Origin of the sequence: Cryobacterium sp. PH29-G1, from assembly GCF_030063365.1 — a bacterium.
GTDB lineage: Bacteria > Actinomycetota > Actinomycetes > Actinomycetales > Microbacteriaceae > Cryobacterium.
This window is the reverse complement of sequence record NZ_JASISY010000009.1, coordinates 99,535-149,945: the sequence shown is the minus strand read 5'-3', so window position 1 is coordinate 149,945 and position 50,411 is coordinate 99,535. Positions and strand designations below refer to the sequence as shown.

Annotated in this window: 43 protein-coding genes; 29 read left to right on the top strand and 14 right to left on the bottom strand. The window is 64.0% G+C overall.

The features are described 5' to 3' along the window. Positions 1–766 (top strand): DDE-type integrase/transposase/recombinase (locus QMK22_RS12605; protein WP_283497992.1); only part of this gene is annotated, 766 nt, incomplete at its 5' end. 143 nt (positions 767–909) lie between these two features. On the opposite strand, the gene QMK22_RS12600 is transcribed toward QMK22_RS12605, so the two are convergent. After that, positions 910–1,500: a YqaJ viral recombinase family protein gene (locus tag QMK22_RS12600; protein WP_283498001.1), complete on the bottom strand. Its 591-nt coding sequence runs from the start codon at positions 1,498–1,500 to the stop codon at positions 910–912. Positions 1,501–1,738: 238 nt separating this feature from the next. Between QMK22_RS12600 and QMK22_RS12595 the strand changes: the two genes are divergently transcribed. Both QMK22_RS12595 and QMK22_RS12590 read left to right on the top strand, forming a co-directional pair. Beyond that, positions 1,739–2,485: a response regulator transcription factor gene (locus tag QMK22_RS12595; RefSeq protein ID WP_283497991.1), complete on the top strand. Its 747-nt coding sequence runs from the start codon at positions 1,739–1,741 to the stop codon at positions 2,483–2,485. 17 nt (positions 2,486–2,502) lie between these two features. Further along, positions 2,503–3,990: a sensor histidine kinase gene (locus QMK22_RS12590; protein WP_283497990.1), complete on the top strand. Its 1,488-nt coding sequence runs from the start codon at positions 2,503–2,505 to the stop codon at positions 3,988–3,990. Positions 3,991–3,994: 4 nt separating this feature from the next. Here the strand turns inward: QMK22_RS12590 and QMK22_RS12585 are convergent, their stop codons facing one another. Both QMK22_RS12585 and QMK22_RS12580 read right to left on the bottom strand, forming a co-directional pair. After that, positions 3,995–4,456, bottom strand: coding sequence for a MarR family winged helix-turn-helix transcriptional regulator (locus QMK22_RS12585; RefSeq protein ID WP_283497989.1), 462 nt, complete (start codon positions 4,454–4,456; stop codon positions 3,995–3,997). Further along, a complete protein-coding gene (locus tag QMK22_RS12580; RefSeq protein WP_283497988.1) occupies positions 4,449–6,212 on the bottom strand; it encodes an MDR family MFS transporter in 1,764 nt (587 codons plus the stop codon). The genes QMK22_RS12585 and QMK22_RS12580 overlap by 8 nt, the downstream gene beginning before the upstream one ends. A 352-nt stretch (positions 6,213–6,564) precedes the next feature. Here QMK22_RS12580 and rplJ point away from each other — a divergent pair, with 352 nt between their 5' ends. The 4 genes from rplJ (at position 6,565) to QMK22_RS12560 (ending at position 9,399) form a co-directional block, all read left to right on the top strand. Further along, positions 6,565–7,080, top strand: a complete 516-nt coding sequence (gene rplJ / locus QMK22_RS12575; RefSeq protein WP_283497987.1) for a 50S ribosomal protein L10 — start codon at positions 6,565–6,567, stop codon at positions 7,078–7,080. 54 nt (positions 7,081–7,134) lie between these two features. Next, positions 7,135–7,518, top strand: coding sequence for a 50S ribosomal protein L7/L12 (gene rplL, locus QMK22_RS12570; protein ID WP_092340409.1), 384 nt, complete (start codon positions 7,135–7,137; stop codon positions 7,516–7,518). Positions 7,519–7,672: 154 nt separating this feature from the next. After that, positions 7,673–8,149 carry a MarR family winged helix-turn-helix transcriptional regulator gene (locus tag QMK22_RS12565; RefSeq protein WP_283497986.1) on the top strand — a complete coding sequence of 159 codons (477 nt, stop codon included), beginning with the start codon at positions 7,673–7,675 and terminating at the stop codon, positions 8,147–8,149. After that, on the top strand, positions 8,146–9,399 hold the full coding sequence (locus tag QMK22_RS12560; RefSeq protein ID WP_283497985.1) for an MFS transporter: 1,254 nt from the start codon (positions 8,146–8,148) through the stop codon (positions 9,397–9,399). Before QMK22_RS12565 ends, QMK22_RS12560 begins: the two co-directional genes overlap by 4 nt. A gap of 59 nt (positions 9,400–9,458) precedes the next feature. Here the strand turns inward: QMK22_RS12560 and QMK22_RS12555 are convergent, their stop codons facing one another. Continuing rightward, on the bottom strand, positions 9,459–10,484 hold the full coding sequence (locus QMK22_RS12555) for a LacI family DNA-binding transcriptional regulator (RefSeq protein WP_283497984.1): 1,026 nt from the start codon (positions 10,482–10,484) through the stop codon (positions 9,459–9,461). 329 nt (positions 10,485–10,813) lie between these two features. Between QMK22_RS12555 and QMK22_RS12550 the strand changes: the two genes are divergently transcribed. The 4 genes from QMK22_RS12550 to QMK22_RS12535 all read left to right on the top strand — a co-directional run bounded on the left by QMK22_RS12550 (position 10,814) and on the right by QMK22_RS12535 (position 16,405). Then, positions 10,814–12,133, top strand: coding sequence for an ABC transporter substrate-binding protein (locus QMK22_RS12550; RefSeq protein WP_283497983.1), 1,320 nt, complete (start codon positions 10,814–10,816; stop codon positions 12,131–12,133). 152 nt (positions 12,134–12,285) lie between these two features. Then, the gene (locus QMK22_RS12545) at positions 12,286–13,419 is read left to right on the top strand and encodes a carbohydrate ABC transporter permease (protein WP_283497982.1); all 1,134 of its coding nucleotides are present in this window, start codon (positions 12,286–12,288) and stop codon (positions 13,417–13,419) included. Further along, positions 13,416–14,390, top strand: coding sequence for a carbohydrate ABC transporter permease (locus QMK22_RS12540; protein WP_283497981.1), 975 nt, complete (start codon positions 13,416–13,418; stop codon positions 14,388–14,390). The genes QMK22_RS12545 and QMK22_RS12540 overlap by 4 nt, the downstream gene beginning before the upstream one ends. A 98-nt stretch (positions 14,391–14,488) precedes the next feature. Beyond that, positions 14,489–16,405, top strand: a complete 1,917-nt coding sequence (locus QMK22_RS12535; protein WP_283498000.1) for an ABC transporter ATP-binding protein — start codon at positions 14,489–14,491, stop codon at positions 16,403–16,405. 137 nt (positions 16,406–16,542) lie between these two features. On the opposite strand, the gene QMK22_RS12530 is transcribed toward QMK22_RS12535, so the two are convergent. Together QMK22_RS12530 and QMK22_RS12525 are read right to left on the bottom strand one after the other, a co-directional pair. Then, the gene (locus tag QMK22_RS12530) at positions 16,543–17,280 is read right to left on the bottom strand and encodes a DUF305 domain-containing protein (RefSeq protein ID WP_283497980.1); all 738 of its coding nucleotides are present in this window, start codon (positions 17,278–17,280) and stop codon (positions 16,543–16,545) included. Positions 17,281–17,291: 11 nt separating this feature from the next. Next, positions 17,292–17,972, bottom strand: a complete 681-nt coding sequence (locus tag QMK22_RS12525; protein ID WP_283497979.1) for a thioredoxin-like domain-containing protein — start codon at positions 17,970–17,972, stop codon at positions 17,292–17,294. Positions 17,973–18,231: 259 nt separating this feature from the next. Here QMK22_RS12525 and QMK22_RS12520 point away from each other — a divergent pair, with 259 nt between their 5' ends. The 13 genes from QMK22_RS12520 to nrdF all read left to right on the top strand — a co-directional run bounded on the left by QMK22_RS12520 (position 18,232) and on the right by nrdF (position 34,582). Beyond that, complete coding sequence (locus QMK22_RS12520; protein ID WP_283497978.1) at positions 18,232–19,596, top strand: cystathionine beta-synthase; 1,365 nt, start codon at positions 18,232–18,234, stop codon at positions 19,594–19,596. Positions 19,597–19,652: 56 nt separating this feature from the next. Next, positions 19,653–20,804: a cystathionine gamma-synthase gene (locus QMK22_RS12515; protein WP_283497977.1), complete on the top strand. Its 1,152-nt coding sequence runs from the start codon at positions 19,653–19,655 to the stop codon at positions 20,802–20,804. Positions 20,805–20,926: 122 nt separating this feature from the next. Then, positions 20,927–21,934, top strand: a complete 1,008-nt coding sequence (locus QMK22_RS12510; RefSeq protein WP_283497999.1) for a LacI family DNA-binding transcriptional regulator — start codon at positions 20,927–20,929, stop codon at positions 21,932–21,934. A 204-nt stretch (positions 21,935–22,138) separates the two neighbouring features. Continuing rightward, positions 22,139–23,869: a ribulokinase gene (gene araB, locus QMK22_RS12505; protein WP_283497976.1), complete on the top strand. Its 1,731-nt coding sequence runs from the start codon at positions 22,139–22,141 to the stop codon at positions 23,867–23,869. Beyond that, positions 23,866–24,576 (top strand): L-ribulose-5-phosphate 4-epimerase, encoded by a 711-nt coding sequence (locus tag QMK22_RS12500; protein WP_283497975.1) that lies wholly within the window; start codon positions 23,866–23,868, stop codon positions 24,574–24,576. The genes araB and QMK22_RS12500 overlap by 4 nt, the downstream gene beginning before the upstream one ends. Next, entirely contained in the window at positions 24,576–26,093 is a 1,518-nt protein-coding gene (araA, locus tag QMK22_RS12495) for an L-arabinose isomerase (protein ID WP_283497974.1), read from the top strand. Before QMK22_RS12500 ends, araA begins: the two co-directional genes overlap by 1 nt. A gap of 67 nt (positions 26,094–26,160) precedes the next feature. After that, positions 26,161–27,285, top strand: a complete 1,125-nt coding sequence (gene chvE, locus QMK22_RS12490) for a multiple monosaccharide ABC transporter substrate-binding protein (protein WP_283497973.1) — start codon at positions 26,161–26,163, stop codon at positions 27,283–27,285. 95 nt (positions 27,286–27,380) lie between these two features. Then, entirely contained in the window at positions 27,381–28,910 is a 1,530-nt protein-coding gene (gene mmsA / locus QMK22_RS12485; protein ID WP_283497972.1) for a multiple monosaccharide ABC transporter ATP-binding protein, read from the top strand. Positions 28,911–28,940: 30 nt separating this feature from the next. Beyond that, entirely contained in the window at positions 28,941–30,179 is a 1,239-nt protein-coding gene (gene mmsB / locus QMK22_RS12480; RefSeq protein ID WP_283497971.1) for a multiple monosaccharide ABC transporter permease, read from the top strand. Positions 30,180–30,715: 536 nt separating this feature from the next. After that, positions 30,716–30,949, top strand: a complete 234-nt coding sequence (nrdH, locus tag QMK22_RS12475) for a glutaredoxin-like protein NrdH (RefSeq protein ID WP_035880942.1) — start codon at positions 30,716–30,718, stop codon at positions 30,947–30,949. 70 nt (positions 30,950–31,019) lie between these two features. Next, positions 31,020–31,424: a class Ib ribonucleoside-diphosphate reductase assembly flavoprotein NrdI gene (nrdI, locus tag QMK22_RS12470; RefSeq protein ID WP_283497970.1), complete on the top strand. Its 405-nt coding sequence runs from the start codon at positions 31,020–31,022 to the stop codon at positions 31,422–31,424. Positions 31,425–31,453: 29 nt separating this feature from the next. After that, positions 31,454–33,559 carry a class 1b ribonucleoside-diphosphate reductase subunit alpha gene (gene nrdE / locus QMK22_RS12465; protein ID WP_283497998.1) on the top strand — a complete coding sequence of 702 codons (2,106 nt, stop codon included), beginning with the start codon at positions 31,454–31,456 and terminating at the stop codon, positions 33,557–33,559. 48 nt (positions 33,560–33,607) lie between these two features. Then, positions 33,608–34,582, top strand: a complete 975-nt coding sequence (gene nrdF, locus QMK22_RS12460) for a class 1b ribonucleoside-diphosphate reductase subunit beta (RefSeq protein WP_283497969.1) — start codon at positions 33,608–33,610, stop codon at positions 34,580–34,582. Between the two features lie 357 nt (positions 34,583–34,939). On the opposite strand, the gene QMK22_RS12455 is transcribed toward nrdF, so the two are convergent. Beyond that, positions 34,940–35,362, bottom strand: coding sequence for a DUF1801 domain-containing protein (locus tag QMK22_RS12455; protein ID WP_283497968.1), 423 nt, complete (start codon positions 35,360–35,362; stop codon positions 34,940–34,942). Between the two features lie 154 nt (positions 35,363–35,516). Between QMK22_RS12455 and QMK22_RS12450 the strand changes: the two genes are divergently transcribed. From QMK22_RS12450 to QMK22_RS12435, 4 genes are all read left to right on the top strand, one after another. Next, a complete protein-coding gene (locus QMK22_RS12450) occupies positions 35,517–36,377 on the top strand; it encodes a universal stress protein (protein WP_283497966.1) in 861 nt (286 codons plus the stop codon). Positions 36,378–36,569: 192 nt separating this feature from the next. Continuing rightward, a complete protein-coding gene (gene betT / locus QMK22_RS12445; RefSeq protein ID WP_283497965.1) occupies positions 36,570–38,678 on the top strand; it encodes a choline BCCT transporter BetT in 2,109 nt (702 codons plus the stop codon). Then, positions 38,675–40,156 carry an aldehyde dehydrogenase family protein gene (locus QMK22_RS12440; RefSeq protein WP_283497964.1) on the top strand — a complete coding sequence of 494 codons (1,482 nt, stop codon included), beginning with the start codon at positions 38,675–38,677 and terminating at the stop codon, positions 40,154–40,156. The genes betT and QMK22_RS12440 overlap by 4 nt, the downstream gene beginning before the upstream one ends. Positions 40,157–40,168: 12 nt before the next feature. Then, positions 40,169–41,737 carry a GMC family oxidoreductase gene (locus QMK22_RS12435; protein ID WP_283497963.1) on the top strand — a complete coding sequence of 523 codons (1,569 nt, stop codon included), beginning with the start codon at positions 40,169–40,171 and terminating at the stop codon, positions 41,735–41,737. 48 nt (positions 41,738–41,785) lie between these two features. Here the strand turns inward: QMK22_RS12435 and QMK22_RS12430 are convergent, their stop codons facing one another. The 6 genes from QMK22_RS12430 to QMK22_RS12405 all read right to left on the bottom strand — a co-directional run bounded on the left by QMK22_RS12430 (position 41,786) and on the right by QMK22_RS12405 (position 48,370). Beyond that, a complete protein-coding gene (locus QMK22_RS12430) occupies positions 41,786–43,072 on the bottom strand; it encodes an ABC transporter permease (protein WP_283497962.1) in 1,287 nt (428 codons plus the stop codon). Between the two features lie 17 nt (positions 43,073–43,089). After that, the gene (locus tag QMK22_RS12425) at positions 43,090–43,770 is read right to left on the bottom strand and encodes an ABC transporter ATP-binding protein (protein ID WP_283497961.1); all 681 of its coding nucleotides are present in this window, start codon (positions 43,768–43,770) and stop codon (positions 43,090–43,092) included. After that, on the bottom strand, positions 43,767–45,323 hold the full coding sequence (locus QMK22_RS12420) for an efflux RND transporter periplasmic adaptor subunit (RefSeq protein ID WP_283497960.1): 1,557 nt from the start codon (positions 45,321–45,323) through the stop codon (positions 43,767–43,769). Before QMK22_RS12420 ends, QMK22_RS12425 begins: the two co-directional genes overlap by 4 nt. After that, positions 45,324–46,283, bottom strand: coding sequence for a hypothetical protein (locus QMK22_RS12415; RefSeq protein ID WP_283497959.1), 960 nt, complete (start codon positions 46,281–46,283; stop codon positions 45,324–45,326). Between the two features lie 189 nt (positions 46,284–46,472). Then, positions 46,473–47,246, bottom strand: coding sequence for an MBL fold metallo-hydrolase (locus QMK22_RS12410; protein WP_283497958.1), 774 nt, complete (start codon positions 47,244–47,246; stop codon positions 46,473–46,475). 68 nt (positions 47,247–47,314) lie between these two features. Further along, positions 47,315–48,370 (bottom strand): 2,3-butanediol dehydrogenase, encoded by a 1,056-nt coding sequence (locus QMK22_RS12405; RefSeq protein ID WP_283497957.1) that lies wholly within the window; start codon positions 48,368–48,370, stop codon positions 47,315–47,317. 169 nt (positions 48,371–48,539) lie between these two features. Here QMK22_RS12405 and QMK22_RS12400 point away from each other — a divergent pair, with 169 nt between their 5' ends. Beyond that, entirely contained in the window at positions 48,540–49,322 is a 783-nt protein-coding gene (locus QMK22_RS12400) for an NUDIX hydrolase (RefSeq protein ID WP_283497956.1), read from the top strand. 22 nt (positions 49,323–49,344) lie between these two features. Here the strand turns inward: QMK22_RS12400 and QMK22_RS12395 are convergent, their stop codons facing one another. Further along, a complete protein-coding gene (locus QMK22_RS12395) occupies positions 49,345–50,331 on the bottom strand; it encodes a hypothetical protein (RefSeq protein WP_283497955.1) in 987 nt (328 codons plus the stop codon). Positions 50,332–50,411: the final 80 nt, after the last annotated feature.

The window sequence follows — 50,411 nt, the reverse complement described above, 5'->3', positions numbered from 1 at the left end:
CTGGGACGCGGGGGTCATGCTCGCCGGACGGCGGTCGTGGTGGCGGATCGCGGCCGATATCGAGGACCAAAGCGCCCGCCCCCTCGTGCCCACCCGTCGGGGATCCAAAACACCCCGCGCAAAGCCAATGCTGATCGCAACGGGGCCCATGCACGTGTGGTCGTGGGATATTACTGATCTGCGAACGCAGTGGCGGGGGAAGGCGTTCAAGGCCTACTCAATCATTGACATTTGGTCGCGCAAGATCGTCGGCTTTCGGGTTGAAGAGCGCGAGAGTGACGACCTCGCGGTGAACATGTTCGAGACCGCGTTCAGTGAGCACGGCACCCCGAAATTCGTCCACGCCGACTCCGGCCCGTCGATGCGTTCGGATGCGCTGGCCGTTCTGCTCAGCGGGCTTAACATCACCAAGACCCACAACCGGCCCTACGTGTCCAACGACAATCCGTACTCCGAATCGGAGTTCCGAACGATGAAATACCGCCCCAACTACCCCGGAACATTTGACAGTCTCGAGTCCGCCCGCGACCACCTCAACGGCTACGTTCCTTGGTATAACACGAGCCATAAACACTCCGGCATCGCGTTGTTCTCGCCGCAGGAAGTCCACGACGGCTCGTGGCGACGGGCGCACTTCAAGCGCGACCTCGCTCTGCAGAAATATCACCGCAAGCATCCGGAACGATTCTGTGCACGACCCACCACACCGGCACCCGCCGGCGTCGTCGGAATCAATCATCTTCCCGACAGAAGCGTCAAAAACTAACTCCGGTGACTCCACACAGCTTGACATCGCGCGGTTACGCGTCGCGCGGGTGCTGCGCCAGTGCGCGGGGGTTGCGCCTCCCGCGTAGCGGCGCAACTCCCGCGCGGCAGTGTGAAATCCAGCGCAGTACAGGGAACGGACCGCTAGCGGCGGGCCTGCTGGTCCAGGTTGTCGATCAGTGCATTGGCAAGCCCGACCAGAATGGCAATCTGGTCTTCGTCGCGTTCAATCCACCGAAATTCGGGCACTTCCGCCACGGGCACGAAGTCGAGGTGCTGTTCCCAGACCAGCAGGGTGCGGTCGGCCCCGAGCACGTACTGCTGCCACCACACCTGTCGCAGGTAACTGCGCGGAATGCTGCGCCACGGTTTACTCGTGGTCTTGATCTCGGCCAGGTGTAGGTCGCCGTTCGCCGCAACGCCAACGCCGTCGGGGGTGGCCAGATGCCGCGGATGCGACGGCGAGCGAAATAGATTCGTGCTCGGCTCGATACCGTAGTTTTCCAGAACCCAGGCGGCGATAACCGGTTCCCGGGCCCGCCCGTGGTCGGTGTAGCTGTTGCCGGTGAAGCTCGTGCCGTGCATTTTGTCGTGCGCGGCGTTCAGTATGGATTTTGGGGTCGACAGTTTCGCGACATCCGTTGCGGTAATGCCCTGATTGCGTGCGCGCAGCCAAGCCACCCGATCGGTGGAATCGGCGACGATGCGCAGCGTGTGCGGCGCCGGTGCCGGCACCACGCATTCTTCGGGGTGCGCGGAGGGCTGGTCCAGGTCGAAGAGGGACAGCGTGGAATACGGCACTCCTCTATTGTGTGCCCGCGCGCGGTGCCCGCGCGCCACCGCCACGGAGAGCCGCGGGATTGCTGGCCGTAGACCCGCCCGCGCAAACCACCCTCGGCAGCTAGGGCAAACCACAGGCCACCGAGGGTGCACTCATAGCCTGTTCATAGACAACTGCCCGATACTCTGAAGAATGAGCACACGCGAGAGCACCCACACCGGCCACGGCCCGCGCCTGACCAAGGTCGACGGCAGCGCCATTCGGGTATTGGTCGTGGATGACGAACCTGCCCTCACCGATCTGCTCTCGATGGCCCTGCGATACGAAGGCTGGGATGTGCGCACCGCCGGCGAGGGCCGCCAGGCGCTCACCATCGCCCGCGAATTTCGGCCTGATGCCATCGTGCTCGACATTATGTTGCCCGACATTGACGGCCTCCAGGTGTTGCAGCGGGTGCGCGCCGACGGCTACGAAACTCCCGTGCTCTTTCTCACCGCCAAGGATTCGCTCGACGATCGCATCGCGGGGCTCACCGCCGGCGGCGACGACTATGTCACCAAGCCGTTCAGCCTTGAAGAGGTCGTCGCCCGGTTGCGGGGACTCATCCGCCGGTCCACCCTCGCCGTGGCCGACTCCACCGACCCGCGCATTACCGTCGGCGACCTCACCCTCGATGAAGACAGTCACGAGGTCTTTCGTGACGGTACCGCCATCGAGCTGACCGCGACCGAGTTCGAGCTCCTCCGCTTTCTCATGCGCAATCCGCGCCGGGTGCTCAGCAAAGCGCAGATTCTCGACCGCGTATGGAGCTACGACTTCGGCGGCAAATCGAGCGTCGTGGAGATCTTCATTTCGTACCTGCGCAAGAAGATCGATGCCGGCCGAGAGCCGATGATTCACACGGTGCGCGGCGCCGGGTACATGCTGAAAACCACCTGATGCCAGGGCCACAACGGATGACGCGCCGTAGTCGACCACGCTCGACCTGGACCCTGCAGCGGCGACTCGTGCTCACCGTCGTCGGGCTGCTCGCCCTGGTGAGCATCACGATTGGGGTGGTGAGCGTGGTCATTTTAAGGGCCTCGCTGCTGGATCGACTGGACGAGCAGCTCGTCTCGGCCGCCGACCGATCCGCGACCGTACTGGGCGGTGGCGACCTCGATGGTGACCGCCCCGGCGGTGCCCACTTCGGCACTCCGACGGCCGACAAAATTCTCAGCGGCCCCGCCCAGCCACCAGGGCTGCTGGCCCTCGTCTATGACGGGTTGAGCATCACCACCGGCTACACCGACGACCAGAGTGGGGCGATCGAAGAACTCTCGGCCGAGCAGGTGCAGCAGCTCGCCAACCACGTCAACCAATCCGCTGCGGTCACGGTGAACCTCGGCGGTGAGCTCGGCGACTACCGGGTGCAGCCCAAAACCTCGCGCAACGGCACCATCTATCTGGTTGGACTGCCGCTATCGGGCGTCGCAGCCACGGCGACCCAGCTCGCCCTGATCATCACGTTTGTTTCATTGGCCGGGCTGATGGTGGTCGCCATCATTGCGGCCTGGGTGGTTCGGCTGGCGCTGCGCCCACTGCAACGCGTGACCGCGACCGCCACCCGGGTGGCGCAACTGCCGCTGGATCGCGGCGAAGTCTCGCTCAACGACCGGGTTCCGGCCGACGACACCGATCCGCGCACCGAGGTAGGCCGGGTTGGCGCGGCGCTCAACCGCATGCTCGACCACGTTGACCTCGCCTTGGAATCCCGGCAGGCCAGCGAGCGCAAGGTGCGCCAGTTCGTCGCCGACGCGAGTCACGAATTGCGCACCCCGCTCGCCTCCATCCGCGGCTATTCCGAGCTCACTCGGCGCAGCGGCCAGGAGCTGCCGCCCGACGCGATGCACGCTCTCGGCCGCATCGAATCAGAGTCGGTGCGCATGACCGGCCTGGTCGAAGACCTGCTGCTCCTGGCCCGCCTCGACGAAGGTCGCGAACTCGAAATGCGACCGGTGGACCTCACCATGTTGCTCGTCGACGCCGTGAGTGATGCACACGCGGCCGGCCGCGATCATGTCTGGGACCTCGAGTTGCCCGACGAGCCGATTGAGGCTATCGGTGACGAACCACGCCTGCGGCAGGTCATCACGAACCTGCTGGCCAATGCGCGAGTGCACACGGATGCCGGCACCACCGTGGTCGTAGCCCTCGCCGCCGTTGGCGATCGGGCCGTCGTCACGGTCACCGACAACGGTCCGGGCATTCCCGCGGACCTGATGAGTACCCTGTTCGAACGGTTCGCCCGCGGCGACGCCTCCCGGTTTCGCGGCACCGGCAGCACCGGACTGGGCCTCGCGATCGTGGCAGCGGTCGTCGCCGCGCACCATGGCGCGGTCACCGTTGACAGTGAACCCGGGCGCACGCAATTTCGGGTGGAGCTGCCGCTCGCCGCTGGCTAGGCGACTAGTCGGGCTCGTTCAGCCGTTCCAGCAGGGTCGCGAGCTGGTCGAGTTCGGCGGCCGTCCATCGGCCGAGCCGTCGGTGCACGAGGGCCGTACGGTTGCGGCGCACCTCGGCGAGTTTCTCTTCGGCGAGCGGTGTGAGCGCGAGAAACCGTGCGCGCCCGTCGCTTGGATCGACGCTGGTTTCCACGAGTCCGAGCGAGCAGAGCAGCTTGGCCTGACGGCTGATCATGCTCCGATCCACCGCGAGTACATCGGCGACAGCGCTGGCATGGGATTCCCCCTGTCGCGCCAGCACGCGCAGCAGCGCCAGCCCGAACGGTTCCAGCGCGGGGTCGATCACGGCCGCAGTAGAGCGTGTGCTGGCGCGAATGCTCGCGGCCAGCATGGCCATCTGCGTCTCAACACGGGCGAGCTCGGGGATCTCGTCATTTACCGTGGACAGCTCGACTGCCTCACTCATCGCGTGCCGTGGGGGTCGACGATGTCTCATCGCCTGATGGTGTGATGATGCGAATCGATTGCGTCTCGTGGGCCAGCCCCACCGGTCGCAGGCCAGCGGATGCCGCGCTCACGTCGATCAGAATGTCTTCCACGTCTTCGACCTCCCGTCGCTGTGCCGATTCCGGCGCTGACTCTGATTTTACGGTCGCCTCGCGGGCCCGGTCGATTCCGTTCTCAGTGCCCAGCGGATGATTGGGCAGGAGCGACACCATGAGCAGGGTTACGAGGGCGAGCGGTGCGCTGATCAGGAAGATCGTGCCCACGCCAGAACCGTAGGCGGTTTCCACGACGATTCGAATCACTCCGGGCAGCAGGTTGACCTGGGGGATAACGCCGTCGCCGAGGAGTCGGGCGGCATCCGCTTGATGGGTCGGGCTGAGGCGCCCGACGCTGCTGGTGATTTGCGTGGCGACGACAGTGCCGAGAATCGATCCCATGACCGAGACGCCGACCGCGCCGCCGAGACTGCGGAAGAACGTCACCGAGCTCGTGGCCACGCCGAGGTGCCGCACCTCAATGGTGTTCTGCACGACCAGCACGAGGTTCTGCATGACCATGCCCAAGCCGGCGCCGAGCACAAACATATAGGCGCCGACGAACACGAGGCTGGTGTGCACATCAAGCGTGCCCAGCAGAGAGGTACCGACGAGCATGAGCACGGAACCGGAGACCATGATCGATTTCCAGGTGCCGCGGCGGCTGATCACCGTACCGAACAGGGTCGACGAGATGAGCAGGCCGCCCATCATCGGAATGGTGAGCAGGCCCGACTGGGTGGGTGTGGCGCCGCGGGCGAGCTGCATGTACTGGCTGAGAAAGACCGAGGTGCCGAACAGGGAGACCCCGACCGCGAGGCTCGCAATGGTGGCGAAGCTGAAGGTGCGGTTGCGGAACAGCCCGAGTGGAATGATCGGTTCCGGGGCCCGAAACTCGACGATGACCGCTGCGACGAGCAAAACGACGGCGCCGATCACCATGGCGAATGAGGTCAGCGACTGCCACTCGAACTGCGAACCGGCCAGCGTCACCCAGATCAGTAGGAGCGAGATACCACTCGTAATGAGCGCGGCGCCGAGGTAATCGATGCGCACGACGCGTTTGACGCGGGGCGGCAGGTGCAGGGTGCGCTGCAGCAGAATGATCGCCACAATCGCCACGGGGAGGGCGATGAAGAAATTCCAGCGCCAGCCGAAGGCATCCGTTACAACCCCGCCGAGCAGCGGGCCGCCGATGGTGCCGAGGGCCATGACCGCGCCGAACAGGCCGGCGTAGCGGCCGCGCTCGCGGGGGCTGATGATGTCGGCCATGATGATCTGGCTCAGGGCCACGAGACCGCCGGCACCGAGGCCCTGCAACACCCGGAAGGCGATGAGCATGCCCGCATCCTGCGACAATCCGGCCAGAGCGCTGCCGATCACGAACACGGCCAGGGCCAGCTGAATGAGCAGCTTGCGGTTGAACAGGTCGGCGAATTTGCCCCAAATCGGCGTGCTCACCGTCGTTGCCAGCAGTGTGGCCGTCACCACCCAGGTGTAGGCAGACTGCGAGCCCTTGAGATCGCTGAGAATGAGCGGCAGCGACGTGCTCACGACGGTGTTGGCCAGGATCGACACGAACATACCCAGCAGCAGTCCCGACAGGGCTTCGAGCACCTGACGGTGCGTCATGGAACCCTGGGCGACCGGTTCTCGAACTGTGCGGCTGGCGCGGGACATGCGACTCCTTAAGTGATTGACAGCTATCAACAATATGCGGGTAGTTGATGCATGTCAACCACTTTGACGGCCTCAGGCTTCGTTCAACCCGAAAGCGGATGCCGTTCCCACGATTTGCACGCACCCGAAACCTGCCGTACAGTAAACCTCAGCCACAGACCGCCGGTTGCTGCGCTATGTCGAAAGACAGAAGCGCAGACGAAGGTTCATTCACGTGAACGGCCCGCGCAGGTGTTCGAAGTTTTAGTTACGATCTTTTGGATTGTTCCCCAAGCTCCGGCGCCCTGCGCTGGAGCTTTTTTCATGTCTGCGCCCCGGGCTACCCGGCACATGATTATTAATGAGGAGCACCATGGCGAACAAGGAAGCAACGGTCGCCGAGCTTACGGAGAAATTCCAGAGCTCGACCGCCGTTCTGCTCACCGAGTACCGCGGTCTCACTGTTGCGCAGATGAAGAATCTGCGTAAGTCCATCAGTGAGGACGCCACGTACGCCGTGGTAAAGAACACGCTCACCAAGATTGCGGCCAACAAGGCCGGCATCACCTCGTTCGACGAGGAACTTGTCGGTCCGTCCGCTATCGCCTTCGTGCACGGAGACCCCGTCGCCGTCGCGAAGACCCTGCGTGCCTTTACCAAGGCAAACCCTCTCCTGGTGGTAAAGGGCGGTTACTTTGACGGTAACCCGCTCACCGCAGCGGAGGTTGGCAAGCTTGCCGACCTCGAGTCCCGCGAGGTGCTGTTGGCCAAGCTGGCCGGCGCCTTCAAGGCATCGCTGTTCGGAGCCGCTTATCTCTTCCAGGCACCGCTGTCGAAGGCTGTTCGCACCATCGACGCGCTGCGTGAGAAGCAGGAGTCCGCGAACTAGGCACCTGCCTCGTCTCGCGGTATTGAATTTTTAAGAAACTAGAAGGAGTACATCATGGCAAAGCTTTCCACTGAAGACCTGCTTGAGCAGTTCAAGGGCCTGACCCTCATCGAGCTCTCCGAGTTCGTCAAGGCGTTCGAGGAGACCTTCGAGGTCACCGCAGCCGCTCCCGTCGCCGCTGCCGGAGCCGCTGGCCCCGCCGCCGCTGCTGAAGAGGTTGAAGAGCAGACCGCGTTCGACGTCATCCTTGACGCCGTTGGCGACAAGAAGATCCAGGTCATCAAGGTTGTGCGCGAGCTCACCAGCCTGGGCCTCGGCGAGGCCAAGGCCGTTGTCGATGGCGCGCCGAAGGCCGTCCTCGAGGGCGTTGCCAAGGACGCAGCCGAGAAGGCCAAGGCTTCCCTCGAAGAAGCTGGCGCCACCGTAACCCTCAAGTAGTCTGCGCCCCGCAAGGGGCTCTGCTTCTGAGCTTTACGGCCTGTCTGTCGACAGGCCAGTGTGAACGGGCGTCATCTCCTTCGGGAGATGGCGCCCGTTTGTTGTCTCCGGCCCTCCGATAGATATACATAGCCTAGCTATGTATAGTTAACGGATGTCCACTCCACTTCGTTCCCTGCTGGGCGACCTCGTCACGGTCAACCACCGACTCACTCGATTGGCGGCACGTTCCACCGGCAGCTCCGAGTCGCCCGCGGTCTGGCGCACGCTCGGTGTTTTGAGCAGTGGCGGCCCGATGCGGCTCGGTGAACTCGCCGAACTCAGCCGGGTAGCGCAGCCCACCGCCACCAAGCTGGTGACCAACCTCACCGCTCGCGGTTGGGTCATTCGACTCGCCGACCCGGCGGATGCCCGGGCGACACAGACCGCGATCACCGCCACCGGTGCCGCCGCGCTGGCTGGCTGGCGCGATGAACTTGCCGGTGCCATGCTGCCGCTGTTCGCCGACCTCGGCGCCGACGATATCGCCGTGCTGCAACGCGCGGTCGAGATTATTGGTCAACGCGCGGACGCCGCGGCGCAGTTGCCGCCAGGAACTCCGGTCGCCTTACCGGCCGAGGCGCAGTCATGACCGGCGAAAAGGCCGTCGGCACGAATGAGGCCGGCAGCATCCTGCACCAGCCGCGCGCTGTATGGGCGGTGGCTTTTGCCTGTGTGATCGCCTTCATGGGCATCGGACTCGTCGACCCGATCCTGCCAGCCATCGCCAAAGACCTTGAGGCCACGCCCACCGAAACCGAGATGCTGTTCACGAGCTACCTCCTGATCACCGGCGTCGCCATGTTCTTCACGAGCTGGCTGTCCAGCCGCATCGGTGCCAAGCGCACCCTGCTGATCGGCCTCTCCCTCGTCGTGGTCTTTGCCCTGGCCGCTGGGCTGTCGGGCAACGTGGAATCGATCATCGGTTTTCGCGCCGGCTGGGGGCTCGGAAACGCGCTCTTCATCTCCACCGCCCTCGCCACCATCGTGGGTGCGGCATCCGGCGGAACGAGTTCGGCCATTATTCTCTACGAAGCCGCCCTCGGACTCGGTATTGCGATCGGACCCTTGTTGGGCGGACTCCTCGGCAGCCTGAGCTGGCGCGGGCCGTTCTTCGGTACCGCGACGCTCATGGCCATCGGCTTTATCGGCATCGTCGTGTGGATGAAGACGGATACCCGCAGCTCGGAACCGACGCCGCTGTCGGCGCCCTTTCGCGCCCTGGCCAACCCGGCGCTCGGGGTGCTTGCCGCCGCCGCGTTGTTTTATAACATCGGGTTCTTCGTGCTGCTCGCGTACACGCCGTTTGCCCTGATCCCGCTGGGGCTCGGCAGCGCCGTCACCCTCGGTCTCATCTTCTTCGGCTGGGGCCTTTCGCTCGCGGTCACCTCGGTCTGGGTGGCCCCGCTGCTCACTCGCCGCCTCCCGCGCACCCTCGTATTACGGCTCGTGCTGCCCCTGCTGGCCCTGGATCTCGTGGTGGCCGCCCTGCTCATCGGTTCGGCCCCCGGCCTGGTTCTGTGCGTGATCGTGGGCGGCATGCTGCTCGGCGTGCTCAACACCGTGCTCACCGAGTGCGTGATGGAAGCCACCGACCTGCCGCGGTCGGTTGCCTCCTCGGCGTACTCCGGCGTGCGCTTTCTCGGTGGCGCCATCGCACCGCCGGCAGCGACCCTACTTGCCGGAGCGATCGCACCCTCGACTCCCTTTTTCGCGGCGGCAGCATCCGTTCTCATCGCCACGCTCATCGTGTTCCTCGGCCGCAAGCGCCTGCGGCGAGCGGATGGCGCCTTCGTCGGCGTCGAAGAAGAGGCCGAGGCCATCAGTGCCGGCGACCGCTGATCGGACGGGCTGCAGGCACACTTTGCCTGAGGCGCGGTACGCGCCAGGCGGCGTGAGCCTCAGGTGGAGTGCTCGGACGGTGTGCGCGGCGCGCTGGTACTGGAGCGAATGACCAGGCTGGTCGGCAGCACGGTTGATCCTGCGCCCCCGCTGCGATCGGCGAGTTCGGCCAGCAACGTGCGAACGGCGAGCTCGCCCTGGGCCCGCGGATGCTGCGCCAGGGTGGTGAGCCGGAACATTTCGGCGTGTGGATGTCCGTCGATACCGATCACGCTGAGCTCGGTCGGCACTCGGATTCCCAGCTCGCGCGCCGCCAGAATGAGCCCGAAGGCGATTTCATCGCTCGCCGCGAAGATCGCGGTCGGTCGTCGTCGCGGGTCGCCGAGCACTGCCAGACCCAGGTCGTACCCGCCGGGCATCGTGAGTTCACAGGCGTAGAAGCGTCCGCTCACGGGGAGCCCGGCGGCCATCATCGCCGCGTGAAAACCACGCAGGCGATTGCTGTGCACCTGAAAGTCCATCTCGTCTATCTGGCTGCCGCCCACGTGCACGATCTCGCGGTGCCCCAGGCTGAGCAGGTGTTCGGTCGCCAGCCGGGCCGCGGCCACGTCATCGATTTCGATTGTCGGAACGCCCCGGATCGGACCGCCGATCCCGACGAGCGGGCGGCCGAGCCGGTGCAGGTGGTCGACTTCTTGCTCGCTGAGGGCTACTCCGACCGAGATGATGCCGTCGAAGCGCTTGCGGGCAAGAAAAAAATCGAAGACCCGGTCGCGTTCGGGGGACTCCGGCGGCAAGTTGTACAGGGTCATGTCGTAACGCTGTGCCAGGAGCGCTTCTTCCATGCTCTCGAGCACCTCGGCGAAGAACCATCGGCTGATGAAGGGGATGATCACGCCGACGCTCTGCGTGCGTCCCGTGACCAGGCTGGCCGCATTGGGTGAGGCGACGTAGCCAATTTCGTGAGCGGCGGCGACGACCTTCGCGCGCGTCTCGGCCGAGACGTAGCCGCGGCCGCTGAGCGCTCGGCTAGCTGTCGCCTTGGCTACGCCGGCAAGGCGTGCCACATCGCCGATCGCACTCATGCCGCCTCCGCCTTTGGGGTCTCTGCGTTCACATTAGCGCGCTGGGGACCTGTATGAAACCGGTTCCAGCGTGGCTCTTGATTTCCTGTCGCCATCCTTACTAAAATTTGGTCACCGGAGGCAAGAGCAACGATATCTTTGCCATTTCGTTATGCTCGCGCTCTTGCTATCCCCAAAAGGGTGACGTAATTTATGGTCTGGAACCGGTTCCCTAATTTTGGTATCCGCGCGCATTGCCTTACGCGCCACCGTCCTGATCAATCCTGATCAATCCGGCACAACCAATCCGGCACAACTCGATCCGGCACTACTCAATGAGGAGATAAAAGATGCGGCCTTCCCTGCACCGTCGATTTACAGCACCCATCGCGATGGCGGCGATTGCTGGTCTGGCTCTGGCCGGTTGTTCCGGCGGCCCCGGGGCCACCACCAATGAAGCCGGAGCTGCTGGCGACGGCGTCGTCACCGTCTACGGCACTATCGCCGATACCGAAGCCAAGCTGCTCGAAGAGTCTTGGGCCGGTTGGGAGAAAGACAATAACATCGACATTCAGTACGAATCGTCGAAGGAATTCGAATCCCAGATCTCCATCCGCGCTCAGGGCGGCAACGCTCCCGACATCGCGATCTTCCCGCAGCCGGGACTGATGAAGGACCTCGCGTCGCGGGGCTTCCTCAAGCCCGCACCTGATGCCGTCGCGGCGAACGTCGATGAGGGCTGGTCTGAGGACTGGAAGGCCTACGGCACCCTCGACGGCACGCTGTACGGGGCTCCGCTCATGGCCAGCGTCAAGGGCTTCGTCTGGTATTCGCCGGCGAAGTTCAAGGAGTGGGGAGTCGAGGTGCCCACGACCTGGGACGAACTGCTCTCGGTGACCAAGACCATCCAGGAGAAGACCGGCACGGCTCCCTGGTGCGCCGGCTTCGGCTCCGGTGACGCCACCGGCTGGCCGGGAACGGACTGGATCGAAGACCTTGTTCTCCGTCAGGCCGGCGCTGACACCTACGACAAATGGGTGAACAACGAGATCCCCTTCACCGACCCGGCCATCAAATCGGCCTTCGACTCGCTCGGCGAGATTCTGCTCAACCCGGACTACGTGAACGCCGGGTTCGGTGACGTCAAGTCGATCAACAGCACGCCGTTCGGTGATATTGCCACCCCGATCTCCGACGGTACCTGCGCGCTGACCCACCAGGCTTCCTTCTTCGATGGTTTCATCACGGATGCCGGCGGAACGGTCGGGCCGGATGCCGCTGTCTGGGCCTTCATTACTCCTCCGGTCAAGGCGGGCGGCCAGGCCGTTACCGGCGGTGGCGAGATCGTCGGTGCATTCTCCGATGACGCTGACACTCAGAAGGTGCTTGAATACCTCTCCAGTTCCGATTGGGCTAATAGCCGGGTCGGTCTCGGCGGTGTGATCAGCGCCAACAAGGGCCTCGACGCCTCCAAGGCAACGAGCCCAATCCTGCAGCAGGCCATCAAGACCCTGCAAGACCCCGACACCACGTTCCGCTTCGACGCTTCCGACCTGATGCCGGGCGCCGTGGGATCGGGAACGTTCTTCAAGGGCATGGTCAGCTGGATCAACGGCACGCCAACTGATGATGTGCTCACGAGCATTGAAGCGGGCTGGCCGAGCAGCTAACGAGAGTTACTAGCACCCAGGCCTGAGCACCGTGTGCCGCCCGCTTCGAATACGGGGCGGCACACGGTGCGCTCCCGGTGTACGGTATCGATACGTTTTCACCACTTCTCGGGCGATTACCAGAGTCCACTGTCGTACTCGAAAGGTTACAGATGTCCGCATTCTTCTACTGGTTGGCGCAATTGCCACCGCTGGCACAAATCCCCATCGTTATCTTGGCCTTTGCACTCGTGGTCGGTGCCATCCTGTTCTTCGTCGAGATAGCTCCGCGCACCGGCCGCCTGTATACGGGCATCCGTCTCGCCGTCTGTGTGCTGGCTCCGCTGCTCATTCTGCTCGTCGCCAACTCCTATACCTGGGCGATCATCGGCGCCGGTGTGCTCGGTCTCGGTTTTTTCTACATCGACTACCGGGGGCGCAAAGGAGCCGGATACCTGTTTCAGCTCATCGGTTTTCTGGCGCCGGCCATGCTGCTGCTGGCCATCGGCCTCGTGATTCCCACCATTCAAACCACGGTCCAGGCCTTCATGAGTTCTCGTGGTGACCGGTTCGTGGGCCTGGACAACTTCGTCTGGATTTTCACCCAGCCCAACAACGTGCGCATTGTGCTCAACACGATCGTGTGGGTGCTCATCGTTCCCACCATTTCAACCATTGCCGGCCTCGCCTACGCGGTGTTCATCGACAAGAGCCGCGGCGAGAAATACTTCAAGATATTGGTCTTCATGCCGATGGCCATTTCTCTGGTGGGCGCATCCATCATCTGGCGGTTCGTCTACACCGCTCGCCCGGCCGATCAGGATCAGATTGGGCTGCTCAACCAACTCGTCGTGATGTTCGGCGGGCAGCCCGTGGACTTTCTCGCTGTTTCCCCGTTCAACACCCTGTTCCTCATCGTCATTCTCATCTGGGTGCAGACCGGTTTCGCCATGGTCGTGCTCTCTGCCGCGATCAAGGGGGTGCCGATCGAACAAATGGAAGCCGCCGAACTCGACGGAACCAACGCCTGGGAGAAGTTCCTGAACGTGACCGTTCCGGGCATCCGCAGCGCCCTCGTGGTCGTGTTGACGACGATTTCCATCGTGTCGCTCAAGGTCTTCGACATTGTGCGCACCACGACAGCAGGATCCAATCAGACCAGTGTCGTCGCCAACGAGATGTACACCCAATTCAAGAACTTCGAGCAGGGCCGCTCGGCTGCCTTCGCGCTGGTTCTGTTTCTGTTGGTGCTCCCGATCGTCATCTACAACGCCCGCCAGATTAAGAAGCAGAGGGAAATCCGATGAGCGCGGTAATGCCCGTAGAACTCCCACTTGATGAGCAGACCAAGCGCCAGATCCGCCGCGGCGAGCGTCGAATGGAATCAAAAATTGCTCGCAAAACCAAGAAGCGGCTGACCAGCCGCGGCGCCACCATCGGTGCGCTGATCATCGCGGTGTTGTGGTCGATCCCGACCCTCGGATTGCTGGTCTCGTCATTTCGCCCGGCGCAAGAGGTGCGCACCACCGGATGGTGGACCATCTTCACCAACACTGGGGTCACCTTCGACAATTACACCGCGGCGCTCGCTGCCGGCAACAGTCAACTCGATCTGGCCGGTTCGTTCATCAACTCGGTCGCGATCACCCTGCCCGCCACGCTCATTCCGCTGATGGTCGCGAGCCTCGCCGCGTACGCCTTCGCCTGGATCGACTTCCGCGGCAAGGACATGCTCTTCATCGGCGTTTTCGCCCTGCAAATCGTGCCGATTCAGATGGCCCTCGTGCCGTTGCTGCAGTTCTTCTCCGGCGGAACCATCTTCGGTTACCCGGTGGTGGAGGCGCTCAACCCCGGCAGCGGATACTCCCAGGTTTGGATCGCGCACACGATGTTCGCTCTGCCGCTGGCCATCTATCTGCTGCACAACTTCGTCTCCGAAATTCCGAGCGAGGTCATCGAGGCTGCACGGGTTGACGGCGCCGGTCACGGACAGGTCTTCTTTCGCATCGTGTTGCCGCTGACCATGCCGGCCATCGCCTCGATCGCCATCTTCCAGTTTCTCTGGGTGTGGAACGACCTGCTGGTGGCGCTGATCTTCGCCGATGGTGCGGTCGCTCCGATGACGAAGCTGCTGGCCGAACTCTCCGGCGCCCGCGGGCAGGACTGGCATCTGCTCACCGCCGGCGCGTTCCTGTCGATCCTGGTTCCGCTGATCGTGTTCTTCTCCCTGCAGCGCTTCTTCGTGCGCGGCCTCCTGGCCGGGTCGACCAAGGGGTAAGGGCGACCGCTTCGGGGGCGGATGCCCGTGGCCCGGCCGGCCGCGGGCATCCGTTCTGAGCGGTGTTGGTTGACGTTTAGAGTGAATGCATGAGTGGAATGCACGGTACCCCGGGCCACGGCCCGCGGCAACAGTCGGGTGTGGAACGACCCCGCAAACGGGTGAGCGGAGCGGATGCGGCAGCGCAGCGCGCCGAAAATGCTCTCGCCCCGCGCATCCCGCACCTGCTGACGCGGATCAGCGCCCTGTTCGCCCCGCATCGCACCACGCTGATCATCACCGTTGTGCTCGTTCTGGTCAGCGCCGCCCTCTCCGTCGTACCGCCGCTGCTCACCCAACGCGCCTTCGACGACGGACTGTTTCCGGCCGCCGGCACCCCGAACCTCTCGGTGCTCGGCACACTGGTGGCCCTCATGCTCGGTGTTTTTTTGGTCAACGCCCTGCTCGGTGTCTGGCAGACCTGGCTCACCGCGAGTGTGGGCAACAAGGTTATGGGCGCGCTGCGGGTGCGGTTGTTCACCCACCTGCAGGCGATGGAGTTGAGCTTCTTCACCAAAACTAAAACCGGCGTTATCCAATCACGACTGCAAAACGACGTCGGCGGTGTGGCGACGGTGCTCACCAACACCATCTCGAGCATCCTCGGCAACACCGTCACGGTGATCGCAGCCTTCGTGGCCATGCTGCTGCTGAACTGGCAGTTGACCATTGTGGCCGTAGTACTGATGCCCATTCTGGTTTTCGCGCAGCGCCGCGTTGGCCAGGTGCGGGCGCGCATCGCGGGCAAGACGCAGGAATCACTGTCGGACATGACCGCGATCACGCAGGAGACGTTGAGCGTGTCGGGTATTCTGCTCTCGAAGAGTTTCACCCGGCAACAGAACGAGATCGATCGGTACGCCCAGGAGAACCGCAACCAGGTGCGACTGCAGGTGAGCCAGCAGATGAGCGGCCAGTGGTTCTTCGCCACGGTGAGCGTGTTTCTGTCGGCGATTCCCGCGATCGTGTATCTCGTGGCCGGGGCGCTCATGTTCAATGGCACGACGGATGTCACGCCCGGCACCATCGTGGCGTTCACCACGGTGCAGGCGCGCCTGATCTTTCCGCTGCTCGGCCTCATGCGGGTCGCGCTCGACTTGCAAACCTCGAGCGCGCTGTTTGCCCGCATCTTCGAATACCTCGACTTGGTGCCCGCGATCAGCGACAAGCCGGGTGCTGCCTCGGTGCCGTCGGCCGGCAGCGCGCGTGGCCGGGTCGAGTTCGACCATGTGCGGTTCAATTACCCGGATGCCGGTGGCGACGCCCGCCCCACGCTCGACGATGTGTCATTGACGATCGAGCCGGGGCAATTCGCGGCATTCGTGGGGCCGTCGGGCGCCGGAAAAACCACGGTGTCCTACCTGATCCCGCGTTTCTACGAGGCCTCGGCGGGCCGGGTGCTGTTCTCAGGCCTCGACGTGCGCGACCTGCAACAGAAGTCGCTCGTGTCGCACATCGGAATCGTCAGCCAGGAGACGTACCTGTTTCACGCAACGATCGCCGAAAACCTGCGCTACGCCAAACCCGACGCAACGTCTGACGAGCTGGTCGCGGCGGCTCGCGCCGCCAACATCCACGACACGATCGATTCGTTTCCCGACAAGTACGACACGATGGTGGGGGAGCGCGGCTACCGGCTTTCCGGCGGTGAGAAGCAACGTATCGCTATCGCCCGGGTGCTGCTGAAGGACCCGCCGGTGCTCATCCTCGATGAGGCCACGAGCGCGCTCGACTCCATCTCGGAGAGTGTGGTGCAGGCCGCTCTCGACACCGCCAGCCACGGCCGAACCACCATTGCCATTGCGCACCGCCTCTCCACGATCGTCGACGCCGACGTGATTTTCGTCGTCGAGGCCGGCCGTATCGTGGAGCGGGGCACGCACGCCGAACTGCTCGCTCGGGGTGCGGTCTACGCGAGTCTCTACGCCCGCCAGATCACCGCCGATTCCCCCGCGCCGGCCCCCTCCGCCCCCTAACCGCGCCCTCTTTCCTGCCCGGGCCCGGGCCCGGAAACTGGGCCCAGGCTAGATCATGGGCCCAGTTGCTGAAGGTGGGCCCGGGCAGCGCGCGCGGTCGGAAGGGGCTGGGGTGGCGGGTGCGGGGTGAAGGCGGGCTAGGACCGGTCCGTGAGCATCCCGGTCATCAGATCGATCTCGGACTGCTGGCTCAACACCACCGAGGTGGCGAAGGTCTGCACGGTCGCATTCGAGCTGCGCTGGAGCACCGCCTCGGCCATCTCGATCGCGCCCTGGTGGTGGGCGATCATCACGACGAGAAATTGGCGCTCCGCTTCAGTGCCGGATGCCGCGGTGAGCGAGGCGATCTGCGCGGCGGTCGCGAGCCCGGGCATGGGGTCCCCGGCGACGTGGGCGGTCTCGGACTCTCCGGCCGTTCCGGTCGTGTGGGTTTCCTCGTGCGACTCACCCGACAGGGTCGGCCGAGTCATCCAGGTCATGGACGGTTCCGGGGGGAACTGCGGCAGCCCCCAGACGGCCAGCCATCCCGACATCTGCCCGCTCTGCTTCGCCTGCGTCGTGGCGATGTCGTAGGCGAGCAGGCGCACCGGCGCATCCGTGGTGCGGTCGCGCACGATCATGGCGAGCTCGACGCCCTGATTGTGGTGTTCCTGCATATCGCGGGCAAAGCCGGCCTCGGCACTGGCCGTATCGGGTGTGGCATCGACAATTGTGCTCAGCCGCCCGGCCGAGAACGCCACGGCTCCGACGACGAGCGCGGTGACCACAACCGTGACCATGATGGCACGCAGCAGGGCGCGGCGCGGGTGCGGCGGGACGGCATCCGCTGATCGAAACTGCGCGGATGTCGCCGGTTGCGCGCTATCGGACGTCACGGTATCGGTCTCTAGGAGACCTTGCCGGGGGCGTCGATCGCACCCGAGCAGGCGGCGCCGTCTTCGGGCACGTTCGTGCTCTTCCAGAACTCGGTCAAGAACTCGGCGATGCGGGGATCGTCGGCGCTGTCGACCTGCAGCTGTGCATTCCAGGCGCTCAGCACAATCGGTGCCGGAATGTCGTCAAAGGGGGAGAGGACTACGTAGCTCGAGGGCAGTTCCGCCTTGAGCTGGTCAAGCTCGGCGTCGGAGATGGACGGGTCATAGGTGATCCACACGGCACCGTGCTCGAGCGAATGCACGGCGTTCTCGTTCGGAACCGCCTGTTCGTAGACGCCGCAGTTGAGCCAGGCCGGGTTGTGCTCGCCGCCGGCGGGGGGAGACTGTTCGTAGGTGACCGCCGTCTCGACGTGGCCGGCCGTGTTGCTGAAGGTCTCGACCCCATCGATCTTGGAGGCATCGCCGGCGCCGCCGCCGGCATAGTTGGCGGCCTGCGGAGTGAGCACGAAGGTCGTCACGATAAGGGCGATGACCGCGACTCCGGCCAGCGAACCGCCGACAATACCGATCAGGCGGTTGCGCTTGCCGCGCTTTTGCTGGCGGTGATATTCCTCCAGCTTTTTTGCGCGCTTCGCGGCACGTTCGCTTTTGAGGGATGCTTTGTTTGCGGGGGATCCGGGCTGGGGGGTCACGAGGGCCTCTCTGTTGGAGCTACTTCCATTCGAACGTATCAGCCACCTCTGGTGCTTCCCCGGGAGCCGGTCTCACAGTTCTTTCTCAGCCTGGTCGCGGGCTCTCGCCGCCCGATAGAGTAGATCCGTGCCCGCTCATTCGTGTTGTTGCTGCTGTCGCTAGTCGACCCTCCACGAACGCTCCCGGCCACCGACTTCCGGTGTGCAATCCGAGGCCGTGCCTGCCCATCCGCGCGCGGCTCGATAGAAGGAATTCCCCATGAAAATCGCAGACACCATTCTTGACCTCATCGGTGACACCCCACTGGTCAAACTCCATAAAGTGACGGAGGGACTGACCGCGACGGTGCTGGTGAAGCTTGAGTACCTCAACCCGGGCGGCTCGGCGAAGGACCGTATCGCGGTGCGCATCATCGACGCCGCCGAGCGCGACGGGCTCTTGAAGCCCGGTGGCACGATCGTCGAGCCCACCTCGGGCAACACCGGTGTCGGCCTGGCCCTGGTGGCCCAGCAGCGCGGCTACAAGTGCGTGTTCGTGCTGCCCGACAAGGTCGGCGAAGACAAACGCAACGTACTCACCGCGTACGGCGCCGAGATCGTCGTGACGCCGACATCCGTTGCGCCGGAGGACCCCGAGTCCTACTACAGCGTCTCCGACCGGCTCGCCCGCGAGATTGACGGCGCTTTCAAGCCCAACCAGTATTTCAACCCGAACGGACCGCTCAGCCACTACGAATCCACCGGCCCGGAGATCTGGCGTGACACCGACGGAACGGTCACCCACTTCGTGGCCGGCGTCGGCACCGGCGGCACCATCACCGGCACCGGCCGCTACCTGCGCGAGGTGTCGAAGGATGCCGTGCGCATTATCGGCGCCGACCCGGAAGGGTCGGTCTACTCCGGCGGCACCGGTCGCCCCTACCTGGTCGAGGGGGTCGGCGAAGACTTCTGGCCGGGCGCCTACGATCCCACGGTGGTGCACGAGGTCATCGCCGTCTCCGACGCCGATTCCTTCGCCATGACCCGTCGGCTCGCCCGCGAAGAGGGAATCCTCGTCGGTGGCTCCAGCGGAATGGCCGTCGTGGCGGCACTGCGCGCCGCCGAGAAGCTCGGGCCCGACGCTACGATCGTCGTGCTGCTGCCCGACGGGGGCCGCGGGTATCTCGGCAAAATCTTCAACGACGGGTGGATGCGCAGCTACGGTTTCAGCAACGCCCCGGCCGGTCACACGGTCGCCAATCTGCTCGAATCGAAGACCGGGAGCCTGCCGGCTTTGGTCTACGTGCACCCGAGCGACACCGTGCACACCGCGATCGAAACCATGACGAGCCAGGGGGTGTCGCAGCTACTCGTGCTGAGCGCCAAGCCGCCCGTCGTTATGGGTGAAGTGCTCGGTGCGGTCGATGAGCGCGCCCTGATGGGTCTCGTGTTTTCCGGCGATGCCCAGCTCACCGATCCGGTCGGTTCGATCGTCGGCGAAGCGCTCCCGCTGATCGGCGTCAACGAGCCGGTCGCGGCGGCCCGCGCTGCCTTCGCCGAGCATGACGCTCTGCTCGTGACCGACGGCGGCAAGCCGCTCGGCGTTATCACCCGCCACGACCTGCTCAGCTATCTGAGCGTCTAACTTTCAGTAACATCCACACGCTCGGTTTCGGGCGCATCATCAGTAGGGAGCCTGTAATGGCCAACACCCAGAAGTTCGACACCATCGCCATCCACGCCGGTCAGGCCTTCGACCCGACCACCGGCGCCGTCATTCCGCCGATCTACCAAACCTCCACCTACGTGCAAGACGGTATCGGCAACCTGCGCGGGGGCTACGAGTACAGCCGTGGCGGAAACCCCACCCGCACCGTGCTCGAGAGCCTGCTTGCCGCCCTCGAGGGTGGCAAGCACGGCTTGTCGTTCGCGAGCGGACTCGCCGCCGAAGACACCATCCTGCGCGCCATCCTGAAGCCGGGCGACCACATCGTGCTGGGAAACGACGTTTACGGTGGAACCCACCGGCTCATCAACAAGGTGCACGCCGCCTGGGGAGTGCAGAACAGCACGGTGGAGATGAGTGACCTCGCGGCGGTCGAAGCGGCCATCCGCCCGGAAACGAAGATTCTCTGGGTAGAAACCCCGAGCAACCCGCTGATGAAGATCAGCAACATCGCGGCGCTCGCCGAGATCGCGCACCGCCATGGCGTCGTCGCGATCGTCGACAACACCTTTGCGTCGCCGGCGCTGCAGCATCCGCTTGAATTCGGCGCTGATGTCGTCGTGCACTCGACCACGAAGTATCTCGGCGGCCACTCCGATGTGCTTGGCGGCGCCCTGATCATGAACGACGATGCCCTGTACGAAAAGGCCCAGTTTCTGCAGTTCGCCGCCGGACCGGTATCGGCCCCACTCGATTCCTGGCTCACCGTGCGGGGCATTAAAACCCTCTCGGTGCGCATGGACCGCCACTGCAGCAACGCCCAGGCCATCGCCGAGTATCTTGACGGCCACCCCGCGATCGAGCAGGTCTATTACCCGGGACTGCCCAGCCACCCGGGCCACGAACTCGCCTCGAAGCAGATGTCCGGCTTCGGCGGCATGATCTCCATCGCGTTTGTCGGTGGTGCAGCAGCCGCGCGCCTGTTCGCCGAGTCGATGCACCTGTTCCAGCTGGCTGAATCGCTCGGCGGCGTGGAGTCACTCGTGAACTATCCCTCCGAGATGACGCACGCTTCGGTGCGCGGCACCGAACTGGAGGTTCCCGACAACATCGTGCGTCTGTCGGTCGGCATCGAAGATGTCGCCGATCTCATCGCCGACCTCGAGAGCGCGCTGCCCCGCAGCTAACCCCCGGGCAGGGCAGCAAGGCTGTATGTGACTGTCACATTGCGGTCCGGAGCGGCATAATAAAGTTGCGGGCACAATTGTGACCGCTCACACTCGAGCAAGGTCGTCCAGTGACAGTCGATATGTCTAACGGGCGTGCGCCGAGCATTCGAGACGTTGCGCGCCTCGCCGGAGTCTCGCACCAGACCGTGTCGCGTGTACTGAACAACCACCCGAGCATCCGCGATTCCACCAAGGCCCGGGTGCTCGAAGTCATTGAAGAGCTGCAGTATCGTCCCAATCGGGCCGCGCGCGCACTGTCGCGCGGGCGGTCCCGCACCATTGGCGTGTTGTCAGCGTCGAGCGCTGAGTATGGCCCGGCGAGCAGCATTGCCGCGATTCAGGACGCGGCGCGTAACGCGGGATACTTCGTCAACACGGCAAACCTCGACCGCCGGGATCCCAGCTCAATCACGGCGGCCGTGAATCACCTCATGTCGCAGTCCGTGGAGGGGATCGTGGTGATCGCTCCGCAGGTGCGGGTGTTCAACGCCCTCAAACTCCTGTCCATTGATGTGCCGTACGTGACGCTGCAATCCACGGGGAGCCTCGACACGAATGCCCTGTCCGTGGACCAGATTGCGGGTGCGCGACTGGCCACCCGGCACCTGATCGACCTGGGGCACCGTGATATCTACCACCTCGCCGGTCCGCAGGACTGGATCGAGGCCGAGGCGCGCATGCATGGCTTTCTCGAGGAGATGGGGGCCAGGGACGTTCCGACGACCGCACCCATCCTCGGCGATTGGACTGCAGAATTCGGTTATCACGCCGGTCGCGAGCTGTTGCAGGTGCGGGACTTCACGGCGATTTTCTCCTCCAACGACCAGATGGCGCTTGGGCTCATACACGCCATTCGGGAGGCCGGGCTCGACGTGCCGCGCGATGTCAGCATCGTGGGCTTTGACGATATTCCCGAGGCCGCGCACTTCTGGCCGCCACTCACAACGGTGCGGCAGGACTTTTCAGAACTCGGCCGGCGCTCGGTGGCGCTATTGCTGTCTCAGATCAATGAGACCACGCCTGACAACCCGGGGTCCATCATTCCGGAGCTGATCGTTCGGGGCTCAACGTCGCGCCCGGCTTTCTAGACACTCGACGGATTTTCGACCGATACAAAAGCGAAGCAAATTCGCACTTGACACGGCGAGTACCCGTACCGCTAACATGAACACACGGCAATGTGACCGATCACATTCGGTCGACACCCGCCGATGGATTCATGGTCTGTCGGTGATCCGCCCATACCATTCGCGGTGCTTTCCGCGCGCAGACCTGACATAGGAGTCGATTCCGTGAGCAAAACTGATGCGCTCTCGCACGCCGGGCACTCTGCCGTCGGCGACGATGAGAACTACGTGATCGGTGTCGACTACGGAACTCTCTCCGGCCGCGCCGTCGTCGTACGCGTCTCGGACGGCGTCGAACTCGGCTCTGCAGTTTTGGACTACCCGCATGCGGTGATGGACACGATCCTGGCCGCGACCGGTGAGGCGCTTCCTCCGGAGTGGGCGTTGCAGGTTCCGGCCGACTACACCGCAGTGCTGAAGAGCGCGGTTCCCGCCGCCGTGGCGAACGCCGGAATCGACCCGTCGCGGGTCATCGGAATCGGCACCGACTTCACCGCCTGCACCATGATTCCCGTACTCGCTGACGGAACCCCGCTCAACGAAATCCCAGAGTATGCCGGCCGCCCCCACGCCTACGTCAAGCTCTGGCGCCATCACGCCGCGCAGGCGCAGGCCGACCGCATCAACGACCTGGCCTTCGAGCGCGACGAGAGCTGGCTGCCGCGCTATGGCGGGCTGATCTCGAGCGAATGGGAATTCGCCAAGGGCCTGCAACTACTCGAAGAAGATCCTGAGCTCTATCACCGCATGGACCACTGGGTCGAAGCTGCCGACTGGATCGTGTGGCAGCTCACGGGGAACTACCTGCGCAACGCTTGCACCGCCGGCTACAAGGGCATCCTGCAGGACGGCCAGTACCCGAGTGAGGCCTTCCTGGGCACGCTCAACCCCGCTTTTGCACGTTTCGCTCTCGACAAGGTGGCGCACGCGATCGGCCAGCTTGGTGCATCCGCCGGAACGCTGTCGAAGGAGGCCGCCGGCTGGACCGGACTCCCCGAAGGAATTCACGTGGCTGTCGGCAACGTGGATGCGCACGTGACCGCTCCCGCCGCGCAGGCAGTGAACCCCGGTCAGATGGTGGCGATTATGGGCACGAGCACGTGTCACGTCATGAACTCCGACGCGCTGGCGGAGGTGCCGGGAATGTGCGGCGTCGTCGACGGCGGCATTGTTTCCGGGCTCTACGGCTACGAAGCTGGCCAGTCCGGCGTGGGAGACATCTTCGCCTGGTACGTCAACAACCAGGTGCCTGCCCGATACGCCGACGATGCCCGCGCACTCGGACGCAGCGTGCACGAGCACCTCACCGAGCTCGTCAAACATCAACCCGTCGGTGGCCACGGACTCATAGCCCTTGACTGGCACAGCGGCAACCGCTCGGTGCTGGTTGACCACCAACTATCCGGGCTCGTGATTGGCATGACGCTCACCACGCGGGCGGAAGAGATCTACCGCGCACTGCTTGAGGCCACAGCCTTCGGAACGCGCACCATCGTGGAAGCCTTCAACGCGAGCGGTGTGCCGGTGACCGAATTTATCGTGGCCGGCGGCCTGCTCAAGAATGCTTTTCTCATGCAGACCTACAGCGACATTCTGCGCCTGCCGATCAGCACCATCGCGAGCGATCAGGGTCCCGCGCTCGGCGCGGCCATCCACGCCGCGGTCGCCGCTGGCGCCTACCCGGACGTGCGCGCGGCCGGTCAAACTATGGGCAAGCTCAACAAGAACGTTTATGTGCCCAACGAGTCATCCTCCGTCGCCTACGACGAACTGTTCGAGGAGTACACGCGGCTACACGATTATTTCGGTCGCGGCGAGAACGACGTCATGCGCCGCCTCAAGTCAATGAAACGTCGGGCCGCTCTCAGCGGTCGGGGCGCGTTGGTGACCACATGAGTACCTATGGGCCGCAGGTCGAGGTCGTTGTTGCCCGGGTGCGGGCCGAAATCACCCGTCTGCACGCCGAACTGTTTCGCAACGGTCTCGTTGTCTGGACCGGCGGCAACGTCTCCGGACGTGTCCCGGGGGCCGATCTCTTCGTGATCAAGCCCAGTGGCGTTGACTACGCCGATCTGGCTCCCGAGAACATGATTCTCTGCGACCTGGCGGGAAACGTCATACCGGGTACGCCGGGGGCCGATCGGTCACCCTCCAGCGACACCGCCGCACACGCCTACGTCTACCGAAACATGCCGGATGTCGGGGGAGTCGTGCACACGCACTCCAGCTACGCCACCGCCTGGGCCGCCCGGAACGAGGCCATTCCATGTGTCATCACGGCGATGGCTGACGAGTTCGGCGGGCCGATCCCCGTTGGGCCTTTTGCCATCATCGGTGATGATTCAATCGGCCGCGGCATCGTGGAAACGTTGACCGGCCATCGGTCGCGGGCCGTGCTGATGGCCAACCACGGGCCGTTCACGATTGGCAGAGATGCCCGCGACGCCGTGAAGGCGGCCGTGATGGTGGAAGACGTCGCGCGCACCGTACAGTTGGCCCGCGCGGGCGGCGAACTCGTGCCCCTGCCACAAGACGCCATCGATGCCCTGTTCGACCGATACCAGAATGTTTATGGCCAAGCGCCGCAAGGAGAACTGAACTAATGGCGCCTCTCTCCACGACCCTGGACCACTACGAGGTCTGGTTTCTCACCGGAAGTCAGAACCTGTACGGCGAAGAAACGCTGCGTCAGGTGGCCGAGCAATCCCTGCAGATCGCGCGTGCCCTCGACGGGAATTCCGACCTGCCCGTGAAGGTGGTGTGGAAGCCCGTGCTGAAGGACTCCGAGTCCATCCGCCGTGCCGCCCTCGATGCCAATGCCGATGACCGCGTCATTGGCCTCATCGCCTGGATGCACACGTTCTCGCCGGCGAAGATGTGGATCGCCGGCCTCGATGCGCTGACCAAACCGCTCCTGCACCTGCACACACAGGCGAATGTGGAACTGCCTTGGGGTGAGATCGACTTCGACTTCATGAACCTCAATCAGGCCGCGCACGGCGACCGCGAGTTTGGCTATATTCAGACGCGCCTCGGCGTGACCCGCAAGACCGTTGTCGGCCACGTGTCCAACCCAGCCGTGTCGGGCAGCATCGGCGCCTGGACCCGCGCCGCGGCCGGCTGGGCGGCCAGCCGCAGCATGAAGCTCGCCCGTTTCGGCGACAATATGCGCTACGTCGCTGTGACCGAGGGGGATAAGACCGAAGCCGAACTTCGCTTCGGTGTGCAGGTTAACACCTGGCCCGTGAACGAGCTGGCCGAGGTCGTGCATTCCATAGCGGATGCGGACATCGATACCCTGATCGCCGAGTATGACGACCTGTACGACGTTGTTCCCGAACTGCGCAAGGGCGGGCAGCGACACGAGTCGCTGCGCTACGGCGCTGCGATTGAGCTGGGCCTGACCAGCTTTCTCGAGGCCGGCGACTTCGCCGCATTCACCACCAGTTTCGAAGACTTGGGCGCACTGCGTCAGCTTCCCGGCCTTGCCGTGCAGCGGCTCATGGCCCGGGGCTACGGTTTTGGGGCGGAGGGAGACTGGAAAACATCCGTTCTCGTTCGCGTAGCCAACGTGATGGGCGCCGGCCTTCCCGGCGGCGCGAGTTTGATGGAGGACTACACCTACGACCTCACCCCCGGCGCCGAGTTGATTCTCGGTGCGCACATGCTCGAAGTGAGCCCGTCTCTCACGACCGCCAGGCCGACGCTCGAGATCCACCCCCTCGGCATCGGCGGTCGTGAAGACCCGGTGCGCCTGGTTTTCAGTGCCGACCCCGGCCCCGCCGTGGTTGTCGCGATGAGCGACATGCGTGACCGTTTTCGCCTCGTGGCGAACGTGGTCGAGGTTGTTGACCCGCCGAGTGCTCTCCCCAATCTGCCGGTGGGACGAGCCGTCTGGCGTCCCGAACCGGACTTCGCCACCTCGGCCGCCGCCTGGCTCACCGCGGGTGCCGCCCACCACACCGTGATGTCGACCGCCGTCGGCATCGAGGTGTTCCATGATTTCGCCGAGATAGCCCGCACCGAGCTTCTCGTGATCGATAAGACCACCACCCTGCGTGATTTCACGCGTGAGGTGCGTTGGAACCAGTCGTACTACCGATTGGCGCAAGGCTTTTAGCATTTTTCGTACGTCGCAGCTTTACTATCCCGCCTCACCATCAACGATGATTCAAGAAGGAAACACAGTGAAGAAGAAGTCAGCACTCTTCGCCGGACTCGCCGCCGGCGCCATGATCATGGGCCTGGCCGCCTGCTCGAGCTCCGGCACCACCGGTTCCGGCGGTGCCGGCGACGGCGGCCTGATCGGGGTCGCCATGCCCACCAAGAGCTCGGAGCGTTGGATCGCAGACGGCGACGCCGTCAAGAGCCAGCTCGAGGAGCAGGGCTTCAAGGTTGACCTGCAGTACGCCGAGGACGACATCCCCACCCAGGTCTCGCAGATTGAGAACATGATCACCAAGGGCGCCGAGGTTCTCATCGTCGCCTCAATCGACGGCACCACGCTGACGAGCGTGCTCCAGGACGCAGCGGATGCCAACATTCCCGTCATCGCCTATGACCGCCTGATCCGCGACACCGAGAACGTCAACTACTACGCGTCCTTTGACAACCTCAAGGTGGGCCAGCAGCAGGCCTGGTCGGTTCTTAACGGTCTCGGCCTGACGGAGCTCGACGGCACCGCCACCGCGGACGCCCCCGCCGGCCCGTTCAACATTGAACTTTTCGCCGGAAGCCCCGATGACAACAACGCCACGTTCTTCTTCAACGGCGCCATGCAGGAACTCCAGCCCTTCATCGACTCGGGCGTGCTCGTGGTGAAGAGTGGCCAGACCGATTTCAACTCTGTTGCAACGCTGCGCTGGGATGGTGAGGAGGCCCAGAGCCGCCTCGAGAACATCCTCACATCGACCTACTCGGACGGTAGCAAGGTCAACGGAATTCTCTCCCCCTACGACGGCATCTCGCGCGGTATCATCTCCGCCCTCCAGGGTTCCGGATACGCGGTTGACGCTACGTGGCCGATCATTTCGGGCCAGGATGCCGAAATCGACTCCGTCAAGGCCATCAACTCGGGTGAGCAGTACGCGACGATCTTCAAGGACACTCGTCAGCTGGCCGCCATCTCTGTCGAGATGGCCGTCGCCGTGCTCAACGGAGACACCCCCGAGACCAACAACACCACGGATTACGACAACGGCAAGATCACTGTTCCCTCGATGCTGCTTGACTCGCAGATCGTCGTCAAGGACAACATCCCCTCCGTGCTGATTGACTCCGGTTACTGGACCGAAGCCGAGATCAACGGCTAATCACTGCCTCGGCAGCGCGAAGCCGCCGGCGGGAGACCTCGCCGGCGGCTTCGCCCCTCCACCGTCTTGACCCTGATAGCTGAAGAAGGTACTCCGTGACCACGAACATCCTTGAGATGCGCACCATCACCAAGACGTTTCCCGGTGTTAAAGCGCTGGCGAACGTCTCCCTCAGCGTCGCCCGCGGTGACGTCCACGCCATTTGCGGTGAGAATGGTGCCGGTAAATCCACGCTCATGAAGGTGCTCAGCGGCGTGTACCCGCACGGCACGTACACGGGGGATATCGTCTTCGAAGATGAGGTCGTGGAGTTTCGAGACATTCGAGACTCCGAGGCCAAGGGCATCGTTATCATTCACCAGGAACTCGCGCTCAGCCCATACCTCTCTATAGCTGAGAACATCTTCCTCAACAATGAGCAGCGTGGGCCGCTCGGCCTGATCGACTGGAACAAAACCAACCTGGAGGCCGCGAAGCTGCTCGCCCGCGTGGGGCTGCGTGAGACACCGACCACCCGGATCATGGACATCGGTGTTGGCAAGCAGCAGCTGGTCGAGATCGCCAAGGCGCTGTCCAAACGCGTAAAACTCCTCATTCTTGATGAGCCCACGGCCGCACTCAATGACGAGGATTCCGACCATCTGCTCAACCTGATCCTGCACCTCAAGGGCCAGGGCATCACCTCGATCATCATCAGCCATAAGCTCAACGAGATCAAGAAGGTCTCCGACTCGGTCACCGTCATTCGTGATGGACGAGCCATTGAAACCATGGCGAAGCTCGAGGTGACAGAAGACCGCATTATCAAGGACATGGTCGGACGAGACCTGGAGCACCGCTATCCGGATCACACGCCGAACATCGGCGAAGAGATTTTGCGCGTGGAGGATTGGACCGCGCACCACCCGCAAGACGTGACGCGCGTGGTGGTGAACAACGTCAACCTCAGTGTCCGTGCCGGCGAGATCGTCGGAATTGCCGGTCTCATGGGAGCGGGCCGTACCGAGTTCGCCATGAGCCTGTTCGGCCGGCGCTACGGCTCGCGCATTTCCGGGCGGGTATTCAAACACGGCACGGAAATCAAGACCCGCACGGTCTCCGAAGCGATCGAACACGGAATTGCCTACGTGACGGAGGACCGCAAGACCTTTGGTCTCAACCTGATCGACGACATCAAACGCAATATCTCGATGGCGTCGCTGGGCAAGCTCACCAGGCGTGGCCTCGTCAATGACAACGAGGAATACAAGATTGCCAACGAGTATCGCACGAGCATGAACATCAAGGCTCCGTCGGTGCTGGCCAAGGTCGGCAAACTATCCGGCGGTAACCAGCAGAAAGTTGTGCTGTCGAAGTGGATTTATTCAGACCCCGACGTGCTCATCCTTGACGAACCCACCCGCGGTATCGACGTTGGTGCAAAGTACGAGATCTACACGATCATCAACAAGCTCGCGGCGGCCGGAAAGGGCGTCATCGTGATCTCTTCGGAGTTGCCGGAGCTGCTCGGTATCTGTGATCGCATCTACACAATTTCGGAGGGTCGCATCACGGGCGAATTCCCCATCGAGGAAGCCAGCCCGGAGCTCCTCATTAAACACATGACCATGGAAAAGGCCCGCTAGCGTCGGCGCAGCGGAAAAGGAGAAACGCTCATGAGCAATGAAACGACGCCGCAGGCCGATCCGGCCCCGGGCTTCCATTCCAACCCCAGCAGTAATAAGGCCGCATCCTGGCTCACCCACCTCCTCGCGGACCTGGGCAAGAACGGCATTTTCATCGCCCTCGTTGTGGTCGTGGTGCTATTCACTATCCTCACCGACGGCATCCTGTTGCGTCCGCAGAATATTTCCAACCTGATCGTGCAGAACGGGTACATCCTTGTTCTTGCTGTCGGCATGGTCATGGTAATCATCGCCGGGCACATCGACCTGTCGGTCGGGTCCGTTGCGGCTTTCGTGGGTGCCTGCTCCGGCGTCTTCGCGGTGACCTGGGGACTGCCATGGTGGTTATCCATCATTCTGTCCCTCGGTATCGGCGCCCTGGTTGGTGTCTGGCAAGGATTCTGGATCGCCTACGTGGGGATCCCCGCGTTCATCGTGACGTTGGCCGGCATGCTCATCTTTCGCGGTCTCGCCCTCGCCGTTCTCGGCAACGCCAACATTGGTTCGTTCCCGGCAGAGTATCGCGCGCTCGGCAACGGGTTCCTAACCGACCTGTTCGGTGAATTCGAATATGATCCGTTCACCCTCGGCATCGCGGGTATTGCGATCCTGGCATTGATCGTGCAGCAGGTGCGCACTCGAGTTGCCCGCTCCAAGTACGGCCAGGACGTTGAGCCCATGGTGTGGTTTGTGCTCAAGCTCGTGCTCATCACCGCGGCCGTCGGCTCGTTCGCGCTCGCGCTCGCTTCGTACAAGGGCATTCCCGTAACCCTGATCGTGCTGGCCGTTCTCGTCCTCATCTACGGCATCATCATGAATCGCACAATCTTCGGCCGCCACATCTACGCCATCGGCGGCAACCGCCATGCGGCTGAGCTGTCGGGCATCAAAACCCGCAAGGTGGACTTCTACCTGTTCGTGAATATGGGGATCCTGGCTGCTCTCGCTGGACTCATCTTCACCGCACGGCTGAATCTCGCCGGCCCCAAGGCCGGAGACGGGTTCGAACTGGAAGCCATCTCGGCCGCCTTCATCGGTGGCGCAGCCGTTACCGGCGGTGTGGGGACAATCGGTGGTGCCATCATCGGTGGCCTCATTATCGGTGTTCTGAACAACGGTATGTCGATTCTCGGAATCGGTATCGAGTGGCAGCAGGCCGTCAAGGGCCTCGTGCTCTTGTTCGCTGTGGCATTCGACGTGTACAACAAGCGCCGTTCGGGTGGCCATTGAGCACTCTCGGGTAGCTGCTTCACTGCTGGCAAGAGCCGAAACGCATGGCGTTTCGGCTCTTTGCTTGCCGCAACCGGTGCATGCGGGAACCGGAAGCCGCACGGGTCGGTCTGCATCGTTGGGACCGGCCCGTTTGCGCGTCAGGGCGCGATCTCGCTGCCCGTGACCGGTCGGTGCGCGACACGCCGATCGAGATTCCACAGGCAAAATTGTGTCGAGACCGGTGCCTGTGGATAACTCGGCCCGGTCCCGCGGAATTTGGGTGTTCTTGCGCCGCAGGACTGTGTGAAACATGTGGAATGTCGGTGGATAACTACATAAATGTAATTACTGCATGTAGTGGCTATTCCGCTCCGCGATCACTAGATGTAGTATTGAGACTCTCGCCAGGCCCTGCGGCCCGGCAGTGCACTTGCTCACTTTGTACGACGATCCCTGACGAATTCTCGCCCGCGGTCGAAGAGTTTTATAGAACATACTTGCGAAGTATGTCGAACAGTTTTAGACTTGAACAGCCAAGAAGAAAGGTCATAACCATGGCGATCACCGTTTACACGAAGCCCTCCTGCGTGCAGTGCACGGCCACCTACCGTGCCCTCGATAACAAGGGCATCGAGTATGAGGTGCTCGACCTGTCGGTCGACGAAAACGCTCTGGAGGCCGTTAAGGCTTTGGGCTACCTGCAGGCGCCCGTTGTCATTACCGACGAAGAGCACTGGTCAGGCTTTCGGCCCGACAAGATCAACGCACTCGCCGCACGCCTCGCGTAGGTGAGCGCAGCCCACACGCCCAGCACGCTTCGCCTGCCCGGACTGTGCCCGATCAGAATCGCCACGTGATATGACTGACATCGTGTATTTCTCGAGTGCCTCGGGTAACACGCAGCGGTTCGTGGAAAAGCTCGGTCGACCGGCGTCGCGCATACCTCTTTACCCGCGCGAAGAACCGCTCGTGGCCGAGGAGCCGTTCGTGCTGTGCGTTCCCACCTATGGTGGCGGCAGCATGGGCGGGGCCGTGCCCAAGCAGGTCATCAAGTTCTTGAACAACGAGACCAATCGGTCGTTGATTCGCGGCGTCATCGGCGCCGGCAACATGAATTTCGGTGCGGGCTATTGCCTGGCCGGCGACATCATCGCCGCCAAGTGCAAGGTGCCCCACCTCTATCGCTTTGAAGTATTTGGAACACCGGATGATGTGCGCATCGTTCACGACGGATTGGAAGAATTTTGGAAACAACAGCCGTGAAGATCACGCCCATGGACGCACCGTCGGGCATGGACTACCACTCGCTCAACGCGATGCTCAACCTGTACGGCCCGAACGGGGAGATCCAGTTCGACAAAGACCGCGAGGCCGCCCGCGAGTTCTTCCTGCAGCACGTCAACCAGAACACGGTGTTCTTTCACTCGCTGCGCGAGAGACTCGACTACCTGGTGGAGAAGGAATACTACGAGCAGGCCGTGCTCGACCAGTACTCGTTCGAGTTCATCACGAGCCTGAACGACCTGGCCTACTCCAAGAAGTTCCGCTTTCAGAGCTTTCTCGGCGCCTTCAAGTACTACACCTCGTACACGCTGAAAACTTTCGACGGTAAGCGCTACCTCGAGCGTTTTGAAGACCGCGTTGTCATGACGGCCCTGGGTCTCGCCGCGGGTGATAAGAAGCTCGCCGTTGCTCTGGTCGAGGAGATCATCGCCGGCCGTTTTCAGCCCGCAACCCCCACCTTCCTAAACTCCGGCAAGGCTCAGCGCGGCGAGCTCGTCTCGTGCTTCCTGCTGCGCATTGAAGACAACATGGAGTCGATCTCCCGCGGCATCAACTCCTCGCTGCAGCTGTCCAAGCGCGGCGGCGGTGTGGCCCTGCTGCTCAGTAACATTCGTGAGGCCGGCGCGCCGATCAAGCAGATCGAGAACCAGTCCAGCGGCATCATTCCCGTCATGAAGCTGCTCGAAGACTCCTTCAGCTACGCCAACCAGCTCGGTGCCCGCCAGGGTGCCGGCGCTGTCTACCTGCACGCGCACCACCCCGACATCATGCGTTTTCTCGACACCAAGCGGGAGAACGCCGACGAGAAGATCCGTATCAAGACCCTCTCGCTCGGTGTGGTCATTCCCGACATCACGTTCGAGCTGGCCAAGAACGACGAGTGGATGTACCTCTTCTCGCCCTACGACGTGGAGCGCGTCTACGGAGTGCCGTTCGCGGACATTTCGGTGACCGAGAAGTACCACGAGATGGTCGATAACCCGCGCATCAAGAAGTCGAAGATGAAGGCGCGCGAGTTCTTCCAGACCCTCGCCGAGATTCAGTTCGAGTCGGGCTACCCGTACATCATGTTTGAAGACACGGTGAACAAGGCGAACCCGATCAAGGGCCGCATTAACATGTCCAACCTGTGCTCCGAGATTCTGCAGGTGAACACTCCCACGACGTACAACGAGGACCTCTCGTACAACGAGATCGGCAAGGACATCTCGTGCAACCTCGGTTCGATGAACATCGCCCTGGCGATGGATTCCGGCGATCTCGGTCGCACCGTTGATGCCGCCATCCGTGGTCTCAACGCGGTGTCGGAGCAGAGCCACATCAGCTCGGTGCGTTCGATCGAAGACGGCAACGACCGCTCGCACGCCATCGGCCTTGGCCAGATGAACCTGCACGGCTACCTCGCCCGGGAGCGCGTCTACTACGGCAGTGCGGAGAGTATCGACTTCACCAACATTTACTTCTACACGGTGCTGTTCCACGCTCTGCGTGCCTCCAACGCGATCGCCACCGAGCGCGGCCGCACGTTTGAGGGCTTTGAAGACTCCGCCTATGCCTCGGGCGAGTTCTTCGACAAGTACACCGACCAGGTCTGGGAGCCGTCGACGGCTCGCGGTGCTGAGCTCTTTGCCCAGGCCGGGGTGTCGATTCCGACGCAGGCCGACTGGGCCGAGCTGAAGGCATCCGTTATGGCGCACGGTATCTACAACCAGAACCTGCAGGCGGTGCCGCCGACCGGATCGATCTCGTACATCAACAACTCCACCGCATCGATTCACCCGATCGCGGCGAAGATCGAGATTCGCAAGGAAGGCAAGCTGGGCCGCGTGTACTACCCGGCGCCGTTCATGACGAACGACAACACCGAGTTCTATCAGGATGCCTACGAAATCGGCGCCGAGAAGATCATCGACGTGTATGCCGCAGCCACGCAGCACGTCGATCAGGGGCTTTCGTTGACCTTGTTCTTCAAGGACACCGCGACGACCCGCGACATCAACCGCGCCCAGATCTACGCGTGGAAAAAGGGCATCAAGACCATCTACTACATCCGCCTGCGTCAGATGGCGCTCGAAGGCACGGAAATTGAGGGTTGCGTTTCCTGCGCGCTGTGAGCTTGCCGAACGTTACCTGTATGAACTTTGGGAAAAGGAACACCTTCAATGATTGACAAGCTCAAGCTGGTCTCGCACGTAGACGCGATCAACTGGAACAAGATCGAAGACGAAAAAGACGTCGAGGTCTGGAACCGACTGACCAACAACTTCTGGCTGCCGGAGAAGATTCCGCTCAGCAACGACATTCAGTCGTGGAACCAGCTCACGCCGGTGGAGCAGCAGCTCACCATGCGCGTGTTCACCGGGCTGACCCTGCTCGATACGATCCAGGGCACCGTGGGTGCCGTGTCGCTGATTCCGGATGCGATCACCCCGCACGAAGAGGCCGTGTACACGAACATCGCGTTCATGGAGTCGGTGCACGCCAAGAGCTACTCGTCGATCTTCTCGACGCTCGCTTCGACCAAAGAGATTGACGAGGCGTTCCGCTGGTCGACCGAGAACGCGAACCTGCAGCGCAAGGCCTCGATCGTGATGGACTATTACCAGGGCGACGACCCGCTCAAGCGCAAGGTCGCCTCGGTGCTGCTCGAGTCGTTCCTGTTCTACTCGGGCTTCTACCTGCCGATGTACTTCTCCAGCCGGGCCCGTCTCACCAACACGGCCGACCTCATCCGCTTGATTATTCGGGATGAAGCGGTGCACGGGTACTACATCGGCTACAAGTTTCAGAAGGGTCTCGAAAAGGAGACGCAGGAGCGCCGCGACGAGATCAAGGATTACACCTTCAATCTCGTGTTCGAGCTCTACGAGAACGAGGTGCAGTACACCCAGGACCTCTACGACGAGCTCGGTCTGACCGAAGACGTCAAGATGTTTCTGCACTACAACGCCAACAAGGCGCTGATGAACCTGGGCTACGAGGCGATCTTCCCGAAGGATGTCTGCGACGTGAACCCGGCGATTCTCTCGGCGCTCTCACCGAACGGCGACGAGAACCACGACTTCTTCTCGGGTTCGGGGTCGTCGTACGTGATCGGCAAGGCTGTCGTTACCGAAGACGACGACTGGGACTTCTAGCAAGAGGGACCGGTATGGTTGGGCACCGCGGGCTCAACCACGGGACCCGGATCCCGGAACACAATTGATTGGAGCGTGCGCCATGGCCCAAAACCCCAAGCAGAGCAACAAGGTTGCACGAGCAGCAAGCTCCGGTATGCGGAACGCACGGTTCAGCGCCGCAGCCGAGACCGCGGCCACGAGCGCACGGGCCCAGAGAAGGAAGAAGCCCGCCAAGTAAATTGGTGACTTCGCGCGAGGCCCAAATTCCGCCCTCGGGGTGCGAGTTTGGGCTCTCCGTCTTTTTCCGGGGCTGCACGCCGCGGTGTCTCGCGGAGCTCCAGTGGCATAACGTCACCACGCCACATCGACCCGGGTTTACGGCTCGGGGTCGTCGCCGCGCGACGCAGCGATCGCAATGAGCCGGCGCAGCACGTCGAGGTCGATGTCGTTGAGCTTTCTCACGTAGACGCAGCCCATGCCCTCGGTGTAGGTGCCGAGCTGCGGAAGTAGGGCGGCGCCCTCGGGGAGATCTTTGAGCCCGTAGATCGACAGTTGCGCCTTGCGCGGCGAGAAACCCGCCTTCGGCCAATCGCCGCGTGTGCGCGGGTTCGCGGGCGACACATAACGAAAGCTCCCGTAACCCACAATCGACGGGCCCCACATGACGGGCGTTGCGCCGGTCTCCTCGCGGAAGATCGCGTCGAGGGTCTTGCCGTCGTCGCGACGTCGGGCTGGTGTCGCTGCGTTGAGAAAATCCTCGACGGAAGCATCCGTCGGTTGCGTCTTGTTCTCGGCCATGACCCCAGTATGGCGCGCGCCACGAGTCATGCCGGGACTTCCGCCTCTAGCCGCGTCCGAGCGGATGCGGGATAGTGAATGTGGGTAGTGACTCTGCTGCCCTCACCGGGAGGCCGTCAATGACGCCGCCCCCTTCGAAAGACGAGGTAGACCCGTGAACCGGAAGATAGTCGTCGGCGTTCATGAATTAGAGACCAGTGCCACGGCACTGGAATGGGCGTTGCGCCGGGCCGAGGCACTGGACGCTCCCGTGGTGCTCATGCACTCGGTGCCCGCCGCCTGGCTAACCGAGAAATACGGTTACTACAACAGCATCATCAACGACGAGAAGTCACTCGTTCACCAGATCGAGGCGCGCGCCGCTGAGCTCGCGCCCACGGTGACGGCCACGGGAGCGCTGCGCACGGGGTCAGCCCAGCACGTGCTCAGCGAGCTGTCAGCGGACGCCAGCCTGATCGTCGTGGGAACTCACCGCAAGACCGGGGGTGCTGGCGACTTCTTCGGCAGCGTGAGCATGCAAGTTGCCGCCCAGAGCGCCTGCCCGGTGGCGATCATTCCCGAAGTGCTGTCGGGTGACCGAACCGGCGTCGTGGTGGGTGTGGACGGCTCTGCTGACGCCCTGGCCGCGATGGAATTCGCCGCAGCCGAGGCAGACCGCACCGGCCAGGAACTCACCGCGGTGTATGCGGCGCGCGTGCCTACGCAGCGAGTGCTCAAGCACATCCCGGAAGAAAGCATCGCCGCGCGCATCGAGGAGGAACGCCTGGTGCTGGCCGAATCTGTGGCCGGTCTCAGCACCCGTTACCCCGACCTCGTCGTGCACCAGGTCTTCGTGACCGACGAGACCCCGGCCCGGGCGCTCCTGCGGGCAGCCGCAGCGGCGCAGCTTCTGGTGGTCGGGAGTCACGGCCGAGGCGCGCTGAGCCGGCTGTGGATGGGCTCGGTCAGTCACGAGGTACTCGGCGAGGCTGCCTGCCCGACCGTCATCATGCGCACCAAGCACAAGAAGTCGTAGCGACGTCACGGGGCAGCGTATTCGGGCGGTGGTGCCGGCGCCGGGTGCGGGGACGAAGTTGAACGAGGCAGACGCGGGGTAGACGACGCGTCTGCCTTGGCAGGGAATTTCACGATTTGTTAGGCTAATACGTCTTGTCCCCCGTTTGCGTCGCCAGGGGAAGGACGCGTCGCTCCAAACCGTGAGGACTCAATGTCTCAGCATGCCCCCCATTCCACTGTGACCGATGAAGCACCATCCCGGGTCAATAAGACCGTTTTTTTCGGCTCCGCCAGTGGCATTATCGCCATCGCCCTGTGGGCCATTCTTGCCCCTGCCAACGCGAGTGCTGTTATCGGTGCTGTCGTTGGCTGGGTGTCGACCAACCTCGGCTGGTATTACTTTCTGATCGTCACCATCGTTCTGGTTTTCGTCGTTTATATCGCTCTGTCCCGGGTCGGCAAGACTCGGCTGGGGCCGGACCACTCGCGTCCGCAATACAGCCTGTTCACTTGGACCGCCATGCTCTTCGCGGCCGGGATCGGGATCGACCTGATGTTCTTTTCCGTGTCCGAGCCGGTCACTCAGTACCTTGCACCGCCCACCGGAGACGGCAGCACCCTCGAAGCGGCCCGCCAAGCCATGGTCTGGACCCTGTTTCACTACGGCATCACTGGCTGGGCCCTCTACGCGCTGATGGGCCTGGCCCTGGGCTACTTCGCCTACCGGCAGAACCTGCCCCTGAGCATCCGCTCCGCGCTGTATCCGATCTTCGGCAAGCGCATCCACGGCCCGATCGGGCATTTCGTGGACATCGCGGCCATTCTGGGCACCATTTTTGGTATCGCCACGAGCCTGGGCATCGGTGTCGCCCAGCTCAACTACGGCCTCACCTTCATGTTCGGCACCCCGCAGTCCCTGTTCGTACAGGGTTCCCTCATCGCCTTATCGGTGGTGATGGCCACCATTTCTGCCGTGACAGGCGTGGAACGCGGCATCCGCCGGCTGTCCGAACTCAACGTGCTGCTCTCTGTGGGACTCATGCTTTTCGTGCTCATCGTCGGCAATACCTCGTTTTTGCTCGACGCCATCGTGCAAAATGTCGGTGACACCCTGAGTCGGTTCCCCGGTCTTACCCTCAACACCTTCGCCTACGACCGCCCGGACGCCTGGCTGAACGGCTGGACCCTGTTCTTCTGGGCCTGGTGGATTGCCTGGGCACCGTTTGTGGGCCTGTTCCTGGCCCGGATCTCCCGCGGCCGCACCATCCGCCAGTTCGTTTCCGGTGTTCTCGTCGTGCCGTTCGCGTTTATTCTGCTGTGGATCGCCATTTTCGGTAACAGCGCCCTGGCCATCGTCATCGGCGGTGACGCTGGCTTCGGCGAAATTGCCATGAACTCGCCGGAAAAGGCTTTCTACTCACTACTTGACCAATTCCCGATGGCTCCGGTGACCGCCGCAATCGCGACCTTCACCGGCCTGCTCTTCTACGTCACCTCGGCTGACTCCGGCGCGCTCGTGATGGCAAACTTCACCTCGCATTTGAAGAACTCCGAATCGGACGGCCCGAAGTGGCTGCGCGTGTTCTGGGCGGTGACCACCGGCGTGCTGACCTTTGCCATGATGCTCGTGGGAGGGATTCCGGTGCTGCAGAACGCGACCATTATTATGGGTCTGCCCTTCTCCGCGGTGCTGCTGTTGATCATGCTGGGCTTGTATCGAGCTCTTCGCGTTGAGCAATCCGTAGCCGACAGCTACCGGGTCAGCCTGCCCGGGCTGCTCTCCGGGCGCAGCGGCGACCCGGCCCGAGCGCGCAACTGGCGCCAGCGGCTCACCCGGGCGATGAGTTACCCGGACCAACGCCAGGCCGAACGGTTCGTGTCGACCGTGGCGCTGCCAGCGCTGCAGGAAGTACACGAGGAGCTCCTGACCCAGGGCGCCGAGGTGACCCTGACCGAAGGGGTCGTCGAAGGGCTGCAGATTCACCACCTTGACCTGTTGGTGTCTATGGGGGACGAGCGTGAATTCAAATACCAGATTTACCCGGTGCAGCTGGACATGCCGACCTACGCCGTGCGCAGCACGTCGGAGCAGGGCAAGTACTACCGGATGGAGGTGTTCTCTCTTGAGGGCAGCCACGGGTACGACCTGATGGGGTACAGCAAGGAGCAGGTCATCACCGATGTGCTCGACCACTACGAGACACACCTTGATTTTCTGCACCTCAACCGCACCGAGCCGGGCAACACCGCCCTGCCCGACGACCAGACGTCCAAGGACAACTGGGAAGCCGATTACGACTCCGAAGACGTGAAGAAATGAGCACCATGACCTCGACCCTATTCATCAACGGCACGTGGGTGCCCGCCGCCGACGGCGGTACCCGCCTGATCAGCTGCCCGGCCGATGGCGAGCCGGTCGGTACCGTGTCCGAAGCCACCACAGCGGATGTTGAGGCTGCCATTAACGCCGCCCGCACCGCCTTCGACAGTGGCATCTGGTCTACGGTGCCCGCCCCGGAGCGCGGCGACTTTCTGCTGCGCGTGGCCGCGGAACTGCGGGTGCGCAAGGCCGAGTTCGCCCGGGCCGAAACGCTCGACACCGGCAAGCGCCTGGTCGAGAGCGAAATCGACATGGACGACATCGCCAACTGTTTCGCCTACTTCGGCAAGCTCGCCGGGCAGGATGCCGGTCGCATCGTTGATGCCGGCGACGAGAGCGTGGTCAGCCGCATCGTGGTGGAACCGGTGGGTGTCTGCGGGCTCATCGCCCCGTGGAATTACCCGCTTCTGCAGGCCGCGTGGAAGATCGCCCCGGCGCTCGCCGCGGGAAACAGCTTCATTCTCAAGCCCAGCGAACTCACCCCGCACACCTCCATGCTCATGATGGTGCTGCTCGACGACCTCGGCCTGCCCGCCGGGGTTGCCAACCTCGTGCTCGGGGCCGGTGCCGTGGCGGGTGCTCCGCTTTCCAGCCACCCCGACGTTGACCTGGTCAGCTTCACCGGCGGCCTCGAAACCGGTAAAATTATCGCGGCCGCCGCCGCCGGAACCGTGAAGAAGGTGGCCCTCGAACTCGGCGGCAAGAACCCTAACGTGATCTTTGCCGATGCGGACTTCGATGCCGCCGTCGACAACGCGCTCAACGGAGCCTTCGTGCACTCGGGGCAGGTCTGCTCCGCCGGCGCGCGAATCGTGGTCGAGGCATCCATTGCCGAACGTTTCGTGGACGAACTGGTGCGCCGCGCCAACCAGATTCGGCTGGGCGGTCCCTTCGACCCCGACGCGGAGACCGGGCCGCTGATCTCGGCTGCGCACCGCGACAAGGTGAGCGCCTACGTGCAGAAGGGACTCGCCGAGGGTGCCCGACTGCGCTGCGGTGGTACCTGGGGCACGGGCGAGCTCGAGAAGGGCTTCTACTACACGCCGACCATTCTCGACCAGGTGGAACGCGGCATGAGCGTGGTCATCGACGAAGCCTTCGGCCCGGTCGTGACCGTGGAAACCTTCGAGACCGAAGATGAAGCCGTGGCTATCGGCAACGACACGGTCTACGGCCTCGCCGGAGCAGTCTGGACCCAGGATGCCGGCCGTGCGCAGCGCATGGCGAAGCGCTTGCGCCACGGTACTGTCTGGATCAACGACTTTCACCCGTACCTGCCGCAGGCGGAATGGGGCGGTTACGGTCAGTCCGGCGTGGGACGCGAGCTCGGCCCGAGCGGACTGGCCGAATACCAGGAAACCAAGCACATCTACCAGAACACCGCCCCGGCGGTCACCGGCTGGTTTGCGGCGCGTTAAGGAGTGGCACAGATGACCGAACTGACGACGACTGAATTCGACTACGTCGTGATCGGCGGCGGATCCGCGGGAGCAGCCGTTGCCGCCCGGCTCAGCGAAGACCCCGACCTGCACGTCGCGCTCGTCGAGGCCGGCCCCGACGACCGCGGCCTTGACGCCATCCTCAAGCTGGACCGCTGGATGGAACTGCTCGAGTCGGGGTACGACTGGGACTACCCGATCGAACCGCAGGAGAACGGCAACTCGTTCATGCGCCACGCTCGCGCCAAGGTGATGGGCGGATGCTCCAGCCACAACTCCTGCATCGCCTTCTGGGCACCGGCCGAGGACCTCAACGACTGGGCCGGCAAGCACGGCGCGACCGGCTGGGAAGCCGCGAACACCTTCCCACTGTTCAAGAAACTCGAGAGCAACAGCGACCCGGCGCCGCACCACGGCCACGACGGTCCGGTGCACCTCATGGACGTGCCGCCGAACGACCCCTGCGGCGTGGCGCTGCTCGACGCCTGCGAGCAGACCGGGATTCCCCGAACCACGTTCAATTCCGGCAGCACCGTGGTGAACGGCGCCAACTTCTTTCAGATCAACCGGCAGGCTGATGGCACCCGGGCATCCTCGTCGGTGTCGTACATTCACCCCATTATGGAACGGGCGAACTTCACCCTGCTCACCGGTCTGCGTGCTCGTCAGCTCACCTTCGACGCCGCCAAACGATGCACCGGCGTGCTCGTCGTCGACGCAGCCGGGCGCACCCGCGCGCTCACCGTCCGCGCCGAGGTCATTCTCTCGGCCGGCGCCATCGACTCCCCGAAGCTGCTCATGCTCTCCGGCATCGGTCCGGCCGCCCAACTGCGCGAGCACGGGATCGAGGTGCTCGTGGATTCGCCCGGCGTGGGCGAGAACTTTCAGGACCACCCGGAAGGTGTGATTCAGTGGGAGGCCAAGCAGCCGATGCCGACCGAGTCCACCCAGTGGTGGGAACTGGGCATCTTCACGACCACCGACGACGGCCTCGACCGGCCCGACCTGATGTTCCATTTCGGTTCGGTGCCGTTTGACATGCACACGGCCCGGCAGGGATACCCGACCACGGAGAACGGCTTCTGCCTCACCCCCAATGTCACGCACGCCCGCTCCCGCGGAACGGTGAAGCTGCGCAGCCGCGACTACCGCGACAAGCCGCTCGTCGACCCGCGCTACTTCACCGACCCGCACGACATGCGCGTCATGGTCGCCGGCATCCGCAAGGCCCGTGAGATCGTGGCCCAGCCGGCCATGGCGGCCTGGGCCGGCGTCGAGCTATACCCCGGTTCCGCCGTGCAAACGGATGCCGAGATCACGGATTACATCAGGAAGACCCACAACACTGTGTACCACCCGGCCGGAACGGTGCGAATGGGCGCCGTTGACGACATCGGTTCACCGCTCGACCCCGAGCTGCGCGTCAAGGGCGTCACCGGCCTGCGCGTGGCCGATGCCTCGGTAATGCCCGAACTCGTGACGGTGAACCCCAACATCACCACGATGATGATCGGCGAACGCTGCGCCCAGCTCGTGGCAGCCGATCGCGCCACGCGTTAATCTCGGGCACGCCGGTCCGGCCCGAGCGAGCCGCTCGGGCCGGACCGGTTAGGTGCCCCCGCGGAGGGCCGTGATCGGCTCGATATTGGAGGCGCGAACCGCGGGATAGGCGCCGGCGGCCAGGCCGACGAGCGTGCCGACCAGGGCGGCGCCAATGGCCACGATGGGATCGAGAATCGGCGTCCACCCCTGCAACAGCGACACCACGACGACCGCGAAGACCCCGAGCGCTGAGCCGATCAGGCCACCGAGCAGACCGATCACGGCCGACTCCACGATGAACTGCCGGGCGATATCGCGCTTGGTCGCTCCGAGCGCCCGGCGCAGGCCGATCTCGCCGACCCGTTCCATCACGGAGAGCAGGGTGACGTTGGCGATGCCGAGGCCGCCGGCCAGCAGCGCCAGAATTCCGAGCGTGAGAAAGACGATGTTAATGTCGGCCTGGATATTGTCTTGCAGCGACGACGCCGCGGCGGGCGCCTGCACCTTGAAGTTCTCGGGCGCGTTCGGATCGAGCGCGATCGGTGCCTGTCGGGCCACGAGCTTGCCTGCCCCGACATCAATTTGCACGTGTAGTTCGGCGGGAGCGGACAGGCCGAAGTCGGTGCGCGCGGTGTTGAGCGGCACAACGACGGCATCGAGCAGGTTGGTGCGACGCTCAACGCCGTCGATAATGCCGATCACCGTGTACGGAACTTCGCCGATGAAGATGGACGGCTGCGAGTCGACGCGGTTGATGCCGAGTGTCTCGGCCGCCCGGGCCCCCAGCACAGCCACCCGGTCGGCCCGCTCGTCGTGCCCGGCATCGAAGTAGCGCCCGGTGACTACCTCACCGCGCACCGCGGCGAGCAAGCCCGGCGAGGTGGCGATCAGGTTGGGGCTCAGCGTTTGCGCGGCCGAGGGATCATTGACGGGAACGGATGTGATGCGCTGGCCGGCCACATCCACATCGGCCACGAGACCCGCCTGCTCCACCCCGGCGAGGCGATCGACCCGCGATGGGGCATCCCACGGCAGCCGACCGGTCGCCTGCTCAGTACCGCTCGAGTTGCGGGTCGAGGCCGGTTCGATCATGATCTGCGTGGCCGAAACGGCATCGAACTGGTTTGAAATCTGCCCCGCGGCGGTCTGCGCAAATCCGATCGTAACAACCAGGGAGGCAATGCCGAGCACGGTGCCGAGGGTCGTCATCACGAGCCGGCTGGGGCGGGCACCCACCCCGTAACTCGCCTCGACGAGCAGATCCTGCACCGAGAACCGGTTGGCGCGGGCGATGACCGGAACGATACTGTCCGCGTCCGACGCCGGAGTTGCTTGTACCGTCGGCTGCGGCATCCGCTTACCGAAGAACCTCACGACAGCTCGCTGAGGCGACCGTCGGTGATGCGCACGCGCCGCTCGGCGCGATCGCTCACGGCCTGGTCGTGGGTGATGACGATGAGAGTGAGGCCGTCGGCGTGGAGTTCTTCGAACAGGTCCATCACCTCGTTGCCGGTGGCCTCGTCGAGGTTGCCGGTGGGTTCATCGGCGAGCAGCAGTTCGGGCGAGGCGACGACGGCCCGTGCCACGGCCACGCGTTGCCGTTCTCCGCCGGAGAGAGTACCGGGCAAAAAATCGAGTCGGTGGTTGAGGCCCACCCGATCGAGGGCGGCGCGGGCGCGATCCTCCCGTTCGGCGCGCGGCACACCGCTGTACAGGGTGGCGAGCAGCACATTGTCGAGCACCGTGCGATGCGGCAAGAGGTGGAACGCCTGGAAGACGAAACCGATGGTGCCGCCGCGCACGATCGCGCGCTGCTTTTCGTCGAGCAGGCTCGTGGATGTGCCATCGAGGTGGTATTCGCCGACGCTCGGCCGGTCGAGCAGACCGAGCAGGTTGAGCATCGTGGATTTGCCCGAGCCGCTCGGACCGACGATGGACAGGTAGTCGCCACGATCCACCCGCAGGTTGATCGATTTGAGCGCCTGCACCTCGGGCGGGCCGGGAAAGGAGCGCGTGACGTTGACCAGTTCGACGACGGGGGCCGCGATCACCGGCCCACCACGACGAGGTCTCCGACTCCCAGCGAGCCATCGATCGCGGTGATCTCGACGAAGCCTTCGGCGGCGAGCCCGGTCGTGACCTCGACCAACACGGTTTCGGCGCCATCACCCGGGTCGAATTCCACGCGGGATTCTCCGCCCGGTCCGGCGGTGAGCGCGGCGAGCGGAACGGCGAGCACCTCACCCTCGGTTGAACTGACCGGCACGCGCACGCGCACGTTGCTGCCCTGCACGGCCTGGATCTGTTCGTCGGTGAGCGCGTCGGGTGCGAACAAGACGGTGAAACGGCCGCTGGCCGGTTCGCCGCTGGCCGGTTCGGACGGGAGTACCGAGGTGATCGTGGCGCCCTGGTCGCCGTCGGGCATAGCGAGAACGGCGGGGGCGCCGACTTCAAGCAGGGCGGCGTCGCTTGCGGTTGCCGAGCCGGAGATGACGAGCGTGGCACCCGAGACTCGCATGACCGGCCCGCTGATGCTCGATCCGCGCTTCACGCTGATCTCGTCGACCCGGCGGGGGAGGCCCGGCAGGTACAGTACTTCGCCGGCCGGCAGGTAGGCGAGCGCGCCGTCCCTGGCGTCGCTGAGCGTTTCTCCGGCGCGGGTCAGATCGGCTTTAGCCGCCGTGACCGCGGCCTGTTCGGCGCTCGCATCGCGGGGGGCCAGGGCCTGGCCCTGACGCGCGACGGCGAGGGTGACGGCCTCCTCGGCATCCGCTATTTCATTCGGGGTGCCTTCGGTTTTGGCCAGGGCGAGCACCCGCTGAGCGCTGCGCACGAGGTTGCCCTGCTCGACCACGTCAACGTTCGACGCGGCTGACTGCACGACGGTGAGCGCACCCGTGGCGCTGTCAACGGATGCCTGCGCGCTCGCGACACCGGCTTCGGCGTTGCTGACCGCGCTGGCCACCTCGGTGCCGCCGGTGGGCGCCGGGTAGCCGACCTTGGCGTAGAGCGCTGTGACGGCGCTCGCGGTCTGGGCGTCGAACACGTCGGAGTCGAGCGCTCCGGCATCGATTCCGGCGACGCTCAGACCCTGTTTGAACTGCAGTACGTCGGGGCCGGACACGCCGACCCTCAGGGTGCGATACACCGGCAGATCCCCGGGCAGCACGATCACCGGGCGGCCGGTGACCTCGAGCGCGATCGAGGCCGTGTCGAAAATAGCGGCGACCTCGGGAACCTGCCCGGTGACGATGGGGGCACCGGCGAGTTCGCCGGTTTCGATGCTGACCTCCACCGAGTCGGCATAGGTCGCGTCGCCGCGCATGGTGACGTCGTTGGCGAGCGTACGGTTTTCGACGGGAACGGTGATCAGGCCGGCGGCGGGAGCATCGGCATCCGCTGCCGCTTGGCCGGGGGAGACGATCAGCTGGCCCAGCCCGAGGCCGGCAACGAGCGCGACGATGGCCACCGTGGCCATTACCCAGATCACCCGGTTGCCGGCGAACAGGCGCCGCCAGCCCTGACTACGTGACCGGGTGACCGGGGTGGCCGCGGGGGCTGGACCCTCAGTTTTGTTCTGTCGTCGACCGAACGCGCGAGCCAACTACTTGCCTTGCTCGTAGTCTGCGATGAGCGCGTCGAGCTCGGTTTTGTGATCGATGATGAACTGCTCTTCAAGGTCAAACTGAACCTTCGTCGAGGCCTCGGTGTACTTGAGGTCTTCGGTGCAGGTGTAGTCGACCATGGCCTGGGCAAGTTCCTCGTCACGCAAATCGGCGAGGGCTTTCTCGTCGGGAGCTGACTCCGTGGCGCTTTCATAGAGCGTGTTCATCGCGGTGGAAATCGCCTCCTGCGCGTCGGCCTTCTTCGAGAAGTTCGCGTAGCCGGCATCGGCCATGCAGGCCGACCATTCGGCATCGAGCTTGACGAGCGCGGGCGACGTCTGCGCACTCTCATACATGGCACTGATCGCGTCGTAGAGCTCCGCATGGTCTTCCGGCGACGGCTGATCACCATTGGCCTCATGGCTGGCGACGCCCTGGCAGCCCGACGTTTCCCAGTCGTACTCGTAGGAGCCTCCTTCGCCGAGCTCGTCCTCGGTGGGCGTAACGCCGTAGAGCACCTCGTAGTATGCCGCCTGCTCGCCCTCAGACAGGCTCATCACGTAGTCCTGGTTCGGGTCGACGAACGCCTCGCCCTGCTCCTGCTGCTCGGCGATCTGTTCCGGCGACTGACTCATGCCATAACCGTTCTCGGCCACCCACTTCTTGGTGCCGTACTCCTCGCCATCGTCACTCATCATGCCGTTGTACTGCGAGGTGTCGACCGGAACATAGTCAAAGCCTTCGTCGGCCATGCAGGTGGCGATGAGTTCTTCCTGGTCTTTTTGCAGCGCTATCCCGGTTTCTTCGTCGAACCCTTCGTACATGGCCGACATGTACTTCGACAGCGGGCTCTCGGCCGGGTCGAGCTTTGCGTTCGCCTTGTCGGCGCTGCAGCCGGCAAGCGTCAGTGACAGAAATGCGGCGGCCGCAACGGCCTTAAATAGTGCGCGATAGCGCATAGAGTTCCCCTTTGAATGTTGACCACTGGTCTGGGCTAGGCCGCTGACGGATCGCCCCCCGATCCCCATAAGCTAGCGCATCGCGGGCGCGAATGGGGGTAAACGCCGAGTTGCAGCGCTACAAAGACCATACCGTTCGGTCTCTTTCAGGCGCAAGCCGGTGTTCCGCCGGCGCACCGCGGGCCGGGGTCAGCGGGTGCGCAGGTAAACCAGCTGCGCGCGAACGGATGCTTCGGCCGCGAACCGCACCGCGGCATCCGTGTCGGCATAGACCAAATCGGTCACCTGCGCCACGCTCGCGTCCGAGCCGAGGGTTGCCAGCGCGGCACGCACCTGATCCAGCCGCCCGTGGCGGTGAGCGAGGTAGGCCGTGCAGATAGCGGCCAGGTCGGGCAGGACCGGGCCGTGGGCGGGGAGCACGAGCGCCGGTCCGAGATCGCGCAAGGCCTCGAGCGAGGCCAAATAGTCGGCGAGCTCGCCGTCGATGATCGACGTTCCGCGACCCAGCACGGTGTCGCCGGTGAGCACGGAGCCGGTGGGGCCGTCGCCCGGCAGGTGCAGGCAGACCGAGTCGTCGGTGTGGCCGGGGGTGGCCAGAACGCGGATGCTGGTGTCGGCGAGCATGATCAGCTCCCCGGCGATGAGCGGGGCGCCGTTGACGCAGTAGGCCGCGTCCAGCGCCCGAACGGGGGCGCCGGTGAGTTCGGCGAAGCGCGCACTCGCCGCCGTGTGGTCGGCGTGCCGGTGCGTGATCAGCACGAGTTCGACCTGGCCGGCCGCGGCCAGGGTGGCGAGGTGGCCCTCATGAAGCGGCCCGGGGTCGACGACGACGACGGAGGGGGAGGCGGGCGCGCCGATGAGGTAGCTGTTGGTGCCGTCCAGCGTCATCGGGCCGGCATTCGGCGCGAGCAGGCTGCGGGTGAGCGGGCTCGTGCGCTGCGGGTGGGCAATGTTGGCGGGCATAGCTCGCAGCTTAGCGACAAGCGCCACGGGCGGCACCCCGATGCCGGGGTGCCGCCGCAGTGCGCTGGTTAGGGATGCACGATGATCTTGACCGCGGTCTCGTTGTGGTTGATCAGGGTATCGAAGCCCTCGGCAATCAAGTCGTCCAGGGCGATGCGCCCGGTGATGAAGGGTGCCAGGTTGACCCGGCCCTCTTGCACGAGCTTGATGCTGGCCGGGTGATCGCGCACGTAAGCGATCGTTCCGCGCAGGTCGATCTCCTTCAGCACGAGCTTCTGCATGTCAACGCTGGCCGGCTTGCTCCAGATCGAGACGTTGACGATGACGCCGGCGGGGCGCACCGCGTCGAACAGCTGGTTCAGCACGACGTTGACACTCGTGCACTCGAAGCACACATCCGCGCCGCGGCCGTCGGTGAGTTCCTGCACCCGGGCCACAACGTCTTCCTTGCTGGGATCGAGCACGTGATCGGCCACTCCGGTGACGCGCGCCTTCTCCTTGCGCGCCTCGCTGAGTTCGGACATGATCACGGTGAGGCCCTCGGCCTTACAGACGGCGGCGACGAGCAGACCGATCGGGCCGGCCCCACCGATGAGGGCGACATCGCCGGCTTTGGCGCCACTGCGCACGAAGGCGTGGTGTGCCACGGAGAGCGGCTCGATGAGAGCAGCTTCGTCCAGCGGAATATCACCGATCGCGTGCACCCAGCGGCGGTCGACGACGACCTTCTCGCTGAGTCCGCCGCCTCCACCGGCCAGGCCGATGAAGCCCATCTTCGTGCAGAGGTGGTAATTGCCGGCCAGACACGGCGCGCACTCGTTGCAGACGAAGTAGGGCTCGACCACGACGTTGTCTCCAACGGAGAGATCGGTGACGCCCTCACCCAGCGCGGAGACCGTGCCGGAGAATTCGTGGCCGAGCGTGACCGGTTCTTCTTCGTGCGAAAGCGGGTGCGGGTGGCCCTCGGCCGGGATGAAAATCGGCCCTTCCAGATACTCGTGCAGGTCGGTTCCGCAGATTCCACACCAGGCCACGTCAATGGCGACGGCCCCCGGGCGAAGCTGGGGTTCGGGAATGTCCTCGATGCGAATATCTGCGGGCCCGTGAAAACGTGCTGCCTTCATAACTGTCACTACTCCTTGAAACCGAAACGCGGTGCAGCGACGGTGCCCTCGTGGCAAGGTGCGTTGCGTTTCGGCGTCTTTTAAGAGTAACGGCCTTCACCCCCCGGGCGCTGGGTCGAGGTGCCAGCATTATGGTGGGGTGAACGACACAACACCTAAGGACAACGCGATGACGCGAGTGACAGAGCCCAGCGCAGCACCGGGTGGGGACGCCCCCATCGGGGTCGCGGCCACCGTTATCTTGCTGCGCGACGGTGCGAACGGCCCCGAAGTACTGTTGCTCGAACGACCCCGCCACCGGGGCTCGTTTGCCGGTGCGTGGGTGTTTCCCGGCGGCGGCGTCGATCCCGAAGACCGGCTGCCAACGGATGCCGCGGAGCTGGCCGACGGCGTGGGCCCGGCCGCTGACGATGCCGCCAATATCGCCGCGCAGGCCGAGGCCGTCGAACAGCTCGCGGCCCGCCGTGCCGCCGTACGCGAGGTGCGCGAAGAGACCGGGCTGAACGTCTCGCCCGGTGCGCTCGTGCCCACCGCACTGTGGGTGCCGCCGCGCAGCGCACCGAAACGGCTGCGCACCTGGTTCTACCTCACGACGGCCCCGCCCGGCCCGATCGTGCTCGCCGAAGACGAGGTCATCGACTACGCCTGGCTGCGGCCGGAGACGGCGCTGGAGCGGCACGCATCCGCTGCGCTTACGCTGATTGCGCCTACCTGGGTGACGCTGCATGGGCTGCAGGGCTTTGCTTCGGTGGTCGACATCGTGGCCGGCGTCGGTGCGCGCGGGCTGGCGCACTACGAAACCCGGCTCGGTGCGAGCGACCGCGGGCAGGTGCTGTTCTGGGCGGGCGATGTGGCCTACGACGATGACGCGCTCGCCGAGCAGGCCGGCGGGCGGCACCGCCTCGAGATCGGCCAGGTGCCGTGGGTGTACAGCGCCAGCGGGCTGGACTAGCCGGCCGATCTACTCGGCCGCGTCAATCGGCCGGGGAAATCTTGGGCAGCAGCGACACCGCTGTGCAGCCCTGGCCGTCGACGAAGTTCAGGCAATCGTCGAAGATGGCCGAGAACGGTTTCAGGGTCGAATCACCGAACCAGGCGTTGTAGAACAGCCAGAAGTTGAGGTTGCCGTAGGTCGAGCATCCGTCGCCCTCATTGCCGGCATTCTCGACGGCAGCCGGGTTGGGCTGGTACGGCGTGTAGTTGTACAGGTTGGCTGTGGCCTGATTTTCGAGGCGCACGGCGGTGGCGCCGCACTCGGCGTTGGGGTTGAAGCCCACGTCGACGGAACCGATTTGAAAGGCACGGTCGGGTTCCTGCGTGTACTGGCGAAACTGCCAGGCTGCGTGGTAGACCTGATTGAAGAAGCCGAAGTATTGGGCGTCGCAGTCGGCGGTGTCGGGGCAGCCATAGCCGGTGGCGCGCAAATAACCGGATGCGCTCGGCCGAGTCAGTAGGGACTGCTCCTTCTGCAGCAGCACCAGCAGCACCTTGGGGCTGATCGTGCACGCCGCCGCGATCTTCGCGATGATGCGGGCGGCCGGCTCGTTTTTGGCCCCGGAGTATGCCCGGCAATGGCCGTCACCCTGGTTCGGTTGACTGGTTGTCGTCTCGCGGTATTCCCAGAGGCACGGCACGCCGTCGCTCGGCCGGCACGAGCGCTGCTGAAGAAAATCCGCGATCTCCTGCTCGGTGAGGGCGTCGGGGTTGAAGAAGTTGTAGTCGCTGATGATGAGGCCGGGGTCGAAGGTGGCGGGAGGTTCCGCGGCTGCGGATACGGCTTCCTGCGCCTGCGTGGGCGCCTGCGTTGGCGCCTGCGTTGGCGCCTGCGTGGGCGACGCGGCCGTGGGCGACGCGGCCGCGGGCGCCGTGGGCAGCACGATGAGCGTCGCCGCGAGCCCGACGAGGCCCGCCCCGGTCGCCAGAATGCGCAGGTGACGACGAGTCTGCGCGAATAATCTCATACCACGACACTAACCGGGGCCGGGGGTGAGCCCTCCCACGTCGCGCGGGACATGCGTCGGTGCGCGGGAGGCGCAACTCC

Bases quoted from the DNA above. Each gene is read 5' to 3' on its own strand.
- QMK22_RS12595 (WP_283497991.1), top strand. From the start codon at position 1,739: ATGAGCACACGCGAGAGCACCCACACCGGCCACGGCCCGCGCCTGACC.
- QMK22_RS12590 (WP_283497990.1), top strand. From the start codon at position 2,503: ATGACGCGCCGTAGTCGACCACGCTCGACCTGGACCCTGCAGCGGCGA.
- QMK22_RS12585 (WP_283497989.1), bottom strand. From the start codon at position 4,456: ATGAGTGAGGCAGTCGAGCTGTCCACGGTAAATGACGAGATCCCCGAG.
- QMK22_RS12580 (WP_283497988.1), bottom strand. From the start codon at position 6,212: ATGTCCCGCGCCAGCCGCACAGTTCGAGAACCGGTCGCCCAGGGTTCC.
- rplJ (WP_283497987.1), top strand. From the start codon at position 6,565: ATGGCGAACAAGGAAGCAACGGTCGCCGAGCTTACGGAGAAATTCCAG.
- rplL (WP_092340409.1), top strand. From the start codon at position 7,135: ATGGCAAAGCTTTCCACTGAAGACCTGCTTGAGCAGTTCAAGGGCCTG.
- QMK22_RS12565 (WP_283497986.1), top strand. From the start codon at position 7,673: ATGTCCACTCCACTTCGTTCCCTGCTGGGCGACCTCGTCACGGTCAAC.
- QMK22_RS12560 (WP_283497985.1), top strand. From the start codon at position 8,146: ATGACCGGCGAAAAGGCCGTCGGCACGAATGAGGCCGGCAGCATCCTG.
- QMK22_RS12555 (WP_283497984.1), bottom strand. From the start codon at position 10,484: ATGAGTGCGATCGGCGATGTGGCACGCCTTGCCGGCGTAGCCAAGGCG.
- QMK22_RS12550 (WP_283497983.1), top strand. From the start codon at position 10,814: ATGCGGCCTTCCCTGCACCGTCGATTTACAGCACCCATCGCGATGGCG.
- QMK22_RS12545 (WP_283497982.1), top strand. From the start codon at position 12,286: ATGTCCGCATTCTTCTACTGGTTGGCGCAATTGCCACCGCTGGCACAA.
- QMK22_RS12540 (WP_283497981.1), top strand. From the start codon at position 13,416: ATGAGCGCGGTAATGCCCGTAGAACTCCCACTTGATGAGCAGACCAAG.
- QMK22_RS12535 (WP_283498000.1), top strand. From the start codon at position 14,489: ATGCACGGTACCCCGGGCCACGGCCCGCGGCAACAGTCGGGTGTGGAA.
- QMK22_RS12520 (WP_283497978.1), top strand. From the start codon at position 18,232: ATGAAAATCGCAGACACCATTCTTGACCTCATCGGTGACACCCCACTG.
- QMK22_RS12515 (WP_283497977.1), top strand. From the start codon at position 19,653: ATGGCCAACACCCAGAAGTTCGACACCATCGCCATCCACGCCGGTCAG.
- QMK22_RS12510 (WP_283497999.1), top strand. From the start codon at position 20,927: ATGTCTAACGGGCGTGCGCCGAGCATTCGAGACGTTGCGCGCCTCGCC.
- QMK22_RS12500 (WP_283497975.1), top strand. From the start codon at position 23,866: ATGAGTACCTATGGGCCGCAGGTCGAGGTCGTTGTTGCCCGGGTGCGG.
- araA (WP_283497974.1), top strand. From the start codon at position 24,576: ATGGCGCCTCTCTCCACGACCCTGGACCACTACGAGGTCTGGTTTCTC.
- mmsB (WP_283497971.1), top strand. From the start codon at position 28,941: ATGAGCAATGAAACGACGCCGCAGGCCGATCCGGCCCCGGGCTTCCAT.
- nrdH (WP_035880942.1), top strand. From the start codon at position 30,716: ATGGCGATCACCGTTTACACGAAGCCCTCCTGCGTGCAGTGCACGGCC.
- nrdI (WP_283497970.1), top strand. From the start codon at position 31,020: ATGACTGACATCGTGTATTTCTCGAGTGCCTCGGGTAACACGCAGCGG.
- nrdE (WP_283497998.1), top strand. From the start codon at position 31,454: ATGGACTACCACTCGCTCAACGCGATGCTCAACCTGTACGGCCCGAAC.
- nrdF (WP_283497969.1), top strand. From the start codon at position 33,608: ATGATTGACAAGCTCAAGCTGGTCTCGCACGTAGACGCGATCAACTGG.
- QMK22_RS12455 (WP_283497968.1), bottom strand. From the start codon at position 35,362: ATGGCCGAGAACAAGACGCAACCGACGGATGCTTCCGTCGAGGATTTT.
- betT (WP_283497965.1), top strand. From the start codon at position 36,570: ATGTCTCAGCATGCCCCCCATTCCACTGTGACCGATGAAGCACCATCC.
- QMK22_RS12440 (WP_283497964.1), top strand. From the start codon at position 38,675: ATGAGCACCATGACCTCGACCCTATTCATCAACGGCACGTGGGTGCCC.
- QMK22_RS12435 (WP_283497963.1), top strand. From the start codon at position 40,169: ATGACCGAACTGACGACGACTGAATTCGACTACGTCGTGATCGGCGGC.
- QMK22_RS12430 (WP_283497962.1), bottom strand. From the start codon at position 43,072: ATGCCGCAGCCGACGGTACAAGCAACTCCGGCGTCGGACGCGGACAGT.
- QMK22_RS12415 (WP_283497959.1), bottom strand. From the start codon at position 46,283: ATGCGCTATCGCGCACTATTTAAGGCCGTTGCGGCCGCCGCATTTCTG.
- QMK22_RS12410 (WP_283497958.1), bottom strand. From the start codon at position 47,246: ATGCCCGCCAACATTGCCCACCCGCAGCGCACGAGCCCGCTCACCCGC.
- QMK22_RS12405 (WP_283497957.1), bottom strand. From the start codon at position 48,370: ATGAAGGCAGCACGTTTTCACGGGCCCGCAGATATTCGCATCGAGGAC.
- QMK22_RS12400 (WP_283497956.1), top strand. From the start codon at position 48,540: ATGACGCGAGTGACAGAGCCCAGCGCAGCACCGGGTGGGGACGCCCCC.
- QMK22_RS12395 (WP_283497955.1), bottom strand. From the start codon at position 50,331: ATGAGATTATTCGCGCAGACTCGTCGTCACCTGCGCATTCTGGCGACC.